This window comes from Gammaproteobacteria bacterium (genome assembly GCA_021648145.1).
Classification (GTDB): domain Bacteria; phylum Pseudomonadota; class Gammaproteobacteria; order JAADGQ01; family JAADGQ01; genus S141-38.
This window is the reverse complement of sequence record JAKITI010000008.1, coordinates 1-57,671: the sequence shown is the minus strand read 5'-3', so window position 1 is coordinate 57,671 and position 57,671 is coordinate 1. Positions and strand designations below refer to the sequence as shown.

Genomic DNA, 57,671 nt, shown 5'->3' with positions numbered 1-57,671 from the left:
GGCATCAGAAACACGAGTAATCGCATCAGGAACCAATGCGGCTTCCTGATGATGCGCTTCCAGCTCGACATCCATCAAATTTTCTAGCTGAAAGGGGTTGGTGTTGCCACCCACCATCAGGCGCATATAGTCTGTAATAAAATCCATGACATGATGATCAGCGAGAACCTTTGGGTACTTTTTGAAAATGGTACTTTTTTTAGGCTCTTCGACATCTTCTTCAATGGCCATCAAACCATCTTTGCGGGCTTTACTGAGCAGGTCAAACATCATTCCCAGAAAGTCCAAATAGAGTGCTTTGTTGAACTTAGAACCTTTAAGAAGGTTAGGTATTGCACCAAAGGTACCTTTGATCACATTTCCTGGGTTTGCGATCACAAAGGCTCCAAATGCAGCGCCACAGATAATGAGTACCTCAAAAGGTTGCCATAGCGCCATAACCTTGCCATGAGCCAATACATATCCACCGAGCACACAGGCGATGACAATGATGATTCCTATAATAAGCCGCATTAGTTTTCATCCTTGAATAGCTTTAATATTATTTCTTTAAGCAGCTATCGGCTGTTAAGCATTTTTGTTTTACTTAATTTGGAGAAATGACAGTTAGGCATTAATCTTGGGGGTACAAAAATTGGACGGGTAGCTCTTGATTGGCATGGTGAAGTAGAGCATCGGCAGCGTGTAGCCACGCCACAAGAATTTAGCTTTCTCTAAAATATTGATTCAATTGACTGATGATGCGCTCTGAATTTGCATCATTGTAGATGATTTTTGAGCCTTCCACTGGAGGCTCAAAGTCAAGTTGAAGGGCTGCGGCACTCGCGGCTGTAATGCCATCACTTCGCTTTGCTAAACGGCGAAAAATTGATTGATTTGGCGCATCAATGCATATCATTTCCATATTTGGAATTTTGTTGATAAGAAAATCCCGATGCCGCTGCTTATAAACCCCTTGGGTAACAATCAGGTGCTCATGGCGCTGTTGTAAAGATAAAATTTTCTCCGTAATGACAGGGAAATATTGATCCCTCATTTCATGGGTGAACGGCTTTTTTTCTTTTAAGGCTAAGCGCATTTTATCGGTGATATCGTCATCTGCATGATAAACCAACCAACCTGTCTGCTTACTAATCAAATCACCCACGAAGGATTTTCCCGAACCAGAGAGGCCGAACAGAAAGAGTATTGATGGGGCAGATGGGAGGTTTAGGCGCATGATAATGAATCTATTGTTATTGATGTGTCATGTTCATGTCAATTTATGCATTCCCAGGCATGTTTTATTGTCAATTGCTGAGTATAATTACCCATATCTATAGCAGTCATTTTAATAGGGTTTTAGATGGACGAGCAAGAGCAAGCACGCAATCAACGTCATAAACAACGCATGCAGCGCAAAAAAGCAGTGGTCGATTCGGCTGTTGCGCGTGCGGATAAAGATAAAGGCTTGATCCTTGTTAACACTGGCAACGGCAAAGGTAAATCCAGTGCTGGTTTTGGTGTTGTAGCGCGTGCTTTGGGTCATGGTATGAAAGTGGCCATTATTCAGTTTATTAAGGGCAGTTTAAGTACCGGTGAAGAGACCTTTTTTCGTCGTTTTCCCAATGAAGTGGAATATCACGTTATGGGCGAGGGTTTTACCTGGGATACCCAAAATCGCGAACGTGATATTGCGACCGCAATGGCGGCATGGGAGAAAGCAGAGCAGTTTTTGAGTCATTCTGATTTTAATGTGGTGCTGCTGGATGAGCTGAATATTGCGCTGAAAATGGACTATATTCCCATGGAGCGCGTTCTTGCTGCCCTGCAAAACAGGCCTGTAATGCAGCACGTTATTATTACGGGCCGTGGTGCTCGTGATGAGTTAATTGAAGTCGCGGATACAGTGACTGAAATGCGTGAAATCAAGCACGCGTACAAAGCGGGTATCCGTGCGCAAAAGGGCATTGAACTGTGAGTTTAGAAAGATCAGCCAGATCATGTTGCCGAGCTTTGCTCATTAGTGCGCCTGCTTCAGGACAAGGAAAAACCACCGTCACGGCTGCATTGGCACGCCACTTTCGTCAGCAAGGCAACATTGTGCACGTTTTTAAAACTGGGCCGGACTTTATTGATCCCATGATTTTAGAGCAAGCCTCAGGTCAGCCAGTATACTCGCTTGATCTGTGGATGGTTGGGCAAGAGGAGTGTCGTCAACGCCTTGCCTTCGCGGCTAATACGGCGGATCTGATTTTGATTGAGGGCGTGATGGGGTTGTTCGATGGAAACCCCTCCAGTGCTGATCTGGCAGAACAGTTCGGTATTCCTGTGCTGGCGGTGATTAACAGCAAAGGCATGGCGCAAACTTTTGGTGCAGTGGCGCATGGCTTGAGCAGTTATCGCCCTGGTTTAAAATTTTCAGGGGTATTAGCTAATAGCGTGGCCAGTGAGAGTCATGCGGATATGTTGGCGATGAGTTTACCGAAAGGCTTGGGTCAGTTCGCCTACATGGCCAAGGATGAAAAACTGAATTTGCCCAGCCGCCACTTGGGTCTGTTACAGGCGAATGAGATTGCTGACCTGGATGCGCGTCTTGATAGGGCGGTTGCCGCACTGCACATTCCAGATCTGGAGCAGCTGGCACCCAGAGTCAATTTTGAAGCGCCAGATAAAACAGAGCTGCCACCGCTATTAAAAGATGTTCGTATTGGTATCGCCAAAGATGAGGCTTTCAGCTTTATCTATGCGGCCAATTTAGAGTGTCTGGTCGAAATGGGCGCGGAGTTGCACTATTTTTCCCCCTTGCATGATTCAGAACTGCCTGATGCCGATAGCCTGTGGTTGCCGGGCGGTTACCCAGAGTTGCACGCTGAAAAGCTGGCCAACAATCAGAGCATGAAAACAGCCATTACAGCTCACTATAAAGCAAACAAACCCATTTTTTCTGAGTGTGGTGGTATGCTTTATCTAAACGAATCATTACAAACGCTGGATGAATTGCACCATACTATGGTCGGTTTGCTGCCTGGCAAGGCAATTATGCAATCACGTTTAGGTGGGTTGGGGATGCAGAGTGTATTATTTCCAGAGGGTGAGCTGCGTGGTCACACCTTCCACTACTCACGTCTGGAGACGGCACTTGAAGCGGTGGTTCACGGAGTTAAACAACGCAATAAACAGGAGGGTGAAGCAGTTTATTGTCAAAAACGCTTGACGGCCAGCTATATTCACCTTTATTTTCCATCAAACCCGAAGGCAGTGGCGGCGTTGTTCATGCCATTATCAACATTAAATTAAATAAAAAATAAAAGGAGAGATAACATGCACATTGAACCAGGCATTGTAGAGGGTGCAAAAATCATGCTAGGGTACGGCACAGCAGCCGTTGTTATGGGCGTAACGGCGAAGTTCGCTTTAGATACGATTAAAAAAGATGGCTTTATTTCAATGGCTGTCAGAAGCTTTTTGGCCGCACTATTAGTTTTTTCGTTCTTTGAAGTGTTGCCTCATTACCCCATTGGTGTTTCGGAAGTCCACTTTATTTTGGGTTCGACACTCTTTTTGATTTTCGGTGCAGCCCCCGCCGCGATTGGTTTGGCGGTAGGCTTGTTGATTCAAGGTCTCTTTCTCGCCCCTTTTGATTTACCGCAATACGGCGTTAATGTTACGACGCTTCTCGCGCCATTGTTTGTGATGAGTATTATTGCGAAAAAAGTTATTCCTGATCATGTGGCTTATAAAGATATCAAATATTCTCAAGCACTGAAATTGTCGGTGACTTATCAAGCTGGGATTGTCTCTTGGGTGGCTTTTTGGGCATTTTTTGGGCAAGGTTTTGGCAGTGAAAATATGATGCAAGTCTTTACCTTTGGCGTGGCTTACATGGGTGTGGTTCTTTTGGAGCCGGTGCTGGATTTAGCAGTATTGGCGGGTGCAAAAGCAATGCATAAACTCAAAGGCAGCCTAGTGGTTGATCAGCGACTATATACTGCTAAAGCATGAGCAAAGTCTGGTTTGTCGGCGCGGGTCCGGGTGATCCTGATCTGATCACAGTTAAGGGTCGTAATTTGATTGAGCAGGCCGATGCGATTCTGTTTGCCGGTTCGCTGGTGTCAGAAACGGCTATGCGCTGGGCTAAGTCTGGATGTGATATTCAGGACTCAAAAGGCATGGATCTGGAGCAGATTGTTGCCTGGTTGATAGAAAAGGCGCAAACAGGTCAAACCATCATACGGTTGCAGACTGGTGATCCTGGCCTTTACGGTGCTTTGATCGAGATGGTGCAGCCTTTGGATGAACAGGGCATTGATGTCGGTGTCGTGCCCGGTGTTTCTTCAGCAATGGCCTCAGCGGCTGCGGGGGTTGAAAGTCTGACCTTGCCCGAAGTGACTCAGACCGTGATTCTGACTCGGGTTGAGGGGCGCACCCCGATGCCTGATGGCGAGTCGCTGGCGGAGTTGGCGCAGCATCACTGCACCATGTGCCTGTTTCTTTCGATTACTTTATTGAAAAAGGTGTTGGCTGATTTGCTCCAAGCGGGTTGGTCTCAAGATGCGCCGGTATTAGTGGTGCATAAAGCCAGTTGGCCGAGTGAAGAAAAAATTATTCGCGGCACACTGGCTGATATTCGCGAAAAGTGCCGTGCTGAAAAGATAAATAGCCAAGCGATGATTATTGTCAGTCCGACCATCGGGGCGCGTCACTGGCCGGAGCTAAAAAAATCAAAACTCTATGACAAAAATTTCACCCACCGCTTCCGAAAAGCTGAACAAAAAACCTAATAATTATTGATAAAAATGAAAACAAATATTTTACTGGTGGGGCATGGCTCACGTAATAAAAATGGTAACCGTGAAATCGAAGAGTTTGCCACAATATGGAAGGCTAAACACCCAGAGTGGTCGATTGAAACCTGCTTTATCGAATTTGCCGACGTTCTGATTCCAGAGGGGTTGAATAATGCAGCCAAGGGTGCTGATCGCGTCATTGTTGTGCCGTTGATTTTGAATGCGGCTGGACATGTCAAAATGGACATTCCTTATTTTATTGCGAATGCTCGCCAACAGCATAAAAATGTTGAATTTATTTATGCGCTTCATTTAGGTGCAACAGACTCTATCCTAAAAATATTGAAACGCAATATACGTAAGGCAATGGAAAAAATAGATATGCCTGATCCTAAGAATACGGGTGTGATTCTTTTGGGGCGTGGCTCTTCTGATCGAGACGCGAATGGTGAAGTGGCTAAAATGGCTCGCTGGTTGTTTGAAGAGACGGATCACGAGCTGGTGGATATCGCTTTTACGGGTATTACCTATCCCCGTTTGGAGACTGCGATTCAGCGTCAGGTGAAACTTGGCATGACTCAGGTGGTTATTCAACCTTATTACCTTTTTACGGGTACATTGATTGAACGCATTAAGTGCCAAGTCGAACGTTTGAAATCTCAGTATCCTCAGATTGCCATTTCACAAGGTGATTATTTGGGTTTTGCAGAAGAAGTTTATGACATGTTGAGTGAACGTGTGAAAGATGCTGATAGTGGTATTGCTGTTTCCGAATATGAAATGACAGAGGAAGAGAGTCATCACTACCATCACCACGACCATGATGATCACCATGATCACTCACACGAGGCAGAAAAATGAGTAATGTGATTACCGAACAGCTCACGAAGGCAGGGCAGAAAATTGAGCATGAATCTTTTGCCATTGTTGACCACGAAGCAGGTTCGCACGAAGGTTACAGTGAATCTCAGTGGCAGATTGTACGCCGCATGATTCATGCCACGGCCGATTTTGAATTTAATGGTCTGAGCCAATTTCATGCGGATGCGGTTGAAGCGGGCATTCAAGCTATCAGTCAGGGTGCGCCCATTGTTGCCGATGTTGAGATGATCTGTGTTGGGCTGTCCAAACCTCGCCTAAAACACTTTGGCGTGACGACACACCACTTTATCTCAGATGAAGATGTTATTGCCCAAGCGAAGAGTGACAACACTACTCGAGCGGTTCAAGCCATGCGTAAAGCCCAGAAACAGGGCTTGCTTGATGGTGGCATCGTTGCTGCAGGGAATGCACCGACAGCTTTGCTGGAAGTGCTCGAATTAATTAAACAGGGCAAAGCACGCCCAGCCTTGATCGTGGGTATGCCGGTGGGATTTGTTTCGGCGGCTGAATCCAAGAGTGCCTTGAGCGAACTGAAAGAGGTTCCGTGGATGATCACCCAAGGCCGAAAGGGTGGCTCAACCTTGGTGGTGGCGGCGATGCATGCTTTATTAGCGTTGGTTGAGGCGAGACAAAAAAGCGCATGTTAGTTTTAACGATTGTGTAAGTTTTTCTGATTTTTACACTAACATTCATGTAACTACTATTAGTTGCATGGGTTTTATTCTTTCAATATTATATGCATTATGGGAAAGCAAGAAAAACTGAAAGCTAAATTGCTCAATAGTTGCAAAGGATTTCTATGGAGAGATTTAGTCTCTCTTCTTGTTTCAATGGGTTATGAAGAAATGCAGGGTAATGGGTCTCGTGTTAAGTTTGATAACGGAAACCCCGACCATATGATCAACTTACATAAACCTCATCCCAATAAAAAGATGAAGCAATATGCAGTTAAGCAGGTGATTGAAAAATTGCGAGAAGCGAGGTTGCTATGAAATATTTACAATACAAACATTATTATGGCTCTATCGAAGCCAGTGTTGATGATGATTGCCTTTATGGCAAGTTAGAATTTATTAAAGCATTGGTTAATTATGAAGGGCGCAGTGTAAAGGAGCTTGAACAGTCATTTAGAAGTGCTGTTGATGACTATTTGTTAGATTGTAAAGCGATAGGAAGAGAGCCTGCCCAATCATTTAAAGGATCATTCAATGTGCGTACAGGGTCAGATTTACACAGGCAGGCTGTGATTTGGGCAAAAGAACAAAATATCAGTTTAAATGAGTTTGTTAAGCAGTCAATTAAGCAGGCGCTGATAAGCGATTAAAATACACACTTAGGAGCTAAGCCCTACAAGTGTTCGCATTCATTATGAAACAATGAAAAAAAAGCAAAAGGGGACGCGAAAAGGGTTTTCCACCGGAGCTTGCTCGGCAGCAGCAGCTCGTGCGGCCTCCTTGGGTTTGGTGAATGGTCGTGTGCCAGATGAAATTGAATCTTTGTTGCCTAATGGTCAGAAAGTACGTTTTGTCGTTAGCGATGGTCGCTGTGAGAATGGTCAGGCTCACGCCGTAGTGATTAAAGACGCGGGTGATGACCCCGATGTGACCGACAAAGCGCCTCTGACCGCAGATGTACGTCTGCTACCAAAGCAGCCTGGAGAGGTTGTGATCAAGGGCGGCGAAGGCGTGGGTGTCGTGACCATGCGCGGCCTCGGTCTGGAAGTAAATGGCCCTGCGATCAACCCCGTTCCTCGAAAAAATATTGAAGAAAATGTACGCCTGGTGGCTTCCTCATTACTGAAAAAACAAGGGCTTGAAGTGACGATCTCTGTGCCGGGTGGTGACGTGATGGCCAAACGAACCCTCAATGCTCGGTTAGGAATTTTGGGGGGCATCTCTATTCTCGGCACCACAGGCATTGTTCACCCCTATTCCACCGCAGCTTTTCGTGACAGTGTAATTCAAGGCATTCAAGTGGCCTCGAATCAGGGACAGGATACGGTGGTGTTGACCACGGGCGGCCGCACTGAAAAGTTTGTGATTACCGAATTGCCGCAATTGGATCAGGCCTGTTTTGTTCAGATGGGCGACTTCCTCAAGTATGCTCTAGATACCTCAGTGAATGAAGGCATTAAACATGTGATCATCGGCGGCATGGTTGGAAAACTAACCAAAATGGCTCAGGGCGAAACCATCACTCATGCGAATCGCAATGCGGTGAATACCGACCTATTAGCTGAGCTGGCGACTGAAATTGGTGTGCCAGAAGGTGTTTGCGATGATATCCGTGCGGCTGAAACAGCACGATATGCGGGAGAGCGCATTGAAGAGTTGGGTCTCGGAACTGAGTTTCATCACGTCTTGAGCAAAAAGGTGATCAGCACCATCATGACACGCTACCCGAATGCTCCTTTTGATCTCAAGGTTCTGATGTGTGATTTTGAAGGTAACAAACTGGCAGAAGTGGAGTGACAATATGGAGGTTTCTTATACCGCAGGCTCTGGAAAGCTCTCTTCAAAAAGGTAGTTTTGCAGTGGGAATGTGTGTGTTTTATTGTGGGAGTTTCTGTAAAAACTGACCTGCTTAGCGCCTGTTTCACATAACCATAGCTCCCCAGCCAATTACGATGCTCTGCTTAAAGGGTGGAGTGCGCGAAGCCTGCAAAGTAATGTGTATTCAGTGGTGGCAACAGCCAGTACTCCAGCACATCACAAGACTCAAGAGACACCCTCACCAAGGGCTTTGGCTTGGACAGTCACCGATGGTGGCGTTGTAAACACGCGTGCCCCAATTGATGTGCGCCCTTACCGCTTACTGCCATCAACACTCCAGACGGGCAATCTGGCCCGATTCGGTTAATACGGAAAAGCACTCGGCAACGGGCTGATCACCCAATGAAAAAGAGGCACTCATTATTCATCTATTTTCTACACGGAACATCAAAGTCAACATGGTAATGTTCGTCATGCCTTACCCAAGATTTTTTTTTGAAAATTGAATATGATTTTGAAGGTAAGCTCCATATTTCGTTCTCAAAAAATTGGGTTGTAGCTTTGGGTCAAATATAACTCGCCATAAACCCACTCCTTTTTCCTTCGCAACCTTATGAAGAGCAGCTATGTGCGCGGACAATGCCTCATAGTCAATTTTATACCCTTTATATTCCCCAGACTCATTAAACTCTATGGAATAACCAAGTTTATTAGAAAAATTAGTCGGCAAATGAACAGACTCACCACTTTCATTCATCACTGGAACCATAAAATCAACGGAGAGACCATTTCTATGGGTTTTATGCGGCTTAAATTGGCCACCGTTTTTAAAACCTGTTTCGGCATATTTATACACTTTCTCCGGCATTTCATTTTCTAACCGTTTGTATGAAGTGACCACTATTTCTTTTACTTTTGAATGGACATACGTTCGACCAAAAGTTTCAGCTATGCTGCTGTAACTAACAAAGTTTCGGCCTTCGCTCGGTAGTTTTACTCCTCCCTCCAACTTTCCGTTAGATGTAGTTCCATAGCATATACTATCCTCGGAGTGAGTCGTTGCACTGAAAAACAGTGCTGTAATTATTAGTATAATCTTACGCACAGTATTTGCATCAATATCCGGCACAGATAAGCACACTGTAACCGACCTGCGTTAATGCTCATTAATTGTTGAACTCATTAACAATTGTTAATTGCCTACCATCCAGCAAGAACAAAGTATCCCCATCCCATAGTGAATATGAATTAACATCATTATAATTAAATTGAGGGTTGTCGGGTGAGTTTATTACCAGCTTACCTTTATAACTGACACTTCCCGAACTATGATATATTTCCGCGTTGTAAATAGCTGAATTGTCTTCATTACTTTTTTGTACCAAGACATACATTCCGCCGTCAGGGCCTCCTACCCATAGCGCGTTTTGAGGAATATTAGCTGGTTTTGGAGGTATAACAGCACTAATTTCAATTTGAGATATATAGTCGCGCGAAAGAAATATTGATAGAGTAATGATCAATAGTAACGACAGTGTAATATATAAGAAATATTTCACGATTTTTTTCAATACTCGAACCCTAGTATGTACCATAATCTTCGATGACTAATTGATTTTTGCTCTTGCTATAGTCAAGGTCTGGGTAGTCATCCCTGAATTCGCCTATATAAGAATTAGGTCTTGGGTCAATCATCCACGGCGTATCAACGCCTGCTATTCTCGTAAGGTCTTTGACAAAATGAAGGCAGCTATTGGAGAATAAATCGTAGGGTTTTCTCTTTGCAGATGCATTTTCTTTTTGTCGACGTTGCGCATACTTCAACATGGCTTCAAATTTATTCTCAACTTCAATAAAGACACCTTGAATACGTCCCAATTTCCCCGATTCTTTTGATATTTTTTGTAACGTTTTTTTAAGGATGTGTAATCTAACTTACCACCCTTAATCTTAACATCTGGAAGATTCTTTATCTTTCGCACTGCACCTAGATAAGCGGGATGATCATATCGCCCGTATTCATAATATTTTGTTGTTCCATTCTTTCCATTTATAAAAAGAATGCCAGCATGACCAAGGTTTGAAAATGCATCTGATGCGCCCGATTTGTCACGCGTGACAGATATGAGCTCTATGTTTTGGGGTGCCAGCGCCTTCAACCAGAGCCTGAGAAATTGGGATGTTTCTAATGTGGAAAATATGTCCCGGATGTTTTTTGGTGCCAGCGCCTTCAATCAGGATCTGAGTAACTGGAATGTCTCTGCGGTGACAGATATGAAGGGTATGTTTTGGGATACCAGCGCATTCAACCAGAACCTGAGTAACTGGGACGTCTCTAAGGTAACAGATATGTCTTGGATGTTTACAGGTGCCAGTGCCTTCAATCAGAACCTGAACAGCTGGAATGTCTCTGCGGTAACAGATATGAGCCAGATGTTTCGCAATGCCAGCGCCTTCAATCAGAATCTGGGGAGCTGGGATGTTTCTAAGGTGATAAGCATGTATATTATGTTTAACGAAATAACGCTCTCCCCAGCCAACTACGATGCACTGCTTGCAGGGTGGAGTGCACGAAGCCTGCAAAAAAATGTCATCTTCGACGGCGGCAACAGCCAGTACTCCAGCTCGTCGCAAGACGCAAGAGATGTCCTCACCAAGAGCTTTGGCTGGACAGTAACCGATGGTGGCATTTTAAAAAAGCGACCCCCAATTGATGATCTTTTACTCTAATTACCGCATATTTGCCAGTATTTTTGTGATGCATGGAATGCACCCTAACTGCCTGAAAGTGCGTTTGTGGTGACATAAGGTATGGTCGCACCTCCTTGGGATGGTTGTTCTTTTTCAGGGAGAGTGTTGCAACAAGATTGAATTTGTCATATAACCACAGTGACTGTAATTATTTATTTACTATTGGAGAAGAAAATATGAAAAAAATACTGGGTTATAGTTGCACTATAGCTGCGGCGCTGGTTTTTAGTTCTACTGCTATGGCTGAATTTGATACGTCAAAACTCAGTGTGGGTGCTAGCTACGGATTTGGAAACGACGGTGTACTTTCCCTCCGTGCCGACTATGACATTTCTGATAACGTAGATCATCCAGTAAAGGTGCGCATTGGCTATGATCGCTACTCACTAGATAGCTGGGGGGGCAGTTACTCTTGGTCATACAGTACATTCTATGGCGGTGCCTATTACGATTTTAATGAAGTGTTGGGGATAGATGACAAAATTCACCCTTTTGCCGGATTAGGGTTCGGTTTTGGGTCAGCATCTTGTAGTGGAGGTTTTTGTAGCGGCCTCTCATCTCCCACCGTTGGCGGCCTATACTATATCGGCGGCATACAATACGATATCACCGAACAATTTTCAGCAGAGGCAAGCTTCAGCGTTTGGGGTGGCCTATCAATTGGTGCAAACTATAATTTTTGACTAAGAACCGGCTAAACCATAAGGAACCTCTGATTAAGTCGATCAGAGGTTCTTTAATATATTAGGCATTGTTAAATTAGTATATTTTCCAGCTCACCTTCAGATTCTTTCGAGGTATCTGATTTTTGAATAACGCTATAGTGATAGGCGCATTCTTTGCGCTTGTAGCGCTGGCGTTCTTTAACTACGCCGCTTTTTATAAAATTATGGCTTATTGCCAAACAACAGTCCAGCCTGCCCTGAATTGTCGATAAATTGATTACGCTGCCCTTGCATCTTTATCGAATGATATGGGGAATATATTTCATGAATAAATCAAATATTAGTCGTTAATTAAAATCATGAAAATTATTGAGCAGTGTTTGCAGATGCCTCCGTCCATCGGCGACACGGTCGATGCGGACAACATCATTAACGATACGGTAGAAAATGTGATGATGTTTAAAGTTCTTTACCAAAACTGTTTTGAGGCCTTTTATATGATCAAATAGGGGTATGTGCCCAATCTCTGGAAATTCTCCTAGCAATGAATATGTCTCTTCTACACAATTTAAAAATAATAAGGCAGCGGCTGGACTTTCTTTAGCGATGTATTGGGAAATTTCACGTAAATCTTGTTTGGATCGCTCGCTTGGTTCAACGAGCATGTATTTGCTCTATTTCCAGTTTAAGTTCAACGAACATTTCACTCGTAGATTGTTTGCAGCTTGGGGAAGTGATTCCTTCTTTAATAAATACAGAAAACTCTTTTTGTGCTTTTGTGTGAAGAATATCTTGACGAATCAGGTGGCGTACGTAGTCAGTTGGGTTGCTGTACCTCCCTTCTTCAACTTGAATATGCACATCTTTTTTTAACTGTTCAGAGAGAGAAATGTGAAGTGATGTTGTCGCCACTTTTGTAAACCTTGTAATTAATGCTTGTGCTAAGAATATAGGCGTGGAATATATTTATGTCAATGGTTGACATAAATTGCTTATCTAAATTGTATGTTGGCCTCCCCATGTTGTTATATGGAGTAGTGTTTTCATAAGCCTTTAAAGTGTGGGTTTTATATGAACATGGTGGTAAAAAAACCAGGAAATCCAAAACAATGCCGAAAGCCCAATAGCTGTTAATATTGCAGGCTTGGGGTCGTTTATAGAGCTGACTGCCCCTGTTTGTTTTTTCATGGATAAATCAAATATTAGTCGTTATCAGGGGCAATTATACGGTACAAAACTCCGCCGTAGTCCAGCATGTAAACTTCGTAGTTCTCATTATAGCCAAATGAGGAGATGTTGATATTTGCGGTGTATGGGCTGAGCAGCTCTTTCTGCGCGGTAACGTTGCTGCCATCATAGCGAATACCCCTCACTATGCCTGATACGTAGTCTCCATAAAGATATACACCACAGAGATCATTAGCCGAAGAACCACGATAAACAACACCACCAGTAATTGACTTCCAGCTATTGCTATCATAAGCGTGAGCGATGATAGGCGGATCATAATCATTGGGAGTACACGGATCAATAACATCTGGGGTACAGATGTCTCCTTCCATCACACGCCAACCGTAATTGCCTCCTTTTTTGACAATGTCAATCTCTTCGCGGGCATTTTGGCCGACATCACCAGCATAGAGATCGCCATTTGCAGGGTCGAAGGTGAAGCGCCACGGGTTACGCAGGCCATAGGCCCAGATCTCTCGGCGCGCCCCTGTTATGCCCTCCCAGGCAGGATTGTCTACGGGAATGGCATACTCCAGGCCGGAATCCTTGTTGTTAATATCGATACGCAACATGGCACCCAGCAGGGTGGTCAGATCCTGGCCGTTATTGAAATTATCGTTTGCTCCCCCACCATCACCCATACCGATATAGAGGTAGGGAGAAGGCTCGAAACCAAACAGTATGTGTCCGCCGTTGTGGTTATTGGCAGGCTGTGCAATCTCCAGAATGATGCGCTCGCTATCTTCAAGTTTGTTCGTAGTACCCAATGTAAATTCGGAGATGATGGTGCAGCGATTGCTGCCAGAGCACTTGGGGTTGGCTACATCATTTTCGGAGACATAATTAACGTAGAATTTGTTGTTTGTGGCAAACTTGGGGTGGAAGGCGATACTGAGTAGTCCCTGCTCACCGCCAAAGGCAACCCGGTCGCTGATATCAAGGAAAAGGACTGTCTGGACACTGCCGTTCTGATACACCTTTATCGTTCCCTGCTGCTCAACAATAAACAACCGGCCACTGCCGTCTCCGGCGTTGGTGACATGAACGGGGGATGAGAGCCCAGTTGCAACAGATTGAATTGCGATGTCAGGGATTGGGGGTGGAGTACCGGTGACTGTACAAAATGCCGCACCCTGCAGTTGTTCGAAAGTTGCACTGACGGTTTCCTCGCCATTATTGCTGGAGCAACCCGCAATGAAAACCAGCATCAACAACAGATGAAACGGTGAAGATATTCTCATAGTGTAACCATCTTTTCTCTAAGTCTGGGGTCTGTTCTGAGTCTGTTAACCAATAGTCAAAATATCAATTTCCGCTTCATATTCATAGTAAATGAGTCCAGCTAAAGACTACGGACAAAAAACTCATGGACACGTTTATCAAAAACCAGCATAACAGTATCGACTGAACAGTCCAGCGCAGCGCATAAGTTTCCAGCATCAACCCAGCTTAGAAAGTTAATTTGAGCATTTTGGCTAAAATCAAGTAAATATAGAGTTTCTGTAATGGATGCGATGGTTGTTATTTCACACCCTGAGCGTGTATTGTGAAGCTCATTTTTAATGAATAGATTGAGGTACGTTTTATGATTTCAGCCATGTTAACTGTCGGTGTGATTATTCTAGCTTTTTATATCGGTTTTAAAGTGGGTATTTATTGTGGAGCCAAGGGGCAAAAATTGAAGGAAGTTTTGGAAAATCATAATAATAAATAGTTGTTGTCCTGAGTGTGACATTGTTTAATTTTACTACATTGCCGCCTTTATCACTCTATATTCATATTCCGTGGTGTATTCGCAAGTGCCCTTATTGTGATTTTAATTCCCATGAGTTGCGTGAAGGGTTGCCTGAAGATCAGTATATTGATGCATTGATTGCTGACCTGGAAAGTGAATTGCCCCGCGTGTGGGGACGGTCGATTCAGAGCATTTTTATTGGCGGCGGAACGCCGAGCCTGTTTTCTGCCGAATCAATTGATCGTCTGCTCTGTGCGATTCGGGCGCGTCTACCTTACCGACCTGATATGGAAATTACTTTGGAGGCCAATCCGGGCGCAATTGAAGCGGGTCGTTTTAAAGAGTTACGTGCAGCAGGTGTCAATCGTCTGTCCATTGGTGTGCAAAGCTTTGATGATGGATTATTGCAACGCATCGGGCGTATACATAATGGCCATGATGCACAAAAGGCAATTGATACCGCTCTGGCAGCAGGGTTTGATAATTTTAATCTCGACTTAATGTTTGGTTTGCCCGAGCAAACAGAGAGTATTGCCCGCTCGGATATTCAAGTGGCCATAAAATCCGGCGCAACACACCTCTCTTTTTATCAGCTGACGATTGAAGCGAATACCGCATTTTATGCAAAGCCTCCGCAACTGCCCGATGATGAAAATATCTGGACAATGCAGGATCAATGTCATGAGCTGTTAGTGGGCGCTGGATTTGAGCAATATGAAGTTTCAGCATTTTCCAAGCCGGATAAACAGTGTCAACATAATCTGAACTATTGGAATTTCGGTGACTATTTAGGAATCGGAGCCGGTGCGCATGGAAAAGTCACCGATGCTTTTCAGCAAAACATTACACGTATCAGTAAGCTCAGGCATCCCGCAGACTATATGCGACAGATTTCAAAAGCAGCGCATGTGAGTGAAGAGCACATTTTGAAGCGCCGTGAGGTTGGATTGGAATTCATGATGAATGCGCTCAGATTGAATGGTGGATTTCCTGTATCCCTGTTTAATTCACATGCAGGTTTACCATTAACGATAGTAGAAAAAACACTCAAAGAAGCTGAAGAGCGTGGTTTGATCAAATGGGATATTCATCGTATTCAGCCTACCGAACGGGGTCGCCATTTTTTAAATGATCTGCTCGGGTTGTTTGTATAAAATATTTTTTGATAATAAATGTGATTGAGACACTAAAATAATGCCTACACTGATTTTACAAGGTTCTAACTTGAATAATGCAATGGCTCAAAGTGTTGCGCAACAACTGCAAGCATCCATTGTTGATCAAAATAGTACCTTTTATCGCTTGCAAACACCCACAAATATTGAAACAAATGCCCTTGCAGAAATACGACCTTCTACCGAGTTTGATATTAATGTACTGCCGGAAGGGTTCCAGCCCGAATCCGTGCGCTTGTTAGTCACTGATATGGATTCGACGCTGATCAATATTGAGTGTATTGATGAAATTGCTGATTTTCTTGGTATCAAAGAAAAAATTTCTGTCATTACCGAAGCGGCCATGAATGGTGAAATTGATTTTGAAACTTCACTCACTCGCCGTGTTGAACTACTCAAGGGGCTTGATGTGGGTGCGTTGGAACGTGTTTACAATGAACGTCTTGAATTAAATCCGGGCGCAGAGCGAATGATTGCTGGCCTGAATGCTAAAGGAATTAAAGTGGCACTGGTCTCAGGTGGTTTTACATTTTTCACTGATCGACTAAAAGATCGCCTGAAATTAGATTTTACACAGGCAAACGTGTTGGGCATAGAGGGTGGCTTGTTAACAGGTCAGGTGGCAGGAGATATTGTCGGCGCAGAAGCAAAATTAACTTTTTTGCTTAAACTATGTCGAGAGATGAATATTGATCCGTCACAAGCCGTCGCTATGGGAGATGGTGCCAATGATCTGAAAATGATGGCGAGTGCTGGTTTAAGTGTGGCCTATCATGCGAAACCTTCTGTTCAAGCAAAGGCACATACAAGCTTGAATGTTTGTGGCTTAGAAGGTGTTTTGGGGTTGTTGGGGATTGATAACTCTTGACACGAACCAAGTTGGCAAACAAAAATCATGGTGATGCTCAATTTCTATGGCTGTTATTCGACGGTAGAAATCCTGCGATAAAAATAGTAGATTGTCACTCTATTATGATAATGAACAGGGTTGTATGAAACGTAAGCTGTATATTAAGACCTTTGGTTGCCAAATGAACGACTATGATTCTGCCAAGATGGCTGATGTTTTGGCGCAGTCTCATGGGCTGGTCGCTGCAAACGATGATAGTGATGCGGATGTCCTGATTTTAAACACATGTTCAATTCGTGAAAAAGCGCAAGAGAAGGTTTTTTCACAACTTGGGCGGTGGCTTAAATTAAAAAACAAACGCCCCAATATTGTAATCGCAGTCGGTGGCTGTGTGGCGAGCCAGGAAGGCGAAGCCATTCGTCAGCGTGCGCCGTATGTGGATATTGTTTTTGGTCCACAAACATTGCATCGTTTGCCAGATATGCTGAACAGCGTCGAAAAAGAGCGCAAGCCTGCTTTTGATGTCTCTTTTCCTGAAGTCGAAAAATTTGATTCATTACCAAAAGCTAAAGCCGATGGTGTTTCAGCGTTGGTGACGGTGATGGAAGGTTGCAGTAAGTATTGTACCTTTTGTGTCGTGCCCTATACGCGCGGTGAAGAGGTGAGTCGCCCGTTTGATGATGTGCTGTCTGAAGTGGCACATCTGGCCGGACAAGGTGTGCGTGAAGTGAACTTGCTGGGGCAGAATGTAAACGCTTATCGTGGCCGTATGGCGGATGGTGACGATGCAGATCTTGCGCTACTAATCTCTTATGTCGCCGCGATTGATGGTATTGATCGCATTCGTTATACCACGTCTCATCCCGTTGAATTCTCTGATAGTTTGATTGAAGTCTACTCTGAGGTGCCTGAGTTAGTCAGCCATGTGCATCTGCCCGTGCAAAGTGGTTCAGATCGCGTATTGGCGCGAATGAAGCGTGGCCATATGATTATGGAATACAAATCTAAGCTGCGTCGTTTGCGTGAAGTTCGTCCCAACATTTCACTTTCGTCTGACTTTATTATTGGCTTTCCAGGTGAAACGGACGATGAGTTTGAAGATACGATGAAGTTGATTGAAGAGGTCGGTTTTGATCGCTCATTCAGTTTTATTTATAGCGCCCGACCTGGCACACCTGCAGCCAGCATGGAAGATGATGTACCAATGGAGGCTAAAAAAGTACGCTTGGCGCGTCTGCAAGCACTTTTAAATGAGCAGTCGATGGCGATTAGTGAAAGCATGGTCGGTTCTGTTCAGTCAGTTCTTGTGGAGCGTTTGTCTACAAAAGATACGGCGCAGTTGGCAGGGCGTACTGAAAATAATCGAGTGGTTAATTTTACAGGTGATGTCTCTTTGATCGGAACGTTTATGGACGTTCGCATCACAGAAGCACTTCCTAACTCTTTGCGAGGTGAGCAAATCTCTTGAGTCAATCTACTAATGAAGGTTCTTTTGTTCTGGAGCCTGATGATAATTCGCGTCTCGCTAATCTTTGTGGGCCATTTGATGAACATCTGCGTCAAATTGAGCGCCATTTAGGTATTGAGATCAATAACCGAGGCAATGCTTTTAAAGTGGTTGGCAGCCCAGCTGCAATGCGCTCGGCTCAATCTGTTGTCACAAACCTTTATGATGAAACCGAAGAGTCAACACTCAATAAAGCGTCGGTGCATCTATTTCTGCAAGAGTCAGGTGCGGAAGTCTCGAAGAAAGGCCAAGCCGAATTAGATAAAGAAATTGTTGTTCATTTACGGCGTGGCAATATTAAAGCGCGTGCGGCCAATCAGCAGCGCTATCTTCTGAATATCAAACAGCATGATGTGAGTTTTGGCATCGGCCCCGCAGGCACAGGAAAAACCTATCTGGCTGTTGCTTGTGCAGTTGAGGCGCTGGAAAGAGAGAATGTTCGGCGAATACTCTTGGTGCGCCCAGCGGTAGAAGCAGGAGAGCGTTTGGGGTTTTTGCCCGGTGACTTAGAGCAAAAAATCGACCCTTATCTTCGGCCTCTCTACGATGCTTTATATGAAATGCTCGGGTTTGAACGCGTGGCTAAGTTGATGGAGAAAAACGTCATTGAGGTGGCACCATTGGCCTACATGCGGGGGCGAACGCTGAATGAATCTTTCATTATTCTTGATGAGGCACAAAATACCACCGTTGAACAGATGAAAATGTTTTTGACACGGATTGGTTATGGCTCAAAAGCAGTGATTACAGGTGACGTGACACAGATTGATTTGCCCCGTGGCCGCCCCTCTGGATTACGTCATGTGACTGAGGTGCTACGAGAAGTAGAAGGGGCTAGTTTTACATTTTTTAAAACGCGCGATGTGATGCGCCACCCTTTGGTTCAACGCATTGTGAAAGCTTATGAGGTCGCCGAAAGGGCTGAAAAGATCGCTGAAGATTCAAAAGAAACTTTAGCGCAGCGTAACGATGAGCGATATTAATATCGAAGTTCAATATGCGGTGGCCAGTAAATTTCTGCCTACTGAAGCCGATATTAAACAGTGGGCAGTGGCTGCGATCGGTGATCGTATGGCTCATGCAGAGCTAACGGTACGTTTGGTGGGTGAGTCTGAAAGCAAGCAATTGAACGAAGATTTTCGCCATAAGCAGGGTTCGACCAATGTGCTCTCTTTCCCTATGGAGTGCATGGAAGAGATTGGAGCTCCTTTGTTGGGTGATATCGCGATCTGCGCGCAGGTCGTTGAGTGTGAGGCCGCAGATCAAAATAAAGAAATCGTGGCTCATTACGCACACATGGTTGTGCATGGCGTGCTGCACCTTTTGGGGTATGATCATATCGAATCTGAACAAGCAGTGCTCATGGAAAAATTAGAGACTGAAATTCTTGGGCAGTTGGGTTATTCTGATCCTTACCAGTATTATTTTTGAAGAGGCTTTAGTAATACTTATATGACTGATCAATCAAGCAATGGCTTAAATAATCGTTCGTGGCTGGAAAGATTAAGCCACGCACTAAGTGGCGATGAACCACAAAATAGGGAGCAGTTGCTGACGTTGCTGCGCGACTCTCGGCAACGAAACCTCATTAACGATGAAACACTCAGTATGATCGAAGGTTCTCTTTTGGTCTCTGAAATGCGTGTGAGGGATATTATGATACCGCGCTCCCAGATGGTTGTTTTAGAAGGTGATGGGAATTGGGAGCACTGTTTGCCTTCAATCATTGATTCGGCACACTCCCGCTTTCCTGTGATGGGTGAAACCCGAGATGAAGTGCTGGGGATTTTACTGGTTAAAGATCTTTTGGTGCCGCTCGCCAATGACCATGATGCGCCATTGAATTTGAAAGAATTATTGCGCCCTGCTGTGTTTGTTCCTGAGAGCAAGCGGCTGAACCAGTTGCTTCAAGAGTTTCGCTCTAATCGTAATCATATGGCTATCGTTGTGGATGAATATGGTGGTGTAGCAGGGTTAGTGACTATTGAAGATGTGCTTGAGCAGATTGTCGGCGATATTGCGGATGAACATGATTTTGATGATGAAGATCTATACATTAAAAAGCATAGCGAGACACTTTATACGATCAAGGCATTGGCCTCAATTGAGGAGTTTAATGAGTATTTTTCAACCAAGTTTAGCGATGATGAGTTTGATACCATTGCGGGTCTGGTGATGAATAGCTTTGGTCATATGCCGCAGCCCGGTGAAACTGTAGAAATTAAACCCTTTCATTTTAAAGTGCTAAATGCTGACAGTCGCCGGATTCATTTATTGGAAATGTCTTTGGAAAAAGGGGCCAATCCAGTAAAAAACTCTCCGGCAAACCCCAATTCAGCAACTGAATAACACGGTGCTCGACCTAGTCTTTTCGCGGGTGAGTCGAGCGGGTTGGCGGGGTGATCTTTTAGCGCTGTTGGCGGGCCTATTGATGCCGCTGGCTTACGCGCCTTTTAATCTGTATCCATTCGCTATTTTATTGCCTGCACTGTTATTTATGACGTGGCTGGATGTTTTGCCAGGCCGTGCTTTTATTCGTGGGTTGCTATTTGGTGCGGCCATGTTTGGTGCAGGCACGACCTGGATGTATATTAGTATCCACCATTTCGGTCATGTCAATGTGCCGCTCTCTCTGTTTATATTGGCGCTTATGGTCATGTTTATGGCGTTGTTTTATGCGTTATTAGGCTATCTGTTTACACGTTTTTTCCACCCTCTTTCACTGAAATTAAAACTTGTTATTGTTTTGCCTGCCGCCTGGGTATTTCTAGAGTGGGTGCGTGGCTGGTTTATGACAGGTTTTCCATGGCTAAATCTGGGCTACAGCCAAGTGGATAGTCTGTTGAGTAGTTTTGCGCCTGTGTTAGGTGTTTATGGTGTCTCATGGGTGGTGGCATTGAGTGCAGGATTGCTGCTGTTTGCAGTGATGAAAAAGTCATGGCTTTCAGGGTTGGCTATTGTTGCGTTGTGGCTGCTGGCTGCAATGATGGGACAGATCACCTGGACAACGCCTGAGGGAGAGCCTGTCAAAGTAAGTTTGATTCAAGGCAATATAGCGCAGGATGAAAAATGGTTGGCAGAAATGAGAATGCCGACTATTGAGCGCTACAGCCGTTTGACCCGTGAAAATTGGCAGAGTGATTTGATTGTCTGGCCTGAGAGTGCACTGCCTGATTTTCGTTATCGAGTACTGGATGTGCTTGAGCCGCTGGGCGATGAGGCAAAAGCGAATAATAGTCAGCTGTTGATTGGTGTGCTTTCAGTGCAAATGGAGCCAGTTCGCTATTACAATAGCGTCGTGGGCCTGGGTACAACCGAAGGTATTTATCACAAACAGCATTTGGTGCCTTTTACTGAATATTTGCCCATGAAATCGCTGCTATCCGATATCGTTGATTTTATGGACGTACCCATGTCTGATTTTAGTTCAGGTGATGATGATCAGATTTTGATGGAGGTGAATGGGCATAAAATAGGGCTCTCAATCTGTTATGAAGCTGTGTTTGGAGAAGAGCTGATTACCAGCCTGCCTGAAGCATCCATGCTGGTGAATGTCAGTAATGATGGTTGGTTTGGCGAATCAATCGGGCCTCATCAGCATTTACAAATTATTCGTATGCGCGCATTGGAAACGGGTCGCTTTGTACTACGATCAACAAATACTGGAATCTCTGCAATTATTGGCCCCGATGGAAAAATTCAATCCGCATCTCCACAGTTTGAAGTGCATGTGTTGACGGATGAAGTGCAGCCCATGCAAGGTGCGACCCCTTATGTGGTATGGGGCAACTGGATGGTGATTATATTGGTCAGTGTTTCTCTTTTATCAGCGTTGATTGTGAGTCGACGAACTCACCGCTAGAGATATGTGCTGCATCACTTATTTATCTCCTCCTCCACAACCGGCTGACCTTCCACTCATATTTCCAAGTCCATTTAACAACACCCCTCATGCAATCGCAAAAAAAGCGAGCGAACAACTGCAAGACCTGTTAAATAACCAATTTAATTGTCCTCATGACTTCGATGCTCCTGAGGGTGGCAAAATGTTTGGTGTGTTGGTGGTGAAAGACCAAAACAATAATATCGGATTTTTATCAGGCTTTTCCGGCATGTTAGCCGGAAAGTGGCGGTGGCCAGGGTTTGTCCCCGAGCTATTTGATTTAGTTGAACGGGATAGTTTTTTGCCTGCAGGGGAAGCGGCTTTGGCCGACTTCACTTCTCAGATATTTGAATTACAAAGCAGCCAAAAATATCGTGATTTACAAAAGCAATTAAAGCAGCAGGAACAGGAGCGTGATGCCGCATGGCTTTTGTTGAAACAGTCTCATAAAGCACGTAAAGCACTGCGTGATGAGCAGCGAAAGGCGTTGCAAAACAATGATGCTTTATTCACGGAATTGGCACGAGAAAGTCAGCAGGATAAACGTGAGTTAAAAGACATTAAAACTGAGTGGATCGCACGACTGGTCAGTATACAAGTTCCGCTGAATCAAATTGACGGTAAAATTGAACGGCTTAAAAAGGCAAGAGCTGAGTTATCCAGTAAGCTGCATAAACAGGTTTTTTCAACGTACCGGTTGACTAATTTTTTTGGTGAACAGCAAGAAGTTTCTACCTTTTATAAGGGTCAAAAACCACCAGGAGGTGCGGGGGATTGTGCAGCACCCAAGTTGATTCAATATGCAAATCGCCACCATTTACTTCCGCTGGCTTTGGCCGAGTTCTGGTGGGGCGCTTCACCAAAAGAAGGAGTTCGGCATCATGGTTTTTATTATCCCTCTTGTCGAGGAAAGTGTTGGCCCATTCTGCCTTTTATGTTGCAAGGGCTTGATGTTCAACCGCCGACTGAATTAGTTAAAGCCATTGGTGAAAATGAACCTGTCGCAGTTTATGAAGATGATGACCTGTTTGTGGTTAATAAACCTCATGGTTTGCTCTCAGTGCCGGGAAAAGAGGTGCAAGACTCTGTATTAACACGCCTACAAAAACGTTACCCTAAAGCAACAGGTGCATTGCTAGTGCATCGCCTTGACCTTTCAACCTCGGGTTTATTGCTTGTTGCGAAAAACTCAGAAACACATAAAGCACTGCAAAAACAATTTCTTAAACGTACGATTAAAAAGCGTTATGTGGCGGTGTTATCAAAAGAGCTGCCTGAAGATCAGAGCCAGGGTGTGATTGAGCTGCCACTGCGTGTGGATATTGATGACCGGCCTCGCCAATGCGTCTGTTTTACTCATGGAAAGTTAGCAAAAACTCACTGGAAAGTGATTGAACGAAAGCGGGGTCGAACACGCGTCTATTTCTACCCAGTTACGGGGCGAACTCATCAGCTTAGAGTGCATGCTTCGCATAAGGATGGGCTCAATACTCCCATTGAAGGTGATGAACTTTATGGTGCTGAGAGTGAACGACTGCTACTTCATGCGGAGCGGCTAATTTTTATTCACCCTGCGACAGGTCAACGCATTGAGGTTCGAGTCGCTGCTCCTTTTTGAGCGGCGGCGCTGCCGAGACATATTTGTGAATTATCAAATTTATCGGTGGATATTGTGCTTTCGCCCTCAGCGGCGGGTAGACCAAAAAAATATTACCAGGTGATGTGAAGCATTTTGAAAACATGCTTATACAATGACTGAAAGCAAAGGTTAAATCGGAGGCTTGAGTTTTTATTGGCCTAAATCAGCTAATAATGCTCCAGTGGATTGCCCGAAGCATCATTTTTTTCACCAAACTTTAGCACATTGAGCTGTGTCTAAACCTCAATATCACTCTCCTCCAACTCCAGTGCAAAAGATGGTGCGCCTTGATTCTCTTTTTTCTCATCCAGACTAATTTTCAAACGTAGATTATTTTGAGAATCTGCATTGCGTAGCGCTTCTTCAAAACTGATGCGCCCTTCACGGTAGAGCTTATACAGTGCCGTATCAAAAGTCTGCATTCCCAGATTTTCTGATTTTTCCATCACATCCTTAATTTTGGTTATCTCACTTTTAAGAATTAAATCAGCCACTAACGGTGTACCTAAAAGAACTTCAATCGCAGCCGTTCGTTTATTATCCACCGTTCGTACCAAGCGCTGGGAAACAAAACCACGAACATTCAGTGATAGATCGAGCAGCAGTTGCTTGTGCCGCTCTTCTGGGAAAAAGTTAATAATACGGTCAAAAGCCTGATTGGCGTTATTAGCATGAAGTGTTGAAATAGCGAGGTGCCCAGTCTCTGCAAAAGCGAGCGCGTGCTCCATCGTTTCACGGTCACGTATTTCACCAATTAAAATAACATCAGGTGCTTGGCGCAGCGTGTTTTTTAGAGCATCTTCAAAGCTGTCTGTGTCGACACCCACTTCACGCTGATTTACGATACTTTTTTTATGTGTATGAACATACTCAATAGGGTCTTCAATCGTAATAATATGACCTGCATGGTGCTCGTTTCTATAGTCCAGCAATGCCGCCAATGAGGTCGATTTTCCTGACCCCGTTCCTCCAACAAATAGAATCAGCCCCCGCTTTTGCATGACAAGCTTGGCGAGCACTGAGGGTAATTTAAGGTCACTCATGGTCGGAATGGTCGTTTTGATATTACGAATCACCATCCCCACTTGATTCCGCTGTTTGAAAATATTGATACGGAAACGCCCGATTCCTCTGGCCGAAAGAGCCATATTCATCTCAGGTTTGGCTTCAAACTCAGCAATTTGATCCCCATTCATTACGCCATAAGCAATTTCCTTGACGCGGTTTGGTTTCAGTTTATCACTCTCCAGCGGCACCATTTGCCCCTGAATTTTAGCGCTTGCGGGCGCTCCAGTGGTCAGATAGATATCTGATGCATCTTGCTCTACCATTGCTTTTAAGTAATCATCAAATTCCATCTTTCTTTTTGCTCCATTAGCTGTTCTATGATCTATCGACAACAGCAAAAACATCTTGACTCAAGGTAAAACCATGCCATTGCCAGTATCACAAGAGTTACAAAGCCTCATCTCCAGTCAATGGGAGTCCTTCTGCAATGCGACTTCAATTGAAAACTCACCGCTGAGTTCCGATCCTTTACTGTTGAAAACATTACAAACCGTTTGGGCAGGAAGTGAGTTTGTGGCTCAAAGCTGTATTCGCCACCCAAACATGCTGCTTAAACTGATACACAGCAATGACCTGAACACAATTTACGAAAAAAACAGATATCACACCGTACTCTCAAAACAACTCACAAAAGTGACTGAGGAGGCTGCACTGCTTGATGTCTTGCGCCATTTTCGTCGGAGAGAAATGGTGCGTATTGCCTGGCGTGACCTCGCACAACAAGCCTCGCTTGATGAAACCCTCTCCGACCTATCTGAACTTGCCGAAGCGTGTGTTGATGAATCGTTAACACGGCTTCACCAATGGCAATCAAAAATCTACGGAACACCCGTTGATGAAAATAGGGTTCCACAGAAAATGGTTGTCATCGCGATGGGTAAGCTCGGCGCTCATGAATTGAATTTTTCCTCTGACATTGATCTGATTTTTGCCTATCCATCGCAAGGTCAAACAACAGGCCGATCCAAAAGTTTAAGCAATGGTGAATACTTTACCAAACTGGGGCAGCGCCTTATCAATGCACTGTCGGCCTTAACACCTCAGGGGTATGTATTTCGTACCGACGTGCGCTTACGTCCATTTGGCGACAGTGGCCCTTTGGCCATGAGCTTTGATGCAATGGAAGCCTACTATCAAGCTCACGGCCGAGACTGGGAACGTTACGCCTGGGTTAAAGCACGCATCATCTCGGGTGACTCCGCTGCAGGTGAACAATTACTGAAAATCATGCGCCCCTTTGTCTATCGTCGTTATCTGGATTTTAGCGCCTTCAGAGCATTGCGAAAGCTCAAACAAAGCATCAATCATGATGTTGAGCGCCGAAAAAAAGAGAATAATATCAAGCTGGGCATTGGTGGAATTCGTGAAGTAGAGTTTATTGGGCAAGCCTTTCAACTGATTCGTGGTGGCAGAGAGCCTGAGCTGCGAGAACGCAGTATCTTAAAAATTTTACGCCTGCTGGAGCAAAAAAACTACCTGCCTAGGCATGTTGTTCTCACTCTGACGGAAGCCTATGTTTTTTTACGCCGTACAGAAAATCGTCTGCAAATGATGGAGGACAAGCAGACACATACGCTGCCTGAAAACAAATTAAGCCGTGAACGACTGGCCTTTTCCATGGGGTTTTCCAATTGGCAAACATTTATGACGGCACTTGAGCAACATCTGAATCAAGTTCATAGCCACTTTGAGCAGGTGTTTGATGCTCCTCAAACAGACCATTTCACGCAATTTTCTGATATATGGCAAAGCAGCGCTCATTCAGAACAGGCCATCGCACTGCTCACGCAGGCTGGCTATGATAGCAACACCGCAATTGAAATTGCTCAAACCCTCACACAGTTACACCATTCATCACGCTATACAAGCCTAGCTATGATGGCCAAAGAGCGCCTTGATCGACTGATGCCACTGCTACTTGGCGCAGCACTGACTCAAAGCCAATCAATTAAGCCATTACAGAGGCTCATCCAGTTTATCGAAGCCATGACTCGGCGCAGTGCCTATTTTTCGCTCCTCACTGAGAACCCGATGGCACTTTCCCAACTGGTGCAATTAAATCTGGCTTGCCCCTGGATTACTGAGCAGTTAACACGCTACCCCTTATTGCTGGATGAATTGCTTGATCCAAGAGTGCTTTATACGCCGCTCGATAAAACCCGCATGGAAATTGAACTGGCCTTTCAACTTGAGCAAATTAAAGAGGATGACCTTGAGCGCCAGATGGACGTACTGCGCCAGTTCAAAAAGGCACATGTTTTACGTGTGGCCGCAACAGATATTATGGGTAAACTACCACTCATGAATGTCAGTGATTATTTGACGGCAATTGCAGAAAATATTTTACAACAGGCCTTGCAACTCGCATTAAAACGTTTGACCAAAAAACATGGGATGCCGCAGCAGCACAATGCAAGCACCGATATTGATTTTGCTATTATCGGTTACGGCAAACTAGGTGGCATTGAGCTGGGTTATGGCTCCGATCTGGATCTCGTTTTTTTGTATGACGACCCTCACAGCGATTCACAAACAACAGGCGTGAAACCCATCAGTCATGCACAGTTTTTCACTCGACTGGGTCAAAGTATTATTCATATGCTCAATACACTGACTTCATCAGGAATGCTCTATGAAGTTGATATGCGCCTGCGCCCCAATGGCTCTTCTGGCCTATTGGTGAGCAGCCTGGATGCTTTTTCTACTTATCAACACTCGTCTGCCTGGACATGGGAACATCAGGCATTGATTCGGGCACGATTTATCGCGGGCAACAATCAAGGTAGGCTTTGCGACAAATTCACAGCGATTCGGCAAAAAGTACTTTCAGAAAAAGAGCCATTAACAACACTGAAACAAGAGATAAAAAAAATGCGAGAGCAGATGCGTCAAACACTCACAACGAAGCAACAGGGAAAATTTGACCTTAAACATGCTGTGGGAGGCATTGTTGATATTGAGTTTTTAGTACAATACGGCATCCTTGCCAACGCACACAAGCACCCAGAGCTGCTTCGTTGGACGGATCACCTGAGCCTGCTCGAAGCGCTCACTAAAATATTCTTTTTTACAGAAGAGGAGTTTAAACAATTGAGCAACGCTTATCGCAGCTATCGCCATGCGGGTCACCACCAAGTGCTTCAGGGAAAAAAGGCTTTAGTTGATAGTCAAAAATTTAAAGAAGAGAGCAGTCAGGTTAAAACAATTTGGCAGAAGTTGCTTGATAAGTCGCCATGATTGTAAATTAGAGTTGCATCTGTAGAGTGAGTTTTATTCGAAAATCTCTTTCAACGCTTTGGTTCTAAGGATAAATAATCATGTACGCATTCGATATCATTATCAAAAATAAACGATTCAAGGAAAAACATAATCAACAATACGAGGACTGGATAGACTGGGCTTATGATTATGTTTTTCATTTAGACCGGACGGGTCAAATTATCAAAAAAGACCACCCAATAATTGTCGATGATTTAACGCTGCGAGTACCTGTTATTTGCCCTGAAAAAGATTCGCTATTTTTAAAATATTGCAGTGAGTACAGTTTAGACTTGATAGAAAAAATAGAAAAAAATACAGGTAGCACCATAGAAAGTATATTCACAGGAAGAGATGCAGGTAATCCAAATTATACAGTTCCTGAAAACTCATCCTATTATATATTAAGAAATGGCTGGGAATCACCATTGCTTTGTGGTGATACACATCGCCCCATACCATTATATAGATTTCCTGGTACAGATCATAACGGAGTGGATTACGATAATATTTATTTCTGGAATCAAGATTTTGAAAGGTTGTCTGGATTGTGGTTATCTAGTGGTGCATACGAAGCATTTACACAAGAACAAATGCAAAACCCTTTCTCCAGCATTAATAAATCTGGGCGTAAACTGTGTGCATTAGTTGAAAAACTAACGGCTGTACCAACCTATTATTTTCTCTTCAATTATCGAGATGGGTCACAAAAACAAGACCAACAAAGAAAATGTCCAATCACAGGCAATGACTGGCTTATAGCAGATAAAACATCATCTGATTTTATAGCCTTTAAATGTGATGAAAGTAGATTAGTTTCAGAGTTATCCACAAATGTGAACAGTGAAGATGAGTCTTGAAAAAAGGGACGTAATTTATGCGGACTACCCCGCTGCCAACAACAAAATCACTCAAACAAAGCCAAGCAGATATACACATTCACACACACAACACCAACCTTCTCGTACAGTCTTCCTGGCATCAAACCGTTTCTTTTTCTATAAACGGACTCAAGTCATTGCTATAGATTAAAAAAATCACTACTCTGTGTGAGTCGGAACAACAGGATGGCCGATTTGGTTCAACATAGTTGACCCAAATTCAACGGAAAACTCAGACCAATAAAAATCATAAGGAGCTAACATGAAATTTAGCACACTGACAATCACGCTTCTATCTTCAGTTCTTTTATCCGCCTGTGTATCCAGCGGTAAATTCGAGACCGCACTCGCCGAAAAAGATGCCATGCACCAATCTTTGGAGAGCGCTCAAGATGAAATTAGTCGTAATAAAGAAAAAATTAAAAAAACCGAACAGGAGCTGGATTCTTCTAAAAAGCAAATTGCAAAAACTCAGGACGAGTTAAACAAACTTGAAGCAAGAAAATTGGCGCTTCAAAAGGAGCTTTCAGAGTCTCAGGAAAAAATGGCCACTCTGAGTAATATTGAAGCCGAAACTAAACGCCGTAATGAAATATATGCACAGTTTGTTAATCGATTGAAAACCATGATTGATGGGGGTCAATTAACGGTCAGCATTGAGCAGGGCCGGATTGTCATTAACCTTCCGAACAATGTTCTGTTTAAGAGTGGAAGTGCTCACTTAAACCCCGAAGGTAAAGAGGCTCTAGCTAACATTGCATTAGTACTGAGCCAGTTTTCAGACAGGCGCTTTCAAATTGAAGGACACACAGACAATAATCCGATAAAAAGCGCACGCTTTCCGAGTAATTGGGAATTATCCACAACCCGAGCTCTCACCGTCATCCACCTACTGACCAGTATGGATGTTGCCCCTGAGAATATCTCTGCGGCTGGTTTTGGTGAATTTCGCCCGAGATCTGAGAATGAAACTGAAGAAGGCCGGAAGCTTAATCGCCGGATAGAGATCGTTATGCTACCAAACCTTGATATTTTATCAAGCGAGCTACCAAAAGTAACGCGTTAGACTCCATAATAAATAGCAGAATACCCCAACGGAATCCTTCGGCTGTTGGGGTTTAGCTTAATTTTCTCAAACTCAAAACTCCAACCTAAAGCCTAAAACAAAGTTATTTCTAATATAGCTGACCAATGCATTTTGTTCGAGTGTTGCAATCGTCTCACCGCTTAATACAATGTTAGATGAAAATTCGGAGCGTATAATTTGCCAACTATATTGGCCATAAAAAAATAGTTGTGAATTTAATCTATAATTCAGCCGTGCGGACAGTTTATTTTGTAAATTTGATCGACGCTTCTTAAAACCTGTAAATGAATCAGGATTCTTGAATCTTGAATACAATAACTGATAGCCCAAGCTTCCTGAGAGCTTATGTTTAAAACTTTTACTCAAATAGGTGCTGAATTCGTGACTGGTATTTGCAAAATCTGAGTCCACTTCATTTTTATTGTCTGTTCGTGTCAGGGTATACCCCAAACGTAAATTACTACGCATCGCAAAAGGCTGCCTAAGAGTCGCTCCCACAGTATAAATTTTTGCATCAGAAATCGTTCCGACTAATGACTCTTTATCCGTATAAGATAACGTTCCTGTCACCGTGGAACTCACATCAGAGCCCCAAGTCTCAGGAGAGATACTTTTCATATTCAAGCGCCGATAGCCACTCGCTTTATACACTGAGCTCTTGCTGATAGCTTCATCCAGCATCAAACGACTGTTTTTCCGATAGCTGTAGCCCAGTGTCCAGTAACGATCTACCGGCCCGGAATTGACAGAAGCGCTTGCATCATAGGAGAAAAAATCAAACTGTTGCAGATGAAAAACCGAATATGATGGCGATAGACTGAAGTCATATTTAAGGTTCTTCTTTGGCCTGAACTGGTATGCCATATTAAAAAACAGGTCAGTGCGATAATCAGAGTCAGGTTGTTCAGGGTTCTGATTCACATTATCGTCATAGCCCATTTGATAGGTCATAGCATAAGAATCAGGCCGCAGACGACGATCAACAATACGTATACGCTCTTTTGATTTTTCAGCCAATTTTCCAGTGGAACCATTCACAATCTGCCTATAGCCCACGGCGGCTTTCTCATTTTCTCCCTGCTGCTCATAAAGCAGTGATAAAAACCATAACCCCGGAATATAACCTGGTTTCAACTCCAGTAGCTTTTCATACATTTTCACCGCCTCGTCTAGATCCCCTTTGCGGTTTTTTACAAATCCCATATAAAGATAGGGTTCGTATTCATCTGGATTCAGATCAATCAGTGCCTGAAATAATTTTTCTGCGGCATCATAGTTTTCAGCTTTTAATTCAGCACGAGCCAATACAACTTGTGCTTTGAACAGTAATTTTTCTGATTTTTCAGGGTCACCTTCGAGTGTCACTGCGGTTAAATAGGCCTCAGCGGCCTCATTAAACTCCCCCAAACCAAGCAGAACATTACCCAACTGCTTATAACCAATGGGATTGGTTGGATCAAGCTCTGTCACGCGTTTATATAATTCTCGCGCTTTATCGAGCTGCTTCATGTGGAGATATGTGCCTCCGAGACCAAAATGAGCTCGCGGATTATCAGGATCTAATTCGACGGCCTTTTTAAATTGTGCCTGCCCTAACTTTAATTTCCCCAGTTTTGAAAGTCGTGTTCCATCATTCATATATGCATTTAGCATCACTGCTTTCAGTTGTTTTTTTTGTATATCGCTCTGCGTCGTTACCGCTGCTTTATCAAGCTGCACGAATGCTTCATCAAACTTTCTTCCACTTAAATAAGCGCGAGCCAAGCCAAATTGAGCTTTAAAATTATCTGGGTTAATTTCAGCAAGCTGAGTAAATGTTTTTACAGCCTCTTCACCTCTATTTTGCTCCAGATAAGCAGAACCTAAAGCAAAGAGGGCTGCGGGTGAATTAGGGCGCTCTTTCAACAACTTTTTAATCTCAGCCTCACCCTTCTCATACTCTTTTTTCTGAAAAAAATCTTTGCCTTTTAAGAGCCATAAGCGAGTCTGTGCTTGTTTACCTCGTTTGCTATCAGGCTCTTGCGTAACAACCTGAGAAAAATGATACCGCTCTTTTTCAGCATTCCCCTGCTGACCAAATATTCTCGCAACATTCATATGTGCCCCCGCTGCCTTTGGGTCTTGCTCAATCACTTGCAAGAATACTTCTTGTGCCTGAGTCAACTGTTTATTCATCGAATATGCAATTCCAAGATGATTGAGCACATCAATATCATTTGGAAACTTTTTCAATGCGCTTAAAAAAATAGTAATCGCATTTTTAATATCGCCTGCACTGATATATTTTTTGCCGTGTGCAAGCAGCTTTTGTTTTTTCGTTCTTTGAGATTTATTGAACTGTATGGGAGCAAAAGCAGGAGCAGAACTATTAATGGTTTTTTGTGGCTGTGCAACTAACTGGGGCACCCACACTAAAAATAGTGTGGCTAATAACGCAGATATAATAGAGATCGGGAATAATTTACGCATAGTACTTATAATTAATAATATACCGTAAATTTCAACATGACTTTCCAGCTATCAAAATCAAGTTTTAGCTTTTCATAAACAGCGATATACTCCTCTTCATCCTCATCATAATAATAGTCACTCAGATAATACGTTTCATTATCCACTTTCTTTGTGGGCAAGTTCAGTGCCGCCGTACTGATATTATCCATTGCTAAAAAGTCCCAGCGCCGCTGTTGATTCTTAAGCGTTGCATCTTCAAGCCCAAAGCTATAGCCTGCCTCAAACCCAATTGAAAATTGTTCTGTTAAAAAGTATTCACCCCCGCCACCAAACTGCAACATCATGTTACCCGTACTTTGCGCCTGTACAATGATATTACGCTGCGGTGTGCTCACCAGTGCACCGACCACGGTATCACTTCGAATATCAACAAATTCAAAATTTAAATCTTCCCTGAAATCGATATCATACAGCTCATTCACACCGGCTTGAAAATAAAAATTATATCTATTACGTTGAAATAACCGATAGCGCCAACCCACAAAAAAATCGTTATACGATAATTTTGTTTTCCTGTGCTGGATCGTATTACTCAATATTTCCTGCAGTGGAAAATTAGCATTAATTGTGCCACTGGAGGTGCCTTCCCAGGAGCTGTAACCCAGCACTAAGGAGTGATTTTTATGTACGCGCCACTGAAATTCAACGCCCCCCGATAAACCCGCCTCTATATCATCCAGCGGGTTACTAAATGTAAAAGGTGTTTTTATACTATTGCCAACTTCGTCCAGACTGTTCGCTGTTAAAATAATAGGTGCCTTAAGCTCTTTTTCATTAAACAGTTTTAATTTAGGCTTGGAATAGCTAAGAACAGGGGAAAAGCCCCAAACGGGCTCATTTTCAGCATAAGCAACAGATATTGAGAACACCATGATAAAAGAGGCACTCAGAGACTTCATTCGTCCCTTATGTGATTGCACGAACACGTCCGATTTTTTTATCCATGGGTTTGTAGAATGAAAACAGTACCGGCAAAATTATTAATGCCACAAGGCAGCTTAATGCCATATAAATGATCACAAAGTATCCCAACTTAATATGCGGTGGAAATTGTGAAAATAGTAAGACAACAAAACCTGAAATAACAATCAAGGCATTCAATACAATCGTACGCCCGACTCGCCGGAACGTTTCTTCCGTCGCTAACATGGAATCTGAAAATTCATTCAACGCTGCTTTATATTTAAAAATGTAGTGCACGGCATAATCCACCCCCACACCAATCGCAACACCTGCAGCTAATGTTGTTGATACATCAATCGGTATTCTTAACGCACCCGCAACACCCGCCATAATTAACGTTGTAATCGTGACAGGTAACACCACAAACAAGCCGATGACCATGGATCTAAATAACAGTGATGCAATAAGGAAAATGCCAATTTTTGAAAATATAATTGCAATTGCCTGGCTTTCGATCAACAGTTTCGCCCATACAAATGAATTATTCGCTGAGCCCGCCAGATTCACTTCAACAGGAAAGTCTTCAAACTCCTTATCTATATATGACTCAGCGGCATCAATAATAACTTTAATATCTTGTGTGTGATCCGTTTGAATCGAAAAGCTCACAAGTGCGCGGCGATAATCATAATCAATCACTTCACTGAGCTGTTCCGGCTGCCCTGAGATCGAGAGCAAATAGAGATATTCACCGATGATTGCTCTGGAATCGGGCAGGACGTTATACGCTTCTTGCCCAGCATTTAGATTTTTATTGACACTTTTTAGATAATCAACAATAGACAGTGAGTCACCAACAAAGGGAAGTTGCTCCAGATGTTGCTGCATTTCTTCTATTTTTTTCAGTAATTCGGGGGATTTAATAGTGTCATTCTCTTCACTTTCAAACACCACATTGAGAAACAGTGTGCCATCAAATTTATTATTCAAAACATTGTTTGAAACGACAATGTCACTGTCTTCTCTGAAATCACTCATCCAGCTAGAATCAACAAAAAGGCGTGATGCACCCATCACAGAAAGTATAGAGATTGCGACAATAGTGACCGCAATACCTGTTCGATAACGTACGAACAATCGGCTCGCCTGAACTAGTCTTGAAGTTAATACACTTTGCTCAGAGCGAATTCGTATTGAGCGCTGCCTGGCTAAATAGTTACCCACTTTAGGTGTCAATAAACTTAATGCGGCTGGAATCAGCATAATAGAAATAAGCCAGCTAAACATAATGCCCAGCACGGTAAACAGGCCAAAGATTTTAAAAGGGGGCATCTCAGCAAAATAGAATGATAAAAATCCAATGGATGTCGTCAGCGAAGTCACCAAAAGTGGTGGCCCAAGCTCATGCATCATTTTTTGGACGATGTCATTAGCATCGTTATGCGGATCTTGCAATACATGATCATAATAACGACTCATTAAATGCACCGCATCACCAATTCCCACCGCTACCAAAATGACCGGTAACATCGTTGAAATGGTATACAACGGAATCCCCATCAGCACCATTACACCCATCGTCCAGATAATCGAAATCATAACGACTGCAATCGGCAATACAACGCCCCGTGCGGTGCGAAAAATCATGAACAGTGCAAATCCGATTGCAGCCACCAACATAGGAATCATGACTTTCATATCAGTCATCGCATCCAGCCCGGAAGTTACTTCAATGACGGGGCGACCCGAAATATAAACTTTATCAAAGCTGCTTTGTGAAGTCTGGCTGCCCCCTTCCCACGCTGAATTATCCCAATCACCTTGCCCCCAATCGCCATCTCCTGACCACTCGCCTTGCCATTCAGTCGCGGTGCCATATTCAGCATCGAGAATGGCTTTGACTTGCCAGTAAGTCATATAACGGTTGTCAGAACCTTCTTTGAGCCGTGCTCGAATCATGGCCGCTTTGCCATCTTGCGATACGATATTGCCCACAAAAAGATCGGCATTACCGTAGACAATTTTTTTCAACGCTTCGATCGAGGCTTCATCGGTTGCTGGTGTTTTCATCAATGCCATTGCACCAATGGACTCCTCATCACCGACAAACAGCGTTGCGGTCGAAAGTGAAACAACGTCAAGAGTCCTATTAGCTTTTATGCCGGGCAGTGCTGCAAGCTTTTCAGTAATTGAGGCGATATGGGCAAGTGTATCGGGGTTAAATATACCCTCCTCTTCATTGACGATTGCAATGACCATGGCATCTTTAACACCAAATATGGTATCCACTTTTTCATCATACAAAATGGCGGGGTGCCCATTGGGAAGATAGACGCGTGCATCCGTTTCCCAGCGAAGCTGAGGAAGCTGCAGTGCGAAATAAACCGTCAGCATTGCAATCGCTAACAATATAAGCTTCGGATATTTCAATCCCAGAGAGTAAAGAGGTTTCAACATAAAAAAACAGCAGCTCCAAGCTTAGGAAATTTTATAATCAGAATGAATATTTAAATTCAACAAAAAATCGGTCATTGTCATTAAAATTACCAAAGAATCGGGCACGCTGATCAAGTGCGACTATACCCGATTGTGTTGAACCCACACCCACACCAAACTGGGACTTTTTTCCCTGAAACAGATCAAAACCTGCGGTAAATTGAAAGCTGTCTGACATCAAAAATGTAACTTTCGGCTTTACATAGCTCTCTTTATAGTTTGGTGAATAAATAGCCAATAGTTCAAACAACCTTCGGCCTTTTGAGAATGGCTTGCGCAAATAAAGGCTGATCGTGGTCTCAAACTCATCCTGAATAATCGGCTTGTCATACGCAAAAATAATCCATTGTACAATGGCTGGAGAAATTTCCATGCCTTTGTAATTAAAATCAACGCCCAGCCCCCAGCGGACATGTGCTTTTTTAAACTCCCCATTTTGATCAAGAAAACCATCATTATCACCATCTGTTGTATTTTGAATACCAAAATATTTATCCGGTGCATAAGCAAGTTCGCCTTTTAAAATGGTTTTTCCGATGGGTTTGAGAATCGTTGCCCCCCATAGTGACATACGTGAATAAGTGGGGAAAAATTCAGGATCAGCATCTGCTATGATTTTCATGCGACGAAACATCACAGGGTAATCATCCCATGTATAAAAGTAGCTCAGCGCAATTTGTGAATCAAACCATTGATCCGTCGTCATACGAAAAGCAAACTCGGAATTTACAAGTTTATATGACTCAGGATAATAAGTACCTTCAACATTCTGTAATAACTCCCATTCAGAGCCACTTGGAGCGGGTTTATGAAACTTGAGTTCAGGGATCCATAGAAATTGATACGTCGCTTCATCTCGATAGTAATCCACCTTGGCCGTCCAGAGTGGTATGCGATAGTCGAGCAGGTCAGGTAGCGTTAACTCTCTAAAGTCGATAGGATTAATTTCATCCGTCACTCTATTTCCTTCAAGTATGCCCCAAATAACATATTGTTTACCTAAGCGAATATCAAAATCATCCAGAAACAAATCAACATAAAATTCACGCAGCTCTGCCACTGATGAGTCCTTATTTTCTTGTAGATCTTCTATAAAAACCAGCGGCTCCTTCTCTTCACGTTCCAGACGCGCTGAAATCGTTTGATAATCAAACAGATCATAAGCATGGTCATAATAGGCCCAGCCTGCAATATTAAACTGCATGGTATCACTCGCAACATACTGCGCTTCCAGATAAAGTATGTTTTTAACCTTCGTTATTGAGCGAGGCTCACGAAAGCGATATGCGAGCTCATTCTTTAAGTACCCACTAACCGTTAGCTCTGGTACGGTTAATGCGGAAAAAAACTGTGATAAATAACCTTTACCTTCAATAGCAGAGGCTTTTGGCACCTCTGTTTGTGTTTCTGATCCCTTTTCTTTCTCAGCAGGTTGAGTATCACTCGGCGCATCAACATCGCCCTCTTTATCTTCGGGGTCAACAACCAGAGGAATATCAATCTCTTTGTTTGATGACTCATCTGAGTAACGATCAATTTCCGGCCTCTTTACAGGCTCCAGCTTCTCAAACTCTTCTGCCTGGGTCTCCAGCGGCGTAATTCCTAATGCACTATCATCCGTAAAACGATTATCTTCCAGAGTAGGAGGCTCTGCATAAACAACGGCACTTAATAGTAGAGCAACAAGCCAAAAAGCCTGGATTAATACACGATTCATGGAAAAACTACGATAAAACATCCAAAACATCTCATTTAAAAAGCGTATTTAAACTCTACAAAAATTCGATCATTATCATCAAAGTTTCCAAAAAAGCGGGCTCGCTCTTTAACAATGACTAAATTGCCTGTTTGTGCATTTCCGCCAACCCCGACACCAAATTGCGAATTTTCACCGCTGAACAGATCAAAGCCAGCCGTTATTTGCAAGCTATCTGTAATTCGAAAAGCAATTTTGGGTTGTAGATAAGCATCCTTAAAGTTAATTGAATAAATCGCCAGAAGCTCAAATAGTGCATTAATTTCATGCAACTCCTTGCGCAGATAAAGACTCAAGCTGGTATCAAACTCATCCTGAATGATGGGTTTGTCATACGCCATAATGACCCACTGGACGATTGCAGGTGAGACTTCCATGCCTTTGTAATTAAAATCAACACCCAGACCCCAGCGAATATGAGCTTTTTTGAACACCCCATTTTGGTCAAGAAATCCGTCACCATCGCCATCGGTATCATTCGCTATACCGAAATATTTATCGGGTACATAAGCAATCTCACCTTTTACGATGTATTTATTCACTGGTTTGATAAAGGTCGCACCAAAAATAGAAATGCGCGTATAAGTCGGAAAAAAGGTCTGCTCAGGATCAAAATCGACTCTCATTTTTCGAAATAACACGGGGTAATCATCCCACGTATAAAAATAGCTCAGTGTTATTTCAGTCTCTAAAAACTGACCTGTTGTTGCTTTTAAAGCAAATTCAGCATTGGAAAGCTTATAGGACTTCGGAAATGTCGTATTAGGGACTTCTTGTAATAGCTCCCACTCTGATCCTTGGGGGCCAGGTTGGTGAAACTTAAGCTGTGGAATAAGCACAAACTGATAATCCGCTTCATCTCGGTAATAATCGACTTTAGCAGACCAGAGTGGTACACGATAATCTAGCAAATCAGGTAAAAAAAGCTCGCGAAAATCCAGCGGATTTATCTCATCAGTCACTCGATTACCTTCAAGCACTCCCCAGATGATGTATTGCTTGCCAAGGCGAACATCAACATTTTCAAAAAACAGATCCAGATAAAGCTCCCTAACTTCGGCAACGGGAGAGTCTGTCTCCTCAGGCAGGTTGGCTATAAAGACCAACGGCTCTTTCGCTTCACGCTCCAGGCGTGCCGCGATTGTCTGGTAATCGTACAAATCATAGGCAAGATCGTAATAAGCCCAGCCCGAAAAATTTAATTTAATATCGGGAGTCATTTCATAACCTGCATTCAGGTAAAAAATATTTCTGATTTTCGTAAAAGAGCGCGGCTCGCGTAAGCGATATGCGGTTTCATTTTTCAGATAGCCACTCACACTGAGTTCTGGCCACTTTTCAGCGACAAAAAACCGAGAAAGGTAGCCTTTCTCTTCGGTGTCAGCAACAGGCTCTTCAATCACTTCTACTTTAGTTTTAACTTCAGGTAGTGGCTCTTGGCTTGTTTCAGGCTTAACCGCTTCACTCAAAGGCTCAGCCCCCTCCATCGACAGATCATCTTCCAAGTTAGAGTCAGGGAGTAGCTTTATATCCGCTTGCGCATCGTCAAAGCTTGATGTATCGGGTGCAAAGACCCCTTCAGGTGCCTCTCTATCCTCTTCAGGAACACCGTCAAGGGCTGAATAGCTAATACTGGGAACAATAAAACTCCCCCCCCCCCACAAGCAAATCAATATTTTGAGAATATTTTTTATATTCAATTTCAAACCCTGCAAATTTTCACATGCATAACGCAGTAGTATTGCCTGCAAAAATCAGATGAAATATGAACATAGAAAAAATCAAGCCATGCAGAAAGTAATTAAGTAATTGTTTTAACACCGTCCTTGCTGCCCAGCAACAATACATCAGCGGGGCGAATCGCAAACAAACCATTTGTCACCACACCCGCAATATTGTTCAATTGTGCTTCCATTTTTACAGGTTCCATAATTTTCATGTTATGAACATCCAGAATAATATTGCCATTATCCGTTGTAAACTCTTCACGAAGTACTGGATCGCCGCCCAGCTTAACAATTTGACGCGCCACATAACTCCGCGCCATTGGGATCACCTCAATGGGTAGTGGGAAAGTGCCCAAGATATCAACCAATTTGGAGTCGTCGGCAATACAGACGAAAGTTTTACTGGCAGCAGCGACTATTTTTTCACGCGTCAATGCACCGCCACCACCCTTAACAAGGTGCAAAAAACGTGTTGACTCATCAGCGCCATCCACATAAACAGAAAGATCACCCGCTGAATTCAGATCTATTACATCAATGCCATGGCTTTTTAAACGCATCGCGGTGACTTCAGAGCTTGCCACTGCACCATCAATTTTATGTTTAATTTCTGCCAGTGCATCAATAAAGTGATTGGCGGTAGAGCCTGTACCCACACCGATAATTCCACCCACATCCACATACTCCAGCGCCGCTCTGGCCACCTGCTTTTTCATTTCATCTTGTGTCATTTTTATCTCCTGTTTCTAATAGCTAAATAATTATCTCAAAAACTGTAGACATAATACCGCAACCACCCGTGACTTTCCCATAAGAGCAGTATATTGTTCCTCTGTTTTAGCTAAAAAGTAATCGCACCATGCCCAAACGATATCTAGAAAAAATACTCAAAGCCCCTGTGTATGATATTGCCAAAGAGACACCCTTGGAGTACGCGCCGAAGCTATCAATGAGGTCAGATAATCACATACTGTTAAAACGTGAAGATCTTCAACCGGTTTTTTCGTTTAAATTACGTGGTGCTTACAATAAGATTGTCAGTTTAAGCCCAGCCGAAAAAGAGAAGGGTGTGATTGCCGCATCAGCGGGGAATCACGCACAAGGTGTCGCGCTCTCGGCTCAGAAACTTAACATCAAAGCCGTGGTTGTGATGCCTAAAACCACGCCAGACATTAAAGTGGCCGCTGTTCGCAATCTTGGCACACAGGTCATACTGTTTGGCGATAGCTATGATGAAGCTTATAGCCACGCGAAAGAGCTTGCAGAGTCGGGGGCAATGACCTTTATCCATCCTTATGATGACCCTGAGGTCATCGCAGGCCAAGGCACCATTGCCATGGAAATCATACGGCAGCATTCTGGTGATCTGCACGCTATTTTTATTCCTGTGGGCGGTGGCGGTTTGATTGCGGGCATATCAGCCTATATCAAGCACCTCTATCCGAATATTAAAATTATTGGTGTCGAACCAGAGGATGCAGCCTGCCTGCACAACGCACTGCAATCTAATCGGCGCATCAAACTCAAACAAGTCGGGCTTTTTGCAGATGGTGTTGCCGTGCGCCAGATTGGCAAAGAGCCTTTCCGTATAGCCCGCCAAACCGTTGATGAAGTCATACTCGCCAACACTGATGAAATCTGTGCGGCCATCAAGGATATTTTTGACGATACCCGTTCGATTGTTGAGCCTGCTGGCGCATTGGCCGTAGCCGGACTTAAAAAATACGTCAAACAACATGCTATTAAAGGGAAAAATCTTATCGCCATTAACAGTGGTGCCAATATGAATTTTGATCGCCTGCGACATGTTGCAGAGCGAGCTGAGCTGGGCGAAAAACATGAAATATTACTAGCCGTTACGATTCCAGAGAAATCGGGCAGCTTTAAAAAATTCTGTAAAACATTGGGACAATCAAATATTACTGAGTTTAACTATCGTTATGCGGATGACAAACAAGCTCATGTTTTTGTTGGCATCGAGCTGGATGGCCAAACCTCTAAGAGTGATGTTATCCAGCGGCTTGAATCCAATAAATACATCGTCATTGATATGTCAGACAATGAAATTGCCAAACTGCATGTACGCTATATGGTCGGTGGCCATGCCAATAAAGTAGAGAATGAACGACTGTTTCGTTTTACATTTCCTGAACGCCCAGGCGCACTTTTGCAATTTTTATCATCTATTGGCAAGCACTGGAACATCAGCATGTTTCACTATAGAAATCATGGCGCAGCCTATGGCCGAGTATTGGCAGGCATTCAGGTGCCGGAGGCAAAGAGTGTTGAATTTCAAGAGTTCTTAAAAACTTTTGACTATCGCCATCAAGAAGAGACTGACAACCCAGCGTATCAGCTATTTTTGAATTGAAGCCAATAGAAGAAGCATTGCTAATTTAGGGTGGTTTTTGAGCAATCTCAAGAGTTCAGGATATTTTTAATTTCATCCACATCCATTCCAAACATATGAGCAATATCAATAATCGATAACCCTGATTTTTTGACTTGCTTTATCATATTGCATCGCTCCTCTTCTCTGCCTTCTTCTCTGCCTTCTTCTCTGCCTTCTTCTCTGCCTTTCTGTTGAGCCAGCTGGATTGCGCCTCGCTGATCCTGAATGAAAATTTCTCGACGCTCTTGATCATCCAGCTCTTCGGACGTAAGCGCTGCTTTATTGGCCAGCTCAAGTGCATGTACAATGGACGCTTCAACTTTTAAAGAGCTAGGAACGGTTTCAAAATCATCTGCATGTTTCAGAAAGTAATACCAGCGATCCAGAACCGTATCTAATTCATCTTCTGTTTTATTAAACTTCGGCAACTCTGCAAATACGAGCTCAAGATCATCATTATAAACTTCACCTTCATCGGCTCTGAGTTTAAACTTGTTTGAAACCGCTTCCATTTCCGGAAACATTATAAAATCAGTAATTGTAATGGCGATCACATCCGTCAGCAGGTGATAATCTTCACCGCTGCCCAGTTGAGATGCATAGGCTTTGCAAGCGTTGTACAGAATTCGTTTCTCAAATCCTGCAACATTCAGCACCTGCATTTCAATAATATAGATTTTTCCTGTTTCGTTTTTAGCTCTTACGTCTAGATAGGTATCTTTCATGCCTTTTATTTTAGGTGCCAAATAAGGATCAAGTATCGTGACTTCCATCAAACGATAAGGTGATTTCAATTCCAGCAGGGCATTTAGAAAACTCAATAAAATATCCTGACTCTCTTCTGATCCGAATATTTTTTTGAACGCAAAGTCTGTTTTGGGGTTTAAAAATTTCATAGTTCTATTTTACGCCCGATTTTTTTTTGCTACAACTCTCTGAAACACAAAGCCTGCTTTTCGATTTCAGAAAGTCTAAGTTGGTTTTTGTGAAATATGGGGAGTATTATGAAAGTGATTAAATGAGGATTGGTCAATTCAGGTGGTGAAAGGTGCAACTTTGGATGATCTTTCGCCAGAGGCAATTGCTGCTGCCAGGAATAATTTCAAAAAGAAAAATGTTGAGTTAGCGGCTGAGATGGATGACTGGAGTGGCGAGGTTTTTCTAAACAAGGCAAAACTGACGATTCAAGGCAAGATCACCCGTGCCGTGTTGGTGCTGCTGGGTAAACCAGAGTCTGATCACTTTTTAACACCCGCAGTGGTTACTTTAAGCTGGATTCTCAAAGATCATGATGGCCTGGAAGAAGATTATGAACACTTTTCTGCGCCGTTATTGCTTGCGGTGAATCGGCTGTTTGCCCGTATTCGCAATCTTAAATACCGCTACATGGCAGATAGCACGCTGTTTCCGGAAGAGGTGAATAAATACGATGCCTGGGTTATTCGTGAGGCTCTGCACAATTGCATCGCTCATCAGGACTACCAATTAGGTGCGAGAGTGGTGGTGGTGGAGTTTCCAGACCGGCTGGTATTTTCCAACAAAGGAGGCTTTATTCCGGGTAATCTGGAACGGGTGATTAGCTTGGATGCTCCGGAACCTTACTACCGCAACCGTTTTTTGGCCCAAGCGATGGTGAGCCTGAATATGATTGATGCGGTGGGTAGTGGCATTAAAAAAATGTTTGTCGTGCAGCGCCGTCGTTTTTTTCCCATGCCGGATTACTGCATTGAGCCAGATGGCGTGATGGTGACTATCTATGGTCGAATTGTGGATGAGCGCTTTTCAAAGCTGCTGGCAGCAGACTCTGAGCTGTTGTTACATGATGTGATTTTGTTGGACAAGGTGCAGAAGGGCTACCCGCTAAGCGATTATGAAATAAAAACCCTGCGGGATAAAAATCTGATTGAGGGGCGTAAACCCAATCTATTTGTGTCGGCCAAAGTGGCGAGTGCAACAGGACAAAAGGCGGCTTATACCAAGCAGAAGGCCTTGGATCAGCAGTATTATCTAGACATGATTCTTAAACTCATTGAGCAGCATGGGGAGGTGGAGCGAGCAGATATTGATGAGTTGTTGTGGAAAATGCTTCCCGATTTTTTGGATGATAAACAACGCAAAAGCAAGATTAACAATCTTCTGAGTGAGCTTTCAATGCGGCAGGGGAAGATTCACAATATTGGTACACGTAGCCAGCCTAAGTGGGTGTTGACAAGGGGTTAACTTTATTAATTAAACAAGCCTTCTAAGAGATTTGTTTATGAAAGAAAACCACATAACCAATTGTTTTTTATGTTTAATAGTTTTTTTTGTGGGAATTTAAAATTAAAGGAAGACTATAAATAATGGGCTATGGGAGTCGGTGCTTGGTAGCTCAACTTTAAACTTGTTCTTCATTCTTCTTTTCAATAATACGATACCCCATTGCCCGATAGCCACGCTGGCGTTTATCCCACATTCGCAAGAACACTGGATGCCCAGTATCGACAAAGTCAATAATTCTCACATCGGTCTTGCTGGCATGTTCACGATGCAGCCGCCCAGCATATTGTTGTAGCGTGCCTTTCCACGAGATCGGCATGGCAAGTATCAATGTATCGAGTGGTGGATGATCAAACCCCTCTCCTACCAGTTTGCCTGTTGCCAATAGAATGCGTGCTGCTCCGACTCAAAGCAAATCGGTTCCTAAAAAGAGAGAGGAAAGCCTATGGACAACGTCAGGTTAAAGCCATAGTCTTCGCCTCTTGTGAAAACAATCTATGGGAGGACTCCCTTGAAGCGATTATTAACATCCGGCTTAATTTTGTTTGCGGCGGTTTGTCAGGCTGAGTCGGCAACTGAACTGGAAATAGAAAAATGTGTGTTATCTATGCCCGGCTCCACTATTACCGCAGTGGCTGAATGTGGCTGGCTTACAGTTTTAGAAAACCCGAAGGATCTTGGTGGAAAAACCATTCGTTTGCATTTTGCCCTGGCACGGGCATTAAACCCTAAGTCGGATAGCACGCCGATTTTCTTTTTTGCTGGAGGCCCAGGTCAGGCCGCATCAGAGCTTTGGGTGCAGTTGGAAGGGCCACTTTATAAACTCCAGAAAAACCACGATATTATACTGATGGATCAGCGAGGCACTGGAGCTGCTTCTACTCTGAAGTGCGAACTTGATGACCAGAACATTGATTTACGAGTTGATTATGGGAAGATAGCCGCCCAAACGCGTGAATGTCTAACCAAAGTCGAAGGTGATCCGCGCTTTTATACAACCACTATTGCCATGGCCGATTATGAACAGCTAAGGCTTGCTTTGGGCTATGAAAAAATAAACCTTATGGGGGTTTCTTACGGTACTCGCGCCGCTATGGAATACTTGCGCCGGTATCCTGATCAGGTACGCAGCATCGTTCTTGACTCCATAGTCCCCCCTGAACTGCTGCTTGGAAGTGAGCACTCTATTAACCTTGATCAGACTATGGAGAATATTCTGACAGATTGTTTGAATGATAATAGCTGTGCGAAATATTTTCCTGCGGTTAAAACCCAGCTACAGCAATTAATAACAAAGGCCAGAGCTAAGCCACAAATTCTGGTCGTTGATGATCCTTTAACTGGCGATCCGATTGAATTGGAAGCTAATATTGAATTGCTTGCGCTGGCCTTGCGGATGCTTTCTTATAATAGCCAGACACAGGCAATGTTGCCTTTCTTGATTGCTGATACTGTTAATACAGGCAGCCACAAGCGATTAGTATCACAGGCATTGATAGCGGCCTCCGGGATGGAAGGTATGCTCAATCACTGGATGGAGCTATCAGTTATTTGCGCTGAAGATTACCCACTTATGCAGCCGCGCCCACAAGACGCGACAACTATTCTGGGTGAGGTGATGTATAAGGTATTGCTAGCCCAATGTGAAATCTGGCCACGCGGCGTAGTGCCAGATGATTTCCATAAACCGTTCAAATCTGATGTGTCAGCTCTGTTGCTCTCGGGGGAGTTTGACCCGGTTACCCCTCCACGATATGCAGATCAGGTAGCCAAACAGTTTAGTCGGCACAGCAATCTGGTGGTTAAAGGACAAGGTCATAGCGTGGCTTTTTCTAAATGCACCAGTGATATTGTTACTGAATTTATAACTAAAGCCGACCCTAAAAACTTAGATACCAGTTGCCTTGAACAACAGGATAGGTCACCGTTTTTTATTAATATTATGGGGCCTACACCATGATTTTTATAGAAAATCTAAAAAAATCATTCGGCAAGATCGAGGCGGTTCGCGGAATTAGCTTCAAAGCCGAAGACGGCCAGATTACCGGCTTACTAGGCCCCAATGGTGCTGGCAAGACCACCACATTACGGATGCTCTATACCTTGCTTAAACCTGATAGCGGCACGATTCTTATTGATGGGGTGAATCCACATCAGGAGCCTATTGAAGTCAAACGAAAGCTGGGTGTGGTGCCAGACAGCCGGGGTTTATATGCCCGTTTGAGCGCGCGTGAAAACATTCGCTACTTCGGACAGCTACACGGGGTTAAAACCAAGGAGATGGAAGAACGGATTGAAAGTCTGACTGATATCCTGGATATGCAAGATTTTATTGACCGCCGTACCGAAGGTTTTTCGCAGGGGCAGCGGGTGAAGGTAGCAATTGCCAGGGCGATGATTCATCAACCGCAAACAATTTTGCTGGATGAGCCAACCAATGGCTTGGATGTCATGACTACCCGGGCATTGCGGAAATATTTGTTGACCCTTAAAAAAGCCGGACATTGTGTGGTGCTATCAACCCACATAATGCAGGAAGTTGCCGCCTTGTGTGACCACATAGTAATAATTGCCGGTGGTAAGATTGCCGCAGAGGGTAGTGCCACAGAGCTATTACAGCAAAGCGGTTATAACAGCCTTGAAGATGCTTTTGTCAGCCTCATTGGCAGCGCTGAAGGTTTATTATCATGAGTGGCTGGATCATTGTATTTAACAAGGAAGTAAAAGAAAATTTTCGGGATCGACAAGTAATTCTTACTTCGTTAATACTTGGCCCACTGCTTGGCCCAGTTTTATTCGTTCTAATGTTTATCTTGATGGCCGACTCAACCTCCAAACGCCAGGATAAGCCTCTGGAAATACCCGTGGCAGGTCAGCAATATGCTCCCAATCTGGTGGCATATCTACAGCAGCAAGGAGTAATTGTTGAGGAGGCTCCCGCTGATCCGGAAGCTGCGGTTCTAGCCAGAAACAAGGACCTCGTATTACGTATTCCTGAGTCTTTCATAGAACAATGGGAGAATGGGCAGCCAGCGGTGCTGGAAGTAATTGTTGATGAATCCAGACAGCAGGATAGACTTGCCAGTAGGCGCTTAAAGCAACTACTGAATACATATTCTCAACAGTTAGGTATATTACGCCTACAGCTACGCGGAGTTTCTTCACAGGTATTAAGTCCGGTTATGATTAAAACTGTAGATCTATCAACAGAAACATCATGGGCGGCCGAAGTATTGGCATTTTTACCCTATTTTTTGATGATAGGAGCTTTTGTTGGCGGCATGCATCTGGCAATTGATGCCACTGCGGGTGAAAAAGAGCGTAAATCACTCGAGCCACTGTTAATCAATCCGGTGCCCCGCTGGCAAATCATGGCGGGTAAGTTAATGGCCACTTCTTTCTTTGCTGGGCTATCAGTGCTTTTAACTATTCTGGCATTTCGTTTTACGGTGCAGTTTTTACCGGCTGATATGCTTGGGGTCTCCATTGAGATCACCACACCTATGGTTGTTGGCATGTTGGTGGTTCTTTTACCAATGGCGATACTGGCATCAGCATTTTTGACCGTTATTGCCTCATTTGCTACAACTTTCAAGGAGGCCAGCTCATATACAGGTATGGTTCTTGTTATTCCGATGTTGCCGAGCTTTTATTTAATGATAAACCCAGTAAAGGCTGAAACCTGGATGATGGCAGTACCGCTATTATCACAGAATGTGCTGATCCATGAACTCATTCGCGGTGAGCAGGTGTCGGTGTTGTGGTACTTGCTGGCAGTGGGTACTACTTTAGGGTTGGGGCTGATATTAGCGACTGTTGCGGCTACTTTATACAACCGACCACGGGTGATATTTACTAGTAAGTAGTCATACGTAGAATTTTTTCAGCCTATCAACTGTTTTTGAATTGAGATTTAAAACAGGGAGTACTTACCACCACACTCCCTGTTGAGTTGAGTTGAGTTTATTTCAAAACACCTTGAAGCAAGCTCATCGTGTTATCACCGCCCGCTGACTTTGCATAATCCAAAACAACTGGAACAAATTTTCCTGCCATATCAGGGCTTAATCCTAAACTTGAAAACTGCCCAGCCACACTTGCTAATCCACCGCCGCTATTCGTATTTGAAGAATCACCACCCATTGATGCCGCACCTAACAAAGAGCCGACACCTGGCAACGATTTTGTCACATTCGAAAAGTCACCGGCACTCAAGCTTTGCTTTGCCAAACCAAAAAGTGCTGCTGCACCCCCCAGTGCCTGCTCATTACTGACACCCAGCTGGCTGGTTAACATACCAATCAATGCACTCGCACCTGAAACATTATTACCCATTCCAGGGATCGCTGAACATCCACTTAATAGCAATAATAGAGCTGAAATAAAAGAAATCCCAAGTCGTTGGTGTTTCACTGTATTTTCCTTTTTAATGAGCGACGAAAGCTCAGCAATGTATCGCAGTCCCGCAACGATCACAAGCCTGCCTATTGTATTGGTTGCTTTTATTAATAAGCAAATCGTAACGTAATCGCTGCTTTCCAACCTTTTGGATTCAGGTTTAGAAGGTAATACTTGAGTGACTCTGAAGTCAAGTAGTACCCTTTTCGATCTTCTGGGTTTTCAGCAACCGGGTACAATATTTCACCCATGCCATCTTTATCCAGCACATTATGCTTCACATCAATTTTTGACAACCCAAAATTACTTGAACCCAAAATATATCCGCCTTCAAAACTCAGTGCCCACTGATCGTTTAAGTAATAATCGAATCCCAAACCTCCCTGGAATGCCAGTATTGCTGTCGCCCGAGCCTGGGTTATCATCACACGCTTGAAAGAATCTACATCTTTTATACCTTCCGCTTTAGGAAAATCATCCGCATCAAAAGTGAAAGCAAATTTTTCGAAGTAATCAAAATCAAAAATACTATTGATTGAAAAGCGCGTATAGAGCCGATAAGCCTTGGGTTTATGCAGCAACGAAAAACGTGTCCCCAGAAATGCCTGGCTATACGACATCTTGGCAGTACGAACATTCAGCGCCTCAACATCCCGCTTTTCAACCAGAACATTGCCTCTTGAAGTGGAGCGAGCTTCTTTTGATTCCCAACTGCTTAACCCTGCAAATACCGAAAAACGTTTGGAGAAAAGCCACTCGAATTCTCCTCCAAACTCGACCCCCCCTGGCAATGCTTCTAAATCATTTCGAAATTCTCGGGTTGCTTCGATTGTCTCCCCAGTCTCCAGTAAAATTTCACCATCACTAAACGTTAATGGCGCAATGAAGACATTCTCATAGATTTGAGTCAATGCCGGTTTATGCTCTCCCAAATAGACGCTGGCCGTCCAGAAAGGCTTCCATGCTCCCGCACGAGCCACTGGTGCTTCCTCATGAGCTACTGAAGAGGTGCTTAACACTAAGAGAATCACCCCTATTAAATGTAAAAATAATTTTTTCAAAATAGTCAGAATCGAAAGTATTGTTTAGTAAACACAGCCTATTTTTTACCTATTTTAGACTCTGTGCCATTCATGATTTTTTGAATATTGCTGCGATGTCGCCATATAAGCAATATAGCCAGTAGTATCGCCAGCAAAATATACTCTGGCTCCGGCATCAATAAATAGACAAAAAATGGTGAAAAAACTGCGGCAACTAATGCAGACAATGATGACAAACGTGAAATAAAAGCCACGAAAAACCAGGTCACTAATACTAATAACCCAACCCAGCCCGAAATACCCAGCAATATTCCCAGTGCTGTTGCAACCCCTTTCCCCCCTTTAAAGCGAAAAAAAACAGGGTAAAGATGCCCCAGAAAAGCGGCTATACCCACCAGTACAATCGCAGCAGCCGACAACCCTAACCATTTCGCCAGCAATACAGGTATCAACCCTTTTAACAAATCACCCAGCAACACAATGATGGCAACTTTTTTACCACCAAAGCGTAATACATTGGTTGCACCTGGGTTTCCAGAGCCTTGGCTGCGTGGATCGGGCAGCCCTGCAACTTTACAATAAATAATCGCTGTGGAAAGTGAACCCATCAAGTAAGCAAGCAGTATAAAAGCAGTATCAATTGTCATGGAACGCAGTTTATACCGATCACGAGCAGGTTTCTACGAAGAGGGGATAAAAGTGGTTGTTATTTGTTCAGACTGATAAACTTATCTAAAAAATAATAACCGGCACAATAAATCTGACACATATGGATATCATCTACCTACGCAACTTAAAAATTGAAACCGTTATTGGCATTTATGATTGGGAACGAGAAATAAAGCAAACGGTTGTACTTGATCTGGAAATGGGCACCGATATCCGAAAAGCAGCGGTAACGGATCGCATTGAAGATACTCTGGACTATAAGTCAGTCGCTAAACAAGTGATTTCCTTCGTTGAAACCAGCGAATACCAACTCGTCGAAACATTGATTGAGAAAGTTGCAGAACTCGTAATGAAAAATTTTAGCATTCCCTGGATGCGTTTAACCATTAATAAGCAAGGCGCTATAAGTGGCGCACGTGATGTCGGTGTTACTATTGAGCGCGGAGTACGAATGTCAAAATGATTCAGGTTTATTTAGGCATTGGCAGTAATATTGATCGTGATTTTAATATTCGCTCAGGTATTTCCCATTTAAAAAAAGAGTTTGGAACGCTCACATTGTCTGCCGTTTATGAAAGTGATGCTGTTGGCTTTAAAGGCGATCCTTTTTACAACTTGATCGCTGCCTTTCAAACAGACTGGCCTGTTCATAAAATCGCTCTTATCCTTAAAAATATTGAAGACACCCATAAAAGAGATCGAAGCAATCCAAGCTTCTCTCCACGCACTCTGGATATTGACCTTCTACTGTACGGCGACCAAATCATTCAGGAAAACGGTCTCGTTTTACCACGCGATGAAATTCTAAAGTACGCATTTGTTCTGAGGCCATTAGCTGAAATTAATGGCCAGGCAACGCATCCGATTACCCAGCAAAGCTACATCAAGCTGTGGGAAAATTTTGATCAAAGTCGCCAGCCGCTCAAACGGGTCGCGTTTGAGTTTGATTAATTTCCTAGGGAACGTCCACCATCAACAGTGAGAACTTGACCTGTCATAAACTGCGCGCCATGCAGTAAATAATGGACTGCCTCAGCGATATCTGAGGGGTCGCCGTGTCGTTTCAATGCTGTTTTAGAGACGATTCGCCGTTTGGTCAACTCATCCATACCCTCTTCAGGCCACATAATCGCCCCGGGCGCAATGGCGTTTACACGAACATCTGGCCCTAACTCTTGAGCAAGTGATTGGGTCAGCATGACCAGTCCCGCTTTGGCTGCACAATAAACAGAATGAAACCGTAAAGGACGCTCCGCATGAATATCCGTAATATTAATAATTAAGCCTTTTTGTCGTGCTAAATAGGGCGCTGCTGCCTGAGATAAAAAAAGAGGCGCTTTTAAGTTAACACCCAGTAAATCATCCCAGTGTGCTTCTGTAATATTGCCGACGGATGTCGGGTAAAAGGTTGAAGCATTATTAATCAAAACATCAAGCCGCCCCCAAACGCCCTCCGCTTCCTTAACCAAATGAGATGATTTTGAGACCTGCAACAGATTCGCTTGAATCAAAACCACTGAGTCCGAGCGTTGTGCCAGCAGCTCTTCTTGTAACAACTGAGCTTCACGGCGAGAGCCACGATAATGTAAGACCAGACTCATCCCCTCTGCGTGCAAACGACGTGCAATCACTGCGCCGACACGACGTGCAGCACCGGTAATTAAAGCAACTGGCTGAGACATCATATATTCCCCAAAATTCTGCATAGTAAATATTGTCAGAACCGAATAGAATTACGGTTGACTCGAATAACAATCCTTATCACTCAGCGCCACTCTAACCGAATGCCAAACAAATTTCAGCAAACAAAGCCCATAACCTCTGATTCAATCGACTTACCCGTCCCTGATCAAGAGGCTCGTTTACACAGCGAAAAAGTCATCACACATATTCGTCAAAAAATCAGACTCCGGGGCGGGAAAATCAGCTTTGCTGAATATATGGATTTAGCGCTTTATGCACCTGGATTGGGCTATTATTGTGCAGGCCTTCAAAAATTTGGTGAAGGGGGTGATTTTATTACTGCGCCAGAAATTTCCCCTCTGTTTTCACGTTGTTTGGCAAATCAATGCCAACAAGTTTTAAGCACATTAGAGACTCCACAAATACTAGAATTTGGTGCTGGCAGCGGAATTATGGCTGCGGATATTTTATGTGAACTTGAGCGACAGGGTTGCCTTCCTGAGTGCTATATGATTTTAGAGCTCAGTGCAGAGTTGCAACAACGCCAACGTCAAACCATTGAAAAGCATGCCCCTCATTTACTTGGGCGAGTAAAGTGGATTCATCATTGGCCAGAAAAGCCTTTTAATGGTGTTATTTTAGCCAATGAAGTGCTTGATGCGATGCCGGTGCGTCGCATTCAGTGGCAAGGCAATAAAATTATAGAAAAGATGGTCTGCTGGAAAGATAATGCTTTCACTTGGTGTAACGGTGATGAAGTGCACCCTGAACACCTCACCTTTACACACGTTACAGGCTACACCTCAGAATATAATGAAGCACTCGACTCGTGGATCAAACAAGCGGGTGACTCATTATTAAACGGTATGATACTCGCTATTGATTATGGCTATTTTCGCCAAGAGTATTATCACCCACTAAGAAGTGACGGCACGCTCATGTGCTATTATCAACACCATGGTCACAGTAACCCATTAATACTCACTGGCCTACAAGATATTACAGCGCATGTTGATTTTACTGCTGTCGCAGAAGCAGCGATTAATGCTGACCTTAATGTTTCAGGTTATACCTCTCAAGCATTTTTTCTGCTGGCCAATGGCCTCACAGAAATGGCTGAAGCAACCTATCCAGAAAAGGTTACATCTCAGTTACAGCTCTCCCAACAAATCAAAAAACTCACCATGCCCGATGCCATGGGAGAAACATTCAAAGTCATCGCACTAACACGCAATATTGATAGACCACTCACAGGCTTCATGATGCAGGATTATCGGCAACGTTTATAAAAAATACGTACACAAAACTACTTATGCACAACTTTAAAGGCCAACAGTTATTTTATTGAAAATATATTGGCACATAAACTAAGGCTCGTAACACATTGATAATGAAAATAATTAACAATAAAAAACTGTTGTATTTTTAATTAACTACAAAAATGAGTTGATTTTTGAAAAAACTTATATATTTTATGCACAAAGTTATCCACAAGACCTGTGAATAAATTTATTGTCACCAGCACCTCTGTAGAGCAAACTCAGTCGGCTCAACAACTTGCCGAATCATTGACCCTACCTTTTACTCCGCAAGCAAACGATAGCGATAATGAATATGCTTCTTTTTGTCTATCACTCACCCCCGAGCGACTTGAACTAAAAAAAGTCAATTCAAAATCTGAAAGTACGATTTATATCGATTTTGTACACGGTCGAAATGAACACCGCCGTTTATATGGTGGGGGTAAAAAACAACCTTTGGGGCGTGCCATTGGCCTGAAAAAACAACCTTATCCAACTGTGTTGGATGCAACTGCGGGTTTGGGTCGGGATGGGTGGGTACTTGCCTGCCTGGGTTGCCAGATACATTTAGTCGAACGCTCCCCCATTATTGGTGCACTCCTCCATGATGCGCTCACACGCGCAAAAGCTTGTGAGCAATTATCAGAAATCACAGCACGAGTCGAGCTGACAATCGGCGATGCCATCACGCTAATAAAAAATAGAAAATTTTTGGGTACGATACACGATGTAGTCTACCTTGACCCGATGTATCCACCACGCAACAAATCTGCACAGGTCAAAAAAGAGATGCAGATGTTGCATCAAGTCATTGGATTTCCACCTGAAACAGAGCCTCTCTTAAGTGCAGCCCTTGAATATGCAAAAAAACGAGTGGTGGTGAAAAGGCCTGCTTGGGCACCATTTCTTAATGGAGTTAAACCTGATCTAAGTATTGAAGGTAAGAAAACGCGGTTTGATGTTTATTTGAAGTGAGTACTCTTAACACTCATTTGCACCTGCTTTGAAACGATAAGCCAACATGACCAAGGGAAGGTAAGCCACAACCACACCTGCAACACCATCCAACCAGCCTATAGAAACGAATACAGCAATAGGCAAAAGCCAACATAAATTAATGATACCGAAGGCAATAGAAACGGAAACATGCCCTTTGTATTGGCGAGAGGCATATTGGTAAGCGTGACTTCGATGTGCTTCGTAAAATTTGTCTCCACGTAGAACCCGACGCACCAAGGTCACCGTTGCATCCACCACAAACGCACCCAGCAAAATAATCCAGCCCCAAAATAACTCAGGCATAACCCAAGCCGCCTGTATAGTAAAAATTCCCAGCACCATACCGACAAAACCACTACCCGCATCGCCCATAAATATTTTTGCTTTGGGAAAGTTCCAGAGAAGAAAACCAGCCACTGTTGTGGTTAATAGAAGCAATGGTATTTCCACGCCATTATTTACCGACACCAGCATATATAAAACAGCACCACTCAAGCATACCGTTACGGCTTCAATACTCGCGAGACCATCAATACCATCCATAAAATTATAGAGGTTCAGCAACCAAACCAGAAAAAAAGCCGCCAACAAATACCCAAACCACCCTATGTCGAGCACAATGCCAAAAATGGGTAAAGGTGGCAAGCCACCCAGCCAGGCTAATGCCCAACCCGCACATAAAAAATGCACTAACAGACGCCAACGTGCAGAAATATGGCCATGATCATCAATAAAACCAACCAATGCGACTCCAACTCCAGCCCCAACCAGCGCCCAAACAAGATCAGCTGGAAGCATATTAAAAAACCCAAGAAACAGTAGCGCAAGCAAAAACGTGACGACAATAGCAACGCCCCCCCCTCTCGGAGTCGGCACGGTATGGGAACTTCGATTATTGGGGACATCTATTAACTGCTTTTTAAGCGCATAAGAGCGTAAAAAACCAGTGAGCCCCCAAGATGCTCCACCCATAAGCAATGCAATCCAAACGATATCATTCATTCTATTTTTTTAAATTTCAATGCGACGGGTTGGTTAGAAAATATTCTGCTGTTTTTTTAAATGCGTTGTCCACCCTGACGGGTGGCACCCAGCTCAACAGCTCTTTTGTTTTAGTAATATCTAACTGCAATGAACCCAACAAACGTTGAGCAACGTCTCGTTTTCCAAGACATGTTGCACTAAATTTAAGTAACCCCTCAGGAACAGGTATCAATCGTGCTGATTTCCCCATTGCTTTAGCCATACGCCGCAATAATTCAGGTGTAGAGAGATCATCATCATCACTCACCAGAAAAATTTCATTGGCTGCTGCCGGGTGGTCGACACAAATCAAAATCAGATCGACCAGATTATCCAAAGAGACTAAACTGCGCTTATTGTGTACGGCACCTAATGGCAGTGGTAAACCTTTGTTTAAGCCCGTCATCATTTTAAGAAAATTAGCCTTCACCCCTGGGCCATAAACTAAAGGTGGGCGAATAATAACAACTTCCATACCTGTTTTTTTAGCCAAGGCTAAAAGCCCTTGTTCCGCCTCAAGCTTGGAAGCACCATAAGGATCTTGAGGCGCAGGCGTGTCCATTGCAGTGAATGGAGCTCCATTTTTTGTAAACTCACCATTGACCTTGATGGAGCTGATAAAAATAAACCGTTTAACACCCGCCGCTTCAGCTTGGCGTGCAAGATTCAGTGTGCCTTCGGTGTTTACTTTTCTGAACTCTTCTAATGGGTTTAATGAATGGTCGTTCATGACGTGAACACGGGCGGCAAGGTGAACGATTGTATCAACCTGTTCCAAAGCTGCGCTCCAGTCTGTTTTCTCCCCTAAACTTTCAACAATAATTTTGTCAACTTCAGATGAAAAAAGAGGGCTGTTTTGGCGCAAAGCCACCCTGACTTCACGGTGACTCTCAAGCACACGATCAACCAGCACCCGCCCAACAAAACCGGTGGCACCAGTAATCAGTATATTATTCATTGTTCCAGTGTCTTATAAACTTCCAGGGTAGCACCAACCACATGCGGAGCCGAAAATTCGTTACAAGCAATCTCTCTTCCTTTCTTACCCATTTTTATTCTTAATGATTTATCTGTAATTAAACTTCTTAAAGCAGAAGTTAAATCGTCCACATTTTTTTGAGGAACTAATAGACCGTTTTCATTATGCCTGACAATCTCTCTACAACCTGGTGCATCAGTGGTTACTATAGGTTTTCCACACGCCGCAGCTTCTATTAAAACAAGAGGCACGCCTTCACCATATGATGACGGCAAACAAACAATGTCAGTTTGAGAGAAGGTAGCAACCATATCTTCACATTGACCCAGCCATTTAATGACCTTCTCATCATGCCACTCTTTTAGCTGCTCAACCGGCACAGCATTTCGATTTCCTGAATCACCTTCACCTACAAGCCAAAATTGTGCACTTACACCTTCTGATTTAAGATTTCGAGCAGCCTCGACAAATATCCCAACCCCTTTGTCCCACAGCATACGAGAAGCAAGCATAACAACAGGCTCACGATTATCGACGGCACTGGCCGGGGAGAATTTATTGGTATCAACACCAGAGCCACGAATCAATACTGTGTTTTTTTTATCAATAATTCCAGTTTGACATAGCAGTCGTCTATCATCAGGGTTTTGAAATATCGTATGATAATGGCGACCTCTTAATAAACCCCGAAAAGCTATACTGATAATCACCTTAATCATTCGTGCTTTTATATGAGAAGAAGTAAAAATATACCCTAACCCTGCGAGAGCATTAACAACAGCTGGAACACGAGCCAGCTTTGCGGCCAAAGATCCATATATAACTGGCATCATTGCAACATGATGAACAATATCAGGTTTTTCTTTTTTATAAATGGAGATTAGGTTTCGAACTGTTTTTAACTGTGACAATAAACCACGAGCGGTTCTATCAAGCTCTAGCGGCACTAATTTCAACCCTGCTGAGCGAATCATATCGCCATACTCGCGTACCCGAGTCACAACAACAACTTCATAACCTGCATTTTTTGCAGCTAATGCTAGAGGAAGTCTATGGGAACAGAAATACCAGTCTTCTGTGACGAAATAGAGAATTTTTTTTCTTGGTTGGCTCAATTATTTTGTGCCTCAAACTATGCTTGAAGTATCAAAACACTCTGTAGAAAAGTGTTCACCTGTTAATACAAAACGACTCATGTCGCTAATACCAATTTTATCCAGATAAACCACTTGTCATACATATGATCTACTTCAGTGCCTCAGACATCAGCTTTTCCAGCCTGGGGGCTTGTATATGCGTTGAGTACCAAGACTCCACACTAGAGCGACCCTTTTCTCCCATACGTTGTCTCAAATTTTGGTCATTTAAAAGGTAGCCTAACATCTGCTCCCACTCATTTAGATTGTGTGCAAGAAAACCACTGACTTCATGATCAACTATTTTCTTATTAACACCCACTGGAGATGCGACCACTGGCAAGCCACAAGCCATGTATTGAATTAATTTATAACCGCATTTACCACGCTCCCATGGAGAGTCCTCTAATGGCATAATACCTATATCAAACTTTTGAATTAACTGAACCTCGCTCTCTTCAGACCAAGGCCGCACCTCAATAGGTAACTCTTTAAGCGTATCTTCACTCGCTCCCACAGCGACA

55 protein-coding genes and 2 pseudogenes (1 of these 57 running past the window's edge) are annotated in these 57,671 nt (G+C 43.5%); 32 read left to right on the top strand and 25 right to left on the bottom strand.

The genetic code is table 11. The features are described 5' to 3' along the window. Nucleotides 1-513, bottom strand: partial view of a flagellar motor stator protein MotA gene (gene motA, locus L3J70_06730; GenBank protein MCF6236054.1) — the 5' portion only. 342 nt of this gene lie to the left of the window's left edge; 513 of the gene's 855 nt are visible here — the first part of the coding sequence; it begins with the start codon at nucleotides 511-513; the stop codon falls past the left edge of the window. A 190-nt stretch (nucleotides 514-703) separates the two neighbouring features. Continuing rightward, complete coding sequence (locus L3J70_06725) at nucleotides 704-1,219, bottom strand: AAA family ATPase (GenBank protein ID MCF6236053.1); 516 nt, start codon at nucleotides 1,217-1,219, stop codon at nucleotides 704-706. Nucleotides 1,220-1,345: 126 nt separating this feature from the next. On the opposite strand from L3J70_06725, the gene cobO reads away from it, so the two are divergent. The 10 genes from cobO (at nucleotide 1,346) to L3J70_06675 (ending at nucleotide 8,510) form a co-directional block, all read left to right on the top strand. Beyond that, complete coding sequence (gene cobO, locus L3J70_06720) at nucleotides 1,346-1,960, top strand: cob(I)yrinic acid a,c-diamide adenosyltransferase (GenBank protein ID MCF6236052.1); 615 nt, start codon at nucleotides 1,346-1,348, stop codon at nucleotides 1,958-1,960. After that, nucleotides 1,957-3,279, top strand: coding sequence for a cobyrinate a,c-diamide synthase (locus tag L3J70_06715; protein MCF6236051.1), 1,323 nt, complete (start codon nucleotides 1,957-1,959; stop codon nucleotides 3,277-3,279). Before cobO ends, L3J70_06715 begins: the two co-directional genes overlap by 4 nt. Before the next feature lie 24 nt (nucleotides 3,280-3,303). Continuing rightward, nucleotides 3,304-3,984, top strand: coding sequence for an energy-coupling factor ABC transporter permease (locus tag L3J70_06710; GenBank protein MCF6236050.1), 681 nt, complete (start codon nucleotides 3,304-3,306; stop codon nucleotides 3,982-3,984). After that, nucleotides 3,981-4,763, top strand: a complete 783-nt coding sequence (gene cobM / locus L3J70_06705) for a precorrin-4 C(11)-methyltransferase (protein MCF6236049.1) — start codon at nucleotides 3,981-3,983, stop codon at nucleotides 4,761-4,763. Before L3J70_06710 ends, cobM begins: the two co-directional genes overlap by 4 nt. A gap of 15 nt (nucleotides 4,764-4,778) precedes the next feature. After that, nucleotides 4,779-5,630, top strand: coding sequence for a sirohydrochlorin chelatase (locus L3J70_06700; GenBank protein ID MCF6236048.1), 852 nt, complete (start codon nucleotides 4,779-4,781; stop codon nucleotides 5,628-5,630). Further along, nucleotides 5,627-6,298, top strand: coding sequence for a precorrin-8X methylmutase (locus L3J70_06695; GenBank protein ID MCF6236047.1), 672 nt, complete (start codon nucleotides 5,627-5,629; stop codon nucleotides 6,296-6,298). Before L3J70_06700 ends, L3J70_06695 begins: the two co-directional genes overlap by 4 nt. 96 nt (nucleotides 6,299-6,394) lie before the next feature. After that, nucleotides 6,395-6,643 carry a type II toxin-antitoxin system HicA family toxin gene (locus L3J70_06690; protein ID MCF6236046.1) on the top strand — a complete coding sequence of 83 codons (249 nt, stop codon included), beginning with the start codon at nucleotides 6,395-6,397 and terminating at the stop codon, nucleotides 6,641-6,643. After that, nucleotides 6,640-6,975 (top strand): type II toxin-antitoxin system HicB family antitoxin, encoded by a 336-nt coding sequence (locus L3J70_06685; GenBank protein ID MCF6236045.1) that lies wholly within the window; start codon nucleotides 6,640-6,642, stop codon nucleotides 6,973-6,975. Before L3J70_06690 ends, L3J70_06685 begins: the two co-directional genes overlap by 4 nt. Nucleotides 6,976-7,027: 52 nt before the next feature. Next, a complete protein-coding gene (locus L3J70_06680; GenBank protein MCF6236044.1) occupies nucleotides 7,028-8,122 on the top strand; it encodes a cobalt-precorrin-5B (C(1))-methyltransferase in 1,095 nt (364 codons plus the stop codon). A 211-nt stretch (nucleotides 8,123-8,333) separates the two neighbouring features. Beyond that, the gene (locus tag L3J70_06675; protein ID MCF6236043.1) at nucleotides 8,334-8,510 is read left to right on the top strand and encodes a hypothetical protein; all 177 of its coding nucleotides are present in this window, start codon (nucleotides 8,334-8,336) and stop codon (nucleotides 8,508-8,510) included. A 61-nt stretch (nucleotides 8,511-8,571) separates the two neighbouring features. Here the strand turns inward: L3J70_06675 and L3J70_06670 are convergent. The 3 genes and pseudogenes from L3J70_06670 to L3J70_06660 all read right to left on the bottom strand — a co-directional run bounded on the left by L3J70_06670 (nucleotide 8,572) and on the right by L3J70_06660 (nucleotide 10,021). Continuing rightward, nucleotides 8,572-9,248: pseudogene (locus L3J70_06670) on the bottom strand (penicillin-insensitive murein endopeptidase). Between the two features lie 61 nt (nucleotides 9,249-9,309). After that, nucleotides 9,310-9,714: a hypothetical protein gene (locus L3J70_06665; protein MCF6236042.1), complete on the bottom strand. Its 405-nt coding sequence runs from the start codon at nucleotides 9,712-9,714 to the stop codon at nucleotides 9,310-9,312. A gap of 10 nt (nucleotides 9,715-9,724) precedes the next feature. Continuing rightward, complete coding sequence (locus L3J70_06660; protein ID MCF6236041.1) at nucleotides 9,725-10,021, bottom strand: hypothetical protein; 297 nt, start codon at nucleotides 10,019-10,021, stop codon at nucleotides 9,725-9,727. A gap of 246 nt (nucleotides 10,022-10,267) precedes the next feature. Here L3J70_06660 and L3J70_06655 point away from each other — a divergent pair, with 246 nt between their 5' ends. Both L3J70_06655 and L3J70_06650 read left to right on the top strand, forming a co-directional pair. Next, nucleotides 10,268-10,873 carry a DUF285 domain-containing protein gene (locus L3J70_06655; GenBank protein MCF6236040.1) on the top strand — a complete coding sequence of 202 codons (606 nt, stop codon included), beginning with the start codon at nucleotides 10,268-10,270 and terminating at the stop codon, nucleotides 10,871-10,873. Between the two features lie 197 nt (nucleotides 10,874-11,070). Then, nucleotides 11,071-11,577: a porin family protein gene (locus L3J70_06650; protein MCF6236039.1), complete on the top strand. Its 507-nt coding sequence runs from the start codon at nucleotides 11,071-11,073 to the stop codon at nucleotides 11,575-11,577. 329 nt (nucleotides 11,578-11,906) lie between these two features. Here L3J70_06650 and L3J70_06645 read toward each other — a convergent pair whose 3' ends face one another. From L3J70_06645 to L3J70_06635, 3 genes are all read right to left on the bottom strand, one after another. Continuing rightward, entirely contained in the window at nucleotides 11,907-12,224 is a 318-nt protein-coding gene (locus L3J70_06645; protein ID MCF6236038.1) for a type II toxin-antitoxin system RelE/ParE family toxin, read from the bottom strand. Then, nucleotides 12,214-12,471, bottom strand: a complete 258-nt coding sequence (locus L3J70_06640; protein MCF6236037.1) for a type II toxin-antitoxin system ParD family antitoxin — start codon at nucleotides 12,469-12,471, stop codon at nucleotides 12,214-12,216. Before L3J70_06640 ends, L3J70_06645 begins: the two co-directional genes overlap by 11 nt. A gap of 290 nt (nucleotides 12,472-12,761) precedes the next feature. Beyond that, complete coding sequence (locus L3J70_06635) at nucleotides 12,762-14,030, bottom strand: PQQ-dependent sugar dehydrogenase (GenBank protein ID MCF6236036.1); 1,269 nt, start codon at nucleotides 14,028-14,030, stop codon at nucleotides 12,762-12,764. A gap of 493 nt (nucleotides 14,031-14,523) precedes the next feature. Between L3J70_06635 and hemW the strand changes: the two genes are divergently transcribed. The 8 genes from hemW (at nucleotide 14,524) to L3J70_06595 (ending at nucleotide 23,557) form a co-directional block, all read left to right on the top strand. After that, on the top strand, nucleotides 14,524-15,678 hold the full coding sequence (gene hemW / locus L3J70_06630) for a radical SAM family heme chaperone HemW (protein MCF6236035.1): 1,155 nt from the start codon (nucleotides 14,524-14,526) through the stop codon (nucleotides 15,676-15,678). Between the two features lie 40 nt (nucleotides 15,679-15,718). Then, the gene (serB, locus tag L3J70_06625; GenBank protein ID MCF6236034.1) at nucleotides 15,719-16,567 is read left to right on the top strand and encodes a phosphoserine phosphatase SerB; all 849 of its coding nucleotides are present in this window, start codon (nucleotides 15,719-15,721) and stop codon (nucleotides 16,565-16,567) included. A gap of 124 nt (nucleotides 16,568-16,691) precedes the next feature. Next, nucleotides 16,692-18,017, top strand: a complete 1,326-nt coding sequence (gene miaB, locus L3J70_06620; GenBank protein MCF6236033.1) for a tRNA (N6-isopentenyl adenosine(37)-C2)-methylthiotransferase MiaB — start codon at nucleotides 16,692-16,694, stop codon at nucleotides 18,015-18,017. Continuing rightward, entirely contained in the window at nucleotides 18,014-19,039 is a 1,026-nt protein-coding gene (locus L3J70_06615; GenBank protein ID MCF6236032.1) for a PhoH family protein, read from the top strand. Before miaB ends, L3J70_06615 begins: the two co-directional genes overlap by 4 nt. After that, nucleotides 19,026-19,487: an rRNA maturation RNase YbeY gene (gene ybeY, locus L3J70_06610; protein ID MCF6236031.1), complete on the top strand. Its 462-nt coding sequence runs from the start codon at nucleotides 19,026-19,028 to the stop codon at nucleotides 19,485-19,487. The genes L3J70_06615 and ybeY overlap by 14 nt, the downstream gene beginning before the upstream one ends. Before the next feature lie 21 nt (nucleotides 19,488-19,508). Next, complete coding sequence (locus L3J70_06605) at nucleotides 19,509-20,405, top strand: CBS domain-containing protein (GenBank protein ID MCF6236030.1); 897 nt, start codon at nucleotides 19,509-19,511, stop codon at nucleotides 20,403-20,405. Between the two features lie 4 nt (nucleotides 20,406-20,409). After that, a complete protein-coding gene (gene lnt / locus L3J70_06600; GenBank protein ID MCF6236029.1) occupies nucleotides 20,410-21,918 on the top strand; it encodes an apolipoprotein N-acyltransferase in 1,509 nt (502 codons plus the stop codon). 4 nt (nucleotides 21,919-21,922) lie between these two features. Then, nucleotides 21,923-23,557, top strand: coding sequence for an RluA family pseudouridine synthase (locus tag L3J70_06595; GenBank protein ID MCF6236028.1), 1,635 nt, complete (start codon nucleotides 21,923-21,925; stop codon nucleotides 23,555-23,557). 257 nt (nucleotides 23,558-23,814) lie between these two features. Here L3J70_06595 and L3J70_06590 read toward each other — a convergent pair whose 3' ends face one another. Further along, nucleotides 23,815-24,936: a PilT/PilU family type 4a pilus ATPase gene (locus tag L3J70_06590; protein MCF6236027.1), complete on the bottom strand. Its 1,122-nt coding sequence runs from the start codon at nucleotides 24,934-24,936 to the stop codon at nucleotides 23,815-23,817. A 73-nt stretch (nucleotides 24,937-25,009) separates the two neighbouring features. Between L3J70_06590 and glnE the strand changes: the two genes are divergently transcribed. From glnE to L3J70_06575, 3 genes are all read left to right on the top strand, one after another. After that, nucleotides 25,010-27,883, top strand: a complete 2,874-nt coding sequence (glnE, locus tag L3J70_06585) for a bifunctional [glutamate--ammonia ligase]-adenylyl-L-tyrosine phosphorylase/[glutamate--ammonia-ligase] adenylyltransferase (GenBank protein ID MCF6236026.1) — start codon at nucleotides 25,010-25,012, stop codon at nucleotides 27,881-27,883. A gap of 80 nt (nucleotides 27,884-27,963) precedes the next feature. Next, nucleotides 27,964-28,764 carry a Zn-ribbon-containing protein gene (locus L3J70_06580; protein MCF6236025.1) on the top strand — a complete coding sequence of 267 codons (801 nt, stop codon included), beginning with the start codon at nucleotides 27,964-27,966 and terminating at the stop codon, nucleotides 28,762-28,764. 283 nt (nucleotides 28,765-29,047) lie between these two features. Then, the gene (locus L3J70_06575) at nucleotides 29,048-29,851 is read left to right on the top strand and encodes an OmpA family protein (protein ID MCF6236024.1); all 804 of its coding nucleotides are present in this window, start codon (nucleotides 29,048-29,050) and stop codon (nucleotides 29,849-29,851) included. Between the two features lie 72 nt (nucleotides 29,852-29,923). Here the strand turns inward: L3J70_06575 and L3J70_06570 are convergent, their stop codons facing one another. The 6 genes from L3J70_06570 to rpiA form a co-directional block, all read right to left on the bottom strand. Continuing rightward, entirely contained in the window at nucleotides 29,924-32,341 is a 2,418-nt protein-coding gene (locus L3J70_06570; GenBank protein MCF6236023.1) for a tetratricopeptide repeat protein, read from the bottom strand. Nucleotides 32,342-32,352: 11 nt separating this feature from the next. Next, nucleotides 32,353-33,282: a PorT family protein gene (locus L3J70_06565; protein ID MCF6236022.1), complete on the bottom strand. Its 930-nt coding sequence runs from the start codon at nucleotides 33,280-33,282 to the stop codon at nucleotides 32,353-32,355. Between the two features lie 7 nt (nucleotides 33,283-33,289). Next, nucleotides 33,290-35,743 carry an MMPL family transporter gene (locus L3J70_06560; protein ID MCF6236021.1) on the bottom strand — a complete coding sequence of 818 codons (2,454 nt, stop codon included), beginning with the start codon at nucleotides 35,741-35,743 and terminating at the stop codon, nucleotides 33,290-33,292. A 37-nt stretch (nucleotides 35,744-35,780) separates the two neighbouring features. Beyond that, a complete protein-coding gene (locus L3J70_06555; protein ID MCF6236020.1) occupies nucleotides 35,781-37,520 on the bottom strand; it encodes a DUF1302 domain-containing protein in 1,740 nt (579 codons plus the stop codon). Between the two features lie 14 nt (nucleotides 37,521-37,534). Further along, nucleotides 37,535-39,238, bottom strand: a complete 1,704-nt coding sequence (locus L3J70_06550) for a hypothetical protein (protein ID MCF6236019.1) — start codon at nucleotides 39,236-39,238, stop codon at nucleotides 37,535-37,537. A 101-nt stretch (nucleotides 39,239-39,339) separates the two neighbouring features. Next, the gene (gene rpiA / locus L3J70_06545) at nucleotides 39,340-39,996 is read right to left on the bottom strand and encodes a ribose-5-phosphate isomerase RpiA (protein MCF6236018.1); all 657 of its coding nucleotides are present in this window, start codon (nucleotides 39,994-39,996) and stop codon (nucleotides 39,340-39,342) included. A gap of 128 nt (nucleotides 39,997-40,124) precedes the next feature. Here rpiA and ilvA point away from each other — a divergent pair, with 128 nt between their 5' ends. Further along, the gene (ilvA, locus tag L3J70_06540) at nucleotides 40,125-41,636 is read left to right on the top strand and encodes a threonine ammonia-lyase, biosynthetic (GenBank protein MCF6236017.1); all 1,512 of its coding nucleotides are present in this window, start codon (nucleotides 40,125-40,127) and stop codon (nucleotides 41,634-41,636) included. Nucleotides 41,637-41,683: 47 nt separating this feature from the next. On the opposite strand, the gene L3J70_06535 is transcribed toward ilvA, so the two are convergent. Next, complete coding sequence (locus L3J70_06535) at nucleotides 41,684-42,553, bottom strand: Rpn family recombination-promoting nuclease/putative transposase (protein ID MCF6236016.1); 870 nt, start codon at nucleotides 42,551-42,553, stop codon at nucleotides 41,684-41,686. Between the two features lie 142 nt (nucleotides 42,554-42,695). Between L3J70_06535 and L3J70_06530 the strand changes: the two genes are divergently transcribed. Beyond that, nucleotides 42,696-43,877, top strand: coding sequence for a transcriptional regulator (locus L3J70_06530; protein MCF6236015.1), 1,182 nt, complete (start codon nucleotides 42,696-42,698; stop codon nucleotides 43,875-43,877). A 157-nt stretch (nucleotides 43,878-44,034) separates the two neighbouring features. Here the strand turns inward: L3J70_06530 and L3J70_06525 are convergent. After that, a pseudogene (locus tag L3J70_06525) lies at nucleotides 44,035-44,310 on the bottom strand (DEAD/DEAH box helicase). A 117-nt stretch (nucleotides 44,311-44,427) separates the two neighbouring features. Here L3J70_06525 and L3J70_06520 point away from each other — a divergent pair. From L3J70_06520 to L3J70_06510, 3 genes are read left to right on the top strand one after another with little or no spacing between them, the layout of a single operon-like run. After that, a complete protein-coding gene (locus tag L3J70_06520; GenBank protein MCF6236014.1) occupies nucleotides 44,428-45,876 on the top strand; it encodes an alpha/beta hydrolase in 1,449 nt (482 codons plus the stop codon). After that, nucleotides 45,873-46,607, top strand: a complete 735-nt coding sequence (locus L3J70_06515; protein MCF6236013.1) for an ATP-binding cassette domain-containing protein — start codon at nucleotides 45,873-45,875, stop codon at nucleotides 46,605-46,607. Before L3J70_06520 ends, L3J70_06515 begins: the two co-directional genes overlap by 4 nt. Then, nucleotides 46,604-47,782 (top strand): ABC transporter permease, encoded by a 1,179-nt coding sequence (locus L3J70_06510; GenBank protein MCF6236012.1) that lies wholly within the window; start codon nucleotides 46,604-46,606, stop codon nucleotides 47,780-47,782. The genes L3J70_06515 and L3J70_06510 overlap by 4 nt, the downstream gene beginning before the upstream one ends. Nucleotides 47,783-47,879: 97 nt before the next feature. Here L3J70_06510 and L3J70_06505 read toward each other — a convergent pair whose 3' ends face one another. The 3 genes from L3J70_06505 to plsY form a co-directional block, all read right to left on the bottom strand. Beyond that, nucleotides 47,880-48,329: a DUF2780 domain-containing protein gene (locus tag L3J70_06505; GenBank protein ID MCF6236011.1), complete on the bottom strand. Its 450-nt coding sequence runs from the start codon at nucleotides 48,327-48,329 to the stop codon at nucleotides 47,880-47,882. A 92-nt stretch (nucleotides 48,330-48,421) separates the two neighbouring features. After that, on the bottom strand, nucleotides 48,422-49,333 hold the full coding sequence (locus L3J70_06500; GenBank protein ID MCF6236010.1) for a hypothetical protein: 912 nt from the start codon (nucleotides 49,331-49,333) through the stop codon (nucleotides 48,422-48,424). Nucleotides 49,334-49,413: 80 nt separating this feature from the next. Next, the gene (plsY, locus tag L3J70_06495) at nucleotides 49,414-50,004 is read right to left on the bottom strand and encodes a glycerol-3-phosphate 1-O-acyltransferase PlsY (protein ID MCF6236009.1); all 591 of its coding nucleotides are present in this window, start codon (nucleotides 50,002-50,004) and stop codon (nucleotides 49,414-49,416) included. 122 nt (nucleotides 50,005-50,126) lie between these two features. Between plsY and folB the strand changes: the two genes are divergently transcribed. Continuing rightward, nucleotides 50,127-50,489, top strand: coding sequence for a dihydroneopterin aldolase (gene folB, locus L3J70_06490; protein MCF6236008.1), 363 nt, complete (start codon nucleotides 50,127-50,129; stop codon nucleotides 50,487-50,489). After that, nucleotides 50,486-50,977 (top strand): 2-amino-4-hydroxy-6-hydroxymethyldihydropteridine diphosphokinase, encoded by a 492-nt coding sequence (gene folK, locus L3J70_06485; GenBank protein MCF6236007.1) that lies wholly within the window; start codon nucleotides 50,486-50,488, stop codon nucleotides 50,975-50,977. Before folB ends, folK begins: the two co-directional genes overlap by 4 nt. On the opposite strand, the gene L3J70_06480 is transcribed toward folK, so the two are convergent. Continuing rightward, nucleotides 50,974-51,708, bottom strand: coding sequence for a pteridine reductase (locus L3J70_06480; GenBank protein MCF6236006.1), 735 nt, complete (start codon nucleotides 51,706-51,708; stop codon nucleotides 50,974-50,976). The two genes, folK and L3J70_06480, sit on opposite strands and share 4 nt — an antisense overlap. 102 nt (nucleotides 51,709-51,810) lie before the next feature. Between L3J70_06480 and L3J70_06475 the strand changes: the two genes are divergently transcribed. Together L3J70_06475 and L3J70_06470 are read left to right on the top strand one after the other, a co-directional pair. Then, nucleotides 51,811-52,998 (top strand): SAM-dependent methyltransferase, encoded by a 1,188-nt coding sequence (locus tag L3J70_06475; GenBank protein ID MCF6236005.1) that lies wholly within the window; start codon nucleotides 51,811-51,813, stop codon nucleotides 52,996-52,998. A 210-nt stretch (nucleotides 52,999-53,208) separates the two neighbouring features. Further along, entirely contained in the window at nucleotides 53,209-53,985 is a 777-nt protein-coding gene (locus L3J70_06470) for a class I SAM-dependent methyltransferase (protein MCF6236004.1), read from the top strand. 6 nt (nucleotides 53,986-53,991) lie between these two features. Here the strand turns inward: L3J70_06470 and L3J70_06465 are convergent, their stop codons facing one another. The 4 genes from L3J70_06465 to L3J70_06450 form a co-directional block, all read right to left on the bottom strand. Then, nucleotides 53,992-55,011 (bottom strand): glycosyltransferase family 4 protein, encoded by a 1,020-nt coding sequence (locus tag L3J70_06465; protein MCF6236003.1) that lies wholly within the window; start codon nucleotides 55,009-55,011, stop codon nucleotides 53,992-53,994. 16 nt (nucleotides 55,012-55,027) lie between these two features. Next, entirely contained in the window at nucleotides 55,028-55,990 is a 963-nt protein-coding gene (locus tag L3J70_06460) for an SDR family oxidoreductase (protein MCF6236002.1), read from the bottom strand. Beyond that, nucleotides 55,987-57,126, bottom strand: coding sequence for a glycosyltransferase family 4 protein (locus L3J70_06455; protein ID MCF6236001.1), 1,140 nt, complete (start codon nucleotides 57,124-57,126; stop codon nucleotides 55,987-55,989). Before L3J70_06455 ends, L3J70_06460 begins: the two co-directional genes overlap by 4 nt. 130 nt (nucleotides 57,127-57,256) lie before the next feature. Then, nucleotides 57,257-57,671 (bottom strand): glycosyltransferase family 4 protein (locus tag L3J70_06450; GenBank protein MCF6236000.1); only part of this gene is annotated, 415 nt, incomplete at its 5' end.

What these genes read in the sequence shown, in the direction of transcription:
- L3J70_06725 (MCF6236053.1), bottom strand. Translation starts at nt 1,219, where the DNA reads ATGCGCCTAAACCTCCCATCTGCCCCATCAATACTCTTTCTGTTCGGC.
- cobO (MCF6236052.1), top strand. Translation starts at nt 1,346, where the DNA reads ATGGACGAGCAAGAGCAAGCACGCAATCAACGTCATAAACAACGCATG.
- L3J70_06710 (MCF6236050.1), top strand. Translation starts at nt 3,304, where the DNA reads ATGCACATTGAACCAGGCATTGTAGAGGGTGCAAAAATCATGCTAGGG.
- cobM (MCF6236049.1), top strand. Translation starts at nt 3,981, where the DNA reads ATGAGCAAAGTCTGGTTTGTCGGCGCGGGTCCGGGTGATCCTGATCTG.
- L3J70_06700 (MCF6236048.1), top strand. Translation starts at nt 4,779, where the DNA reads ATGAAAACAAATATTTTACTGGTGGGGCATGGCTCACGTAATAAAAAT.
- L3J70_06695 (MCF6236047.1), top strand. Translation starts at nt 5,627, where the DNA reads ATGAGTAATGTGATTACCGAACAGCTCACGAAGGCAGGGCAGAAAATT.
- L3J70_06690 (MCF6236046.1), top strand. Translation starts at nt 6,395, where the DNA reads ATGGGAAAGCAAGAAAAACTGAAAGCTAAATTGCTCAATAGTTGCAAA.
- L3J70_06685 (MCF6236045.1), top strand. Translation starts at nt 6,640, where the DNA reads ATGAAATATTTACAATACAAACATTATTATGGCTCTATCGAAGCCAGT.
- L3J70_06680 (MCF6236044.1), top strand. Translation starts at nt 7,028, where the DNA reads ATGAAAAAAAAGCAAAAGGGGACGCGAAAAGGGTTTTCCACCGGAGCT.
- L3J70_06655 (MCF6236040.1), top strand. Translation starts at nt 10,268, where the DNA reads ATGAGCTCTATGTTTTGGGGTGCCAGCGCCTTCAACCAGAGCCTGAGA.
- L3J70_06650 (MCF6236039.1), top strand. Translation starts at nt 11,071, where the DNA reads ATGAAAAAAATACTGGGTTATAGTTGCACTATAGCTGCGGCGCTGGTT.
- L3J70_06645 (MCF6236038.1), bottom strand. Translation starts at nt 12,224, where the DNA reads ATGCTCGTTGAACCAAGCGAGCGATCCAAACAAGATTTACGTGAAATT.
- L3J70_06635 (MCF6236036.1), bottom strand. Translation starts at nt 14,030, where the DNA reads ATGAGAATATCTTCACCGTTTCATCTGTTGTTGATGCTGGTTTTCATT.
- serB (MCF6236034.1), top strand. Translation starts at nt 15,719, where the DNA reads ATGCCTACACTGATTTTACAAGGTTCTAACTTGAATAATGCAATGGCT.
- miaB (MCF6236033.1), top strand. Translation starts at nt 16,692, where the DNA reads ATGAAACGTAAGCTGTATATTAAGACCTTTGGTTGCCAAATGAACGAC.
- ybeY (MCF6236031.1), top strand. Translation starts at nt 19,026, where the DNA reads ATGAGCGATATTAATATCGAAGTTCAATATGCGGTGGCCAGTAAATTT.
- L3J70_06605 (MCF6236030.1), top strand. Translation starts at nt 19,509, where the DNA reads ATGACTGATCAATCAAGCAATGGCTTAAATAATCGTTCGTGGCTGGAA.
- L3J70_06595 (MCF6236028.1), top strand. Translation starts at nt 21,923, where the DNA reads ATGTGCTGCATCACTTATTTATCTCCTCCTCCACAACCGGCTGACCTT.
- L3J70_06590 (MCF6236027.1), bottom strand. Translation starts at nt 24,936, where the DNA reads ATGGAATTTGATGATTACTTAAAAGCAATGGTAGAGCAAGATGCATCA.
- glnE (MCF6236026.1), top strand. Translation starts at nt 25,010, where the DNA reads ATGCCATTGCCAGTATCACAAGAGTTACAAAGCCTCATCTCCAGTCAA.
- L3J70_06580 (MCF6236025.1), top strand. Translation starts at nt 27,964, where the DNA reads ATGTACGCATTCGATATCATTATCAAAAATAAACGATTCAAGGAAAAA.
- L3J70_06575 (MCF6236024.1), top strand. Translation starts at nt 29,048, where the DNA reads ATGAAATTTAGCACACTGACAATCACGCTTCTATCTTCAGTTCTTTTA.
- L3J70_06570 (MCF6236023.1), bottom strand. Translation starts at nt 32,341, where the DNA reads ATGCGTAAATTATTCCCGATCTCTATTATATCTGCGTTATTAGCCACA.
- L3J70_06565 (MCF6236022.1), bottom strand. Translation starts at nt 33,282, where the DNA reads ATGAAGTCTCTGAGTGCCTCTTTTATCATGGTGTTCTCAATATCTGTT.
- L3J70_06560 (MCF6236021.1), bottom strand. Translation starts at nt 35,743, where the DNA reads ATGTTGAAACCTCTTTACTCTCTGGGATTGAAATATCCGAAGCTTATA.
- L3J70_06555 (MCF6236020.1), bottom strand. Translation starts at nt 37,520, where the DNA reads ATGTTTTATCGTAGTTTTTCCATGAATCGTGTATTAATCCAGGCTTTT.
- rpiA (MCF6236018.1), bottom strand. Translation starts at nt 39,996, where the DNA reads ATGACACAAGATGAAATGAAAAAGCAGGTGGCCAGAGCGGCGCTGGAG.
- ilvA (MCF6236017.1), top strand. Translation starts at nt 40,125, where the DNA reads ATGCCCAAACGATATCTAGAAAAAATACTCAAAGCCCCTGTGTATGAT.
- L3J70_06535 (MCF6236016.1), bottom strand. Translation starts at nt 42,553, where the DNA reads ATGAAATTTTTAAACCCCAAAACAGACTTTGCGTTCAAAAAAATATTC.
- L3J70_06515 (MCF6236013.1), top strand. Translation starts at nt 45,873, where the DNA reads ATGATTTTTATAGAAAATCTAAAAAAATCATTCGGCAAGATCGAGGCG.
- L3J70_06510 (MCF6236012.1), top strand. Translation starts at nt 46,604, where the DNA reads ATGAGTGGCTGGATCATTGTATTTAACAAGGAAGTAAAAGAAAATTTT.
- plsY (MCF6236009.1), bottom strand. Translation starts at nt 50,004, where the DNA reads ATGACAATTGATACTGCTTTTATACTGCTTGCTTACTTGATGGGTTCA.
- folB (MCF6236008.1), top strand. Translation starts at nt 50,127, where the DNA reads ATGGATATCATCTACCTACGCAACTTAAAAATTGAAACCGTTATTGGC.
- folK (MCF6236007.1), top strand. Translation starts at nt 50,486, where the DNA reads ATGATTCAGGTTTATTTAGGCATTGGCAGTAATATTGATCGTGATTTT.
- L3J70_06480 (MCF6236006.1), bottom strand. Translation starts at nt 51,708, where the DNA reads ATGTCTCAGCCAGTTGCTTTAATTACCGGTGCTGCACGTCGTGTCGGC.
- L3J70_06475 (MCF6236005.1), top strand. Translation starts at nt 51,811, where the DNA reads ATGCCAAACAAATTTCAGCAAACAAAGCCCATAACCTCTGATTCAATC.
- L3J70_06465 (MCF6236003.1), bottom strand. Translation starts at nt 55,011, where the DNA reads ATGAATGATATCGTTTGGATTGCATTGCTTATGGGTGGAGCATCTTGG.
- L3J70_06460 (MCF6236002.1), bottom strand. Translation starts at nt 55,990, where the DNA reads ATGAATAATATACTGATTACTGGTGCCACCGGTTTTGTTGGGCGGGTG.